51 protein-coding genes and 2 tRNA genes (2 of these 53 only partly in view) are annotated in these 57,671 nt (G+C 70.3%); 37 read left to right on the top strand and 16 right to left on the bottom strand.

Annotation, left to right across the window (positions count from 1 at the left end; translation table 11 throughout):
• Positions 1 to 599 carry the 3' end of a hypothetical protein gene (locus tag IPH07_15665; protein ID MBK6918829.1) on the top strand. 1,348 nt of this gene lie to the left of the window's left edge, so the window shows 599 of its 1,947 coding nt (coding positions 1,349-1,947); the start codon falls outside the window, past its left edge; the stop codon is at positions 597 to 599.
• Between the two features lie 593 nt (positions 600 to 1,192).
• Positions 1,193 to 1,429: a hypothetical protein gene (locus IPH07_15660; GenBank protein MBK6918828.1), complete on the top strand. Its 237-nt coding sequence runs from the start codon at positions 1,193 to 1,195 to the stop codon at positions 1,427 to 1,429.
• Positions 1,430 to 1,801: 372 nt separating this feature from the next.
• Here IPH07_15660 and IPH07_15655 read toward each other — a convergent pair whose 3' ends face one another.
• Positions 1,802 to 1,975 carry a hypothetical protein gene (locus tag IPH07_15655; protein ID MBK6918827.1) on the bottom strand — a complete coding sequence of 58 codons (174 nt, stop codon included), beginning with the start codon at positions 1,973 to 1,975 and terminating at the stop codon, positions 1,802 to 1,804.
• Between the two features lie 53 nt (positions 1,976 to 2,028).
• On the opposite strand from IPH07_15655, the gene IPH07_15650 reads away from it, so the two are divergent.
• The 3 genes from IPH07_15650 to IPH07_15640 all read left to right on the top strand — a co-directional run bounded on the left by IPH07_15650 (position 2,029) and on the right by IPH07_15640 (position 4,274).
• Complete coding sequence (locus tag IPH07_15650; protein MBK6918826.1) at positions 2,029 to 2,718, top strand: hypothetical protein; 690 nt, start codon at positions 2,029 to 2,031, stop codon at positions 2,716 to 2,718.
• A 429-nt stretch (positions 2,719 to 3,147) separates the two neighbouring features.
• Positions 3,148 to 3,960 (top strand): hypothetical protein, encoded by an 813-nt coding sequence (locus IPH07_15645; protein ID MBK6918825.1) that lies wholly within the window; start codon positions 3,148 to 3,150, stop codon positions 3,958 to 3,960.
• A gap of 128 nt (positions 3,961 to 4,088) precedes the next feature.
• On the top strand, positions 4,089 to 4,274 hold the full coding sequence (locus IPH07_15640) for a hypothetical protein (protein ID MBK6918824.1): 186 nt from the start codon (positions 4,089 to 4,091) through the stop codon (positions 4,272 to 4,274).
• A 34-nt stretch (positions 4,275 to 4,308) separates the two neighbouring features.
• Here the strand turns inward: IPH07_15640 and IPH07_15635 are convergent.
• Positions 4,309 to 4,404: transfer RNA gene (locus IPH07_15635), tRNA-Sec, on the bottom strand.
• A gap of 60 nt (positions 4,405 to 4,464) precedes the next feature.
• On the bottom strand, positions 4,465 to 5,133 hold the full coding sequence (locus tag IPH07_15630; protein ID MBK6918823.1) for a hypothetical protein: 669 nt from the start codon (positions 5,131 to 5,133) through the stop codon (positions 4,465 to 4,467).
• A gap of 92 nt (positions 5,134 to 5,225) precedes the next feature.
• On the opposite strand from IPH07_15630, the gene dnaJ reads away from it, so the two are divergent.
• Positions 5,226 to 6,347, top strand: a complete 1,122-nt coding sequence (gene dnaJ, locus IPH07_15625; GenBank protein MBK6918822.1) for a molecular chaperone DnaJ — start codon at positions 5,226 to 5,228, stop codon at positions 6,345 to 6,347.
• A 9-nt stretch (positions 6,348 to 6,356) separates the two neighbouring features.
• Complete coding sequence (locus IPH07_15620) at positions 6,357 to 7,835, top strand: M48 family metalloprotease (GenBank protein MBK6918821.1); 1,479 nt, start codon at positions 6,357 to 6,359, stop codon at positions 7,833 to 7,835.
• Here IPH07_15620 and IPH07_15615 read toward each other — a convergent pair.
• Genes IPH07_15615 through IPH07_15605 form a run of 3 tightly spaced genes read right to left on the bottom strand, consistent with a single transcriptional unit; the run spans position 7,799 to position 11,914 of the window.
• Positions 7,799 to 8,860, bottom strand: coding sequence for a hypothetical protein (locus tag IPH07_15615; protein MBK6918820.1), 1,062 nt, complete (start codon positions 8,858 to 8,860; stop codon positions 7,799 to 7,801). The genes IPH07_15620 and IPH07_15615 overlap by 37 nt on opposite strands.
• Positions 8,832 to 10,199 carry a DUF1552 domain-containing protein gene (locus IPH07_15610; GenBank protein MBK6918819.1) on the bottom strand — a complete coding sequence of 456 codons (1,368 nt, stop codon included), beginning with the start codon at positions 10,197 to 10,199 and terminating at the stop codon, positions 8,832 to 8,834. Before IPH07_15610 ends, IPH07_15615 begins: the two co-directional genes overlap by 29 nt.
• Positions 10,199 to 11,914 carry a DUF1592 domain-containing protein gene (locus tag IPH07_15605; GenBank protein MBK6918818.1) on the bottom strand — a complete coding sequence of 572 codons (1,716 nt, stop codon included), beginning with the start codon at positions 11,912 to 11,914 and terminating at the stop codon, positions 10,199 to 10,201. Before IPH07_15605 ends, IPH07_15610 begins: the two co-directional genes overlap by 1 nt.
• 259 nt (positions 11,915 to 12,173) lie before the next feature.
• On the opposite strand from IPH07_15605, the gene IPH07_15600 reads away from it, so the two are divergent.
• Genes IPH07_15600 through IPH07_15590 form a run of 3 tightly spaced genes read left to right on the top strand, consistent with a single transcriptional unit; the run spans position 12,174 to position 15,159 of the window.
• Positions 12,174 to 12,791 carry a sigma-70 family RNA polymerase sigma factor gene (locus IPH07_15600; protein MBK6918817.1) on the top strand — a complete coding sequence of 206 codons (618 nt, stop codon included), beginning with the start codon at positions 12,174 to 12,176 and terminating at the stop codon, positions 12,789 to 12,791.
• Positions 12,788 to 14,053 (top strand): FecR domain-containing protein, encoded by a 1,266-nt coding sequence (locus IPH07_15595; protein ID MBK6918816.1) that lies wholly within the window; start codon positions 12,788 to 12,790, stop codon positions 14,051 to 14,053. The genes IPH07_15600 and IPH07_15595 overlap by 4 nt, the downstream gene beginning before the upstream one ends.
• A gap of 35 nt (positions 14,054 to 14,088) precedes the next feature.
• Positions 14,089 to 15,159: a hypothetical protein gene (locus IPH07_15590; protein MBK6918815.1), complete on the top strand. Its 1,071-nt coding sequence runs from the start codon at positions 14,089 to 14,091 to the stop codon at positions 15,157 to 15,159.
• A gap of 1 nt (position 15,160) precedes the next feature.
• Here IPH07_15590 and pruA read toward each other — a convergent pair whose 3' ends face one another.
• Complete coding sequence (gene pruA, locus IPH07_15585; GenBank protein ID MBK6918814.1) at positions 15,161 to 16,813, bottom strand: L-glutamate gamma-semialdehyde dehydrogenase; 1,653 nt, start codon at positions 16,811 to 16,813, stop codon at positions 15,161 to 15,163.
• On the bottom strand, positions 16,810 to 17,391 hold the full coding sequence (locus IPH07_15580; protein MBK6918813.1) for a hypothetical protein: 582 nt from the start codon (positions 17,389 to 17,391) through the stop codon (positions 16,810 to 16,812). The genes pruA and IPH07_15580 overlap by 4 nt, the downstream gene beginning before the upstream one ends.
• A gap of 308 nt (positions 17,392 to 17,699) precedes the next feature.
• On the opposite strand from IPH07_15580, the gene IPH07_15575 reads away from it, so the two are divergent.
• Positions 17,700 to 19,319 carry an ATP-binding cassette domain-containing protein gene (locus IPH07_15575; GenBank protein MBK6918812.1) on the top strand — a complete coding sequence of 540 codons (1,620 nt, stop codon included), beginning with the start codon at positions 17,700 to 17,702 and terminating at the stop codon, positions 19,317 to 19,319.
• Between the two features lie 18 nt (positions 19,320 to 19,337).
• On the opposite strand, the gene IPH07_15570 is transcribed toward IPH07_15575, so the two are convergent.
• The 3 genes from IPH07_15570 to IPH07_15560 all read right to left on the bottom strand — a co-directional run bounded on the left by IPH07_15570 (position 19,338) and on the right by IPH07_15560 (position 21,217).
• Positions 19,338 to 19,646, bottom strand: coding sequence for a DUF962 domain-containing protein (locus tag IPH07_15570; GenBank protein MBK6918811.1), 309 nt, complete (start codon positions 19,644 to 19,646; stop codon positions 19,338 to 19,340).
• 63 nt (positions 19,647 to 19,709) lie between these two features.
• Positions 19,710 to 20,390: a TetR family transcriptional regulator gene (locus IPH07_15565; GenBank protein ID MBK6918810.1), complete on the bottom strand. Its 681-nt coding sequence runs from the start codon at positions 20,388 to 20,390 to the stop codon at positions 19,710 to 19,712.
• 116 nt (positions 20,391 to 20,506) lie between these two features.
• Positions 20,507 to 21,217: a lytic transglycosylase domain-containing protein gene (locus tag IPH07_15560; protein ID MBK6918809.1), complete on the bottom strand. Its 711-nt coding sequence runs from the start codon at positions 21,215 to 21,217 to the stop codon at positions 20,507 to 20,509.
• A 419-nt stretch (positions 21,218 to 21,636) separates the two neighbouring features.
• On the opposite strand from IPH07_15560, the gene IPH07_15555 reads away from it, so the two are divergent.
• The 6 genes from IPH07_15555 (at position 21,637) to IPH07_15530 (ending at position 27,524) form a co-directional block, all read left to right on the top strand.
• A complete protein-coding gene (locus IPH07_15555; protein MBK6918808.1) occupies positions 21,637 to 22,536 on the top strand; it encodes a fibro-slime domain-containing protein in 900 nt (299 codons plus the stop codon).
• Between the two features lie 122 nt (positions 22,537 to 22,658).
• Positions 22,659 to 24,251: a hypothetical protein gene (locus tag IPH07_15550; GenBank protein ID MBK6918807.1), complete on the top strand. Its 1,593-nt coding sequence runs from the start codon at positions 22,659 to 22,661 to the stop codon at positions 24,249 to 24,251.
• A gap of 195 nt (positions 24,252 to 24,446) precedes the next feature.
• Positions 24,447 to 24,770, top strand: coding sequence for a 50S ribosomal protein L21 (rplU, locus tag IPH07_15545; GenBank protein MBK6918806.1), 324 nt, complete (start codon positions 24,447 to 24,449; stop codon positions 24,768 to 24,770).
• Between the two features lie 44 nt (positions 24,771 to 24,814).
• The gene (rpmA, locus tag IPH07_15540; protein ID MBK6918805.1) at positions 24,815 to 25,090 is read left to right on the top strand and encodes a 50S ribosomal protein L27; all 276 of its coding nucleotides are present in this window, start codon (positions 24,815 to 24,817) and stop codon (positions 25,088 to 25,090) included.
• Between the two features lie 79 nt (positions 25,091 to 25,169).
• On the top strand, positions 25,170 to 26,366 hold the full coding sequence (obgE, locus tag IPH07_15535; protein ID MBK6918804.1) for a GTPase ObgE: 1,197 nt from the start codon (positions 25,170 to 25,172) through the stop codon (positions 26,364 to 26,366).
• A gap of 48 nt (positions 26,367 to 26,414) precedes the next feature.
• Positions 26,415 to 27,524, top strand: coding sequence for an S-(hydroxymethyl)glutathione dehydrogenase/class III alcohol dehydrogenase (locus IPH07_15530; GenBank protein ID MBK6918803.1), 1,110 nt, complete (start codon positions 26,415 to 26,417; stop codon positions 27,522 to 27,524).
• Between the two features lie 22 nt (positions 27,525 to 27,546).
• Here IPH07_15530 and IPH07_15525 read toward each other — a convergent pair whose 3' ends face one another.
• Positions 27,547 to 27,786, bottom strand: a complete 240-nt coding sequence (locus tag IPH07_15525; GenBank protein ID MBK6918802.1) for a hypothetical protein — start codon at positions 27,784 to 27,786, stop codon at positions 27,547 to 27,549.
• A gap of 649 nt (positions 27,787 to 28,435) precedes the next feature.
• On the opposite strand from IPH07_15525, the gene IPH07_15520 reads away from it, so the two are divergent.
• From IPH07_15520 to IPH07_15440, 17 genes are all read left to right on the top strand, one after another.
• A complete protein-coding gene (locus tag IPH07_15520; GenBank protein MBK6918801.1) occupies positions 28,436 to 29,272 on the top strand; it encodes a dihydrolipoamide acetyltransferase in 837 nt (278 codons plus the stop codon).
• A gap of 7 nt (positions 29,273 to 29,279) precedes the next feature.
• On the top strand, positions 29,280 to 31,691 hold the full coding sequence (locus tag IPH07_15515) for a hypothetical protein (GenBank protein MBK6918800.1): 2,412 nt from the start codon (positions 29,280 to 29,282) through the stop codon (positions 31,689 to 31,691).
• On the top strand, positions 31,688 to 35,155 hold the full coding sequence (locus IPH07_15510; GenBank protein ID MBK6918799.1) for a tetratricopeptide repeat protein: 3,468 nt from the start codon (positions 31,688 to 31,690) through the stop codon (positions 35,153 to 35,155). Before IPH07_15515 ends, IPH07_15510 begins: the two co-directional genes overlap by 4 nt.
• Positions 35,152 to 37,119 (top strand): tetratricopeptide repeat protein, encoded by a 1,968-nt coding sequence (locus IPH07_15505; GenBank protein ID MBK6918798.1) that lies wholly within the window; start codon positions 35,152 to 35,154, stop codon positions 37,117 to 37,119. The genes IPH07_15510 and IPH07_15505 overlap by 4 nt, the downstream gene beginning before the upstream one ends.
• A 197-nt stretch (positions 37,120 to 37,316) precedes the next feature.
• Positions 37,317 to 37,817, top strand: a complete 501-nt coding sequence (locus IPH07_15500) for a hypothetical protein (GenBank protein MBK6918797.1) — start codon at positions 37,317 to 37,319, stop codon at positions 37,815 to 37,817.
• A gap of 247 nt (positions 37,818 to 38,064) precedes the next feature.
• Positions 38,065 to 38,703, top strand: a complete 639-nt coding sequence (locus IPH07_15495; GenBank protein MBK6918796.1) for a MotA/TolQ/ExbB proton channel family protein — start codon at positions 38,065 to 38,067, stop codon at positions 38,701 to 38,703.
• Between the two features lie 148 nt (positions 38,704 to 38,851).
• A complete protein-coding gene (locus IPH07_15490; GenBank protein ID MBK6918795.1) occupies positions 38,852 to 39,358 on the top strand; it encodes a biopolymer transporter ExbD in 507 nt (168 codons plus the stop codon).
• 3 nt (positions 39,359 to 39,361) lie between these two features.
• Entirely contained in the window at positions 39,362 to 39,901 is a 540-nt protein-coding gene (locus IPH07_15485) for a biopolymer transporter ExbD (protein MBK6918794.1), read from the top strand.
• Positions 39,902 to 40,033: 132 nt separating this feature from the next.
• Entirely contained in the window at positions 40,034 to 40,561 is a 528-nt protein-coding gene (locus IPH07_15480; GenBank protein MBK6918793.1) for a biopolymer transporter ExbD, read from the top strand.
• A 231-nt stretch (positions 40,562 to 40,792) separates the two neighbouring features.
• Positions 40,793 to 42,139 carry an AgmX/PglI C-terminal domain-containing protein gene (locus tag IPH07_15475; protein MBK6918792.1) on the top strand — a complete coding sequence of 449 codons (1,347 nt, stop codon included), beginning with the start codon at positions 40,793 to 40,795 and terminating at the stop codon, positions 42,137 to 42,139.
• A 145-nt stretch (positions 42,140 to 42,284) separates the two neighbouring features.
• Positions 42,285 to 42,845 carry a hypothetical protein gene (locus IPH07_15470; GenBank protein ID MBK6918791.1) on the top strand — a complete coding sequence of 187 codons (561 nt, stop codon included), beginning with the start codon at positions 42,285 to 42,287 and terminating at the stop codon, positions 42,843 to 42,845.
• A 173-nt stretch (positions 42,846 to 43,018) separates the two neighbouring features.
• On the top strand, positions 43,019 to 44,440 hold the full coding sequence (locus IPH07_15465; GenBank protein ID MBK6918790.1) for a hypothetical protein: 1,422 nt from the start codon (positions 43,019 to 43,021) through the stop codon (positions 44,438 to 44,440).
• Positions 44,437 to 45,027, top strand: coding sequence for a polysaccharide export protein (locus IPH07_15460; protein ID MBK6918789.1), 591 nt, complete (start codon positions 44,437 to 44,439; stop codon positions 45,025 to 45,027). The genes IPH07_15465 and IPH07_15460 overlap by 4 nt, the downstream gene beginning before the upstream one ends.
• 63 nt (positions 45,028 to 45,090) lie before the next feature.
• Positions 45,091 to 46,740 carry an Hsp70 family protein gene (locus IPH07_15455; GenBank protein ID MBK6918788.1) on the top strand — a complete coding sequence of 550 codons (1,650 nt, stop codon included), beginning with the start codon at positions 45,091 to 45,093 and terminating at the stop codon, positions 46,738 to 46,740.
• A 25-nt stretch (positions 46,741 to 46,765) separates the two neighbouring features.
• Positions 46,766 to 47,287: a J domain-containing protein gene (locus IPH07_15450; GenBank protein MBK6918787.1), complete on the top strand. Its 522-nt coding sequence runs from the start codon at positions 46,766 to 46,768 to the stop codon at positions 47,285 to 47,287.
• Entirely contained in the window at positions 47,173 to 47,883 is a 711-nt protein-coding gene (gene hisB / locus IPH07_15445) for an imidazoleglycerol-phosphate dehydratase HisB (GenBank protein MBK6918786.1), read from the top strand. The genes IPH07_15450 and hisB overlap by 115 nt, the downstream gene beginning before the upstream one ends.
• Before the next feature lie 31 nt (positions 47,884 to 47,914).
• Positions 47,915 to 49,555, top strand: a complete 1,641-nt coding sequence (locus tag IPH07_15440; GenBank protein MBK6918785.1) for a methylmalonyl-CoA carboxyltransferase — start codon at positions 47,915 to 47,917, stop codon at positions 49,553 to 49,555.
• 40 nt (positions 49,556 to 49,595) lie between these two features.
• Here IPH07_15440 and IPH07_15435 read toward each other — a convergent pair whose 3' ends face one another.
• Both IPH07_15435 and IPH07_15430 read right to left on the bottom strand, forming a co-directional pair.
• On the bottom strand, positions 49,596 to 50,003 hold the full coding sequence (locus IPH07_15435; protein MBK6918784.1) for a hypothetical protein: 408 nt from the start codon (positions 50,001 to 50,003) through the stop codon (positions 49,596 to 49,598).
• Positions 50,003 to 50,458 (bottom strand): hypothetical protein, encoded by a 456-nt coding sequence (locus IPH07_15430; GenBank protein MBK6918783.1) that lies wholly within the window; start codon positions 50,456 to 50,458, stop codon positions 50,003 to 50,005. The genes IPH07_15435 and IPH07_15430 overlap by 1 nt, the downstream gene beginning before the upstream one ends.
• Before the next feature lie 101 nt (positions 50,459 to 50,559).
• On the opposite strand from IPH07_15430, the gene IPH07_15425 reads away from it, so the two are divergent.
• The 3 genes from IPH07_15425 (at position 50,560) to IPH07_15415 (ending at position 52,052) form a co-directional block, all read left to right on the top strand.
• A tRNA-Arg gene (locus tag IPH07_15425) sits at positions 50,560 to 50,633 on the top strand.
• A 43-nt stretch (positions 50,634 to 50,676) separates the two neighbouring features.
• Positions 50,677 to 51,021, top strand: a complete 345-nt coding sequence (locus IPH07_15420; GenBank protein MBK6918782.1) for a TonB family protein — start codon at positions 50,677 to 50,679, stop codon at positions 51,019 to 51,021.
• Between the two features lie 29 nt (positions 51,022 to 51,050).
• Entirely contained in the window at positions 51,051 to 52,052 is a 1,002-nt protein-coding gene (locus IPH07_15415) for a hypothetical protein (GenBank protein ID MBK6918781.1), read from the top strand.
• A gap of 8 nt (positions 52,053 to 52,060) precedes the next feature.
• Here IPH07_15415 and IPH07_15410 read toward each other — a convergent pair whose 3' ends face one another.
• Both IPH07_15410 and IPH07_15405 read right to left on the bottom strand, forming a co-directional pair.
• Positions 52,061 to 53,692 carry an NAD-binding protein gene (locus IPH07_15410; GenBank protein MBK6918780.1) on the bottom strand — a complete coding sequence of 544 codons (1,632 nt, stop codon included), beginning with the start codon at positions 53,690 to 53,692 and terminating at the stop codon, positions 52,061 to 52,063.
• Positions 53,693 to 55,615: 1,923 nt separating this feature from the next.
• A protein-coding gene (locus tag IPH07_15405; GenBank protein ID MBK6918779.1) for a DUF4215 domain-containing protein crosses the window boundary here: on the bottom strand, positions 55,616 to 57,671 show its 3' portion. Its footprint extends 749 nt past the window's final position; 2,056 of the gene's 2,805 nt are visible here — the last part of the coding sequence; its start codon lies off the right edge, out of view — the gene reads right to left on this strand; its stop codon occupies positions 55,616 to 55,618.

Here is a 57,671-nt window from a genome sequence, read left to right as displayed (position 1 = left end):
ACTGGCCCAAGCCCGCCGATCCGACCCCGGTGGCGCCGGAGTGCGTCGGGGACCCCGGTTGCCTGTGCGAGACGACGCCCTCGACCGAGTCGGCGGGCCCGGACGGTGACGGTGGGCCCGACCTGTACTGCCCCGACCACGAGGGCGAGACGACGTGTCAGCTCACCGAGGTGAATGCGAGCGACATCGTCGGCATCTGCACGCGCTGCGACGACGTGCGCGGCCCGGGCTGCACCTGCGACGAGCAGCTCGAGTGCGACGTGGGCGTGTGCTGGGGCGCGGACACGATGGGCGGTGCCACGGGGCACTGCTACCGCGATCCGCCGCCGGACTACCAGTGCCTCGCCGATTGCGGCGAGCTGTTCAACGACGACTTCGCGTGGTGCTTCCGCTACCCGGGCAACGCGCACTGCATGGACTTCTACTGCGACAACATCCTCGCCGAGGTCTGTCACGAGCAGGGGCTCGTGTGCCGCGACGGCGCGTGCATCCAAGAGTGCGGGTATTACGATGCGGCGCTGCAGCACGTGGTCACGTGCGCGGACCTTGGCTATCCCGGCATCTTCGAGTGCGACGGCTCGCGCTGCGGCGTGCCGTAGGGCGCGGATCGGGGCGTCGCGGGGGGCTTGGACAGCGGAGGCGCACAGGAATCGAACCTCGCACCGGACGCCGTCGAGAACACCGAAGAGGATCGCGTGTTCTGGCGTTGCCGGGCTCTGGGTGGGGCTCGGCTGTTCGGCTCCGCTCTCGCCTCGTCCCTCGTCGTCCCGCCCCGTCCGCCCGAATCCTGCGGATTCGGTGACAATGTCACCACCGCCTGAGGGTTCTTCGCGCAGGGCTCCCGTTGGCTCCCGTTGGGACGAGGACGGCGAGAGCGGAGGAGATCTCTTCGTGGAACTTGCGGCTGATTTGGATTCCTTCAAACACGGCGGTCCAAGCCGCCGAGTTGGGATGAGCCCCGACCGCGTCGGTCGTTGGGCGAACTTGAGTCCGGAGCGCAGCGCTGGCCAGGCTCCGGCCGGTTCTCGCGATCGCGGCGAGGCGCTCAGCCACTTTTTACTCCAAGCGGTCGCCGGTTTGACGCCGCGACGGGGGATGACCAGCTTGCCGCGAAATGCCGAAGCGAGTCGAAGACCTGTTGCATCCGCCACCGCCGCCGCCACCTCCGCCCCCGGAGCCCCACGCGTCGATCGTGGAGTTGCTCAAGAAGAACCCCACGCTTGCCTACGCCGCCGAGGAGATCATCTCGGAGCTTCGGGCCCGCCTCCCGCTTGTCTTCCGAGGCGGTCGCTCCGTGGCGCACGTGGGCGATGTTCAAGGTGCGCTGGACGAACTCGTCAAGGCCGGAGTGCTCACAGCCGAGTCCGATGGCACGGCGGAGCACTATTACTTCCAGCCGCGCACGAGCACCGCAACGACCAAGCGATGACGGCCGACCGGTCCGCGCGATCGTCTCGCAGACCGACCTCGGCTTCGCGCCGCTTCATCGTCGGCGCGAGCTGAGCAGTTTCAGCCGACCACCGCCTCGACCAGCTCCGCCCGCCTGGCCGACAGGTAACGGCGTTCGACACAAAGCTTGTCGAACGTCTGACGGTCACGCCGTCGGACGTCCTCGAGCTGGAGCACCGCCTCGACCTCGCCCTCCTCGCCGAGCTGGACCTACCGAGGCCCGCGAGCAGCTCGTCGTACCGCGCTCGTGCCACGTCGTGGTCGGGACACCCGTGGTGTTCGCCGTCGAGGATCGTGTGCACCGCGTAGAACGGCTGCCACGTGCCAGATCGCTCGAGGAACTCGACCGCGATCACGACCGGATAGGCGTCGACCGAGAAATCGCGTCGGTAGAACGAGAGGCTTGGCGTGACGAACTGACGAACTCGTCAGCGTCGTCCAGCCCGTCGCAGCACCAGCCGTCGCTGAACGCGGCGGCCTCGTCGAACTTTGCGCTCAGGAGGGCTGCCTCGACGTCGGGCGTCATCCTCCGTTCTACCCGCTTGTCGAGTGGGCGGGCTCCGTACGACGCTGCCCTTCGTGACGGAACAGAACCTGCCCGAGATCTACAACGACATTCTTCCCTTGGGTGACCGGACAGACCGAAGTGGGGAAACGCCGAAGGCGCGGATCGGTGGGTGGATGTACAGCCCAAGGATCTCGCCCTCCTACCTGTTGGCCGCACGACGGTTGATCGGGAACGTCGGCCCGGGCGACGGACCACAGGTCGGGGTCGTCGCGCTCCCGATCGTGTTTCTCCAGCGACATTCCTACGAGCTGGCGCTGAAGGACCTCATCGAGGTGGCCTACGAAATCGAGCGCGGGAGACGGTGGGTGGCCGCAGTCCGTGCCGAGGGACCCGAGGCCAGCGTGGCCGCGGCAAAGCGGCCGGCGCGAGAACACCAGTTCGGGAAGATCCTCGAAGAGCTGAAGGAAGTGCTCCTCGCAATCGGGTTCGACGTGAAGGGCATTCGCGATGAGATGCGAGCGATGGCCGAGCGGCTCACGACCATCGAGGAGGGGCAGCACACGCGCGCTCGGTACGGCGACTTCGCGAAGCCGAAAGAACTGGAGCTTGGGCGCGTTCAACTCGACTTGGAAGATCTCTACCAGCGCGAGTTCTGGGCGCGCGATCAGAGTGACCTCTACGCACGCGACACGCTCTACGCTTGGCTGGGAAGCGAGTCGCTGGCGATTGATTCGGAGTTGTACGCACTCCAGGCCCTGTGACCGGATGCTCAAGCGCAAGAAGCCCGACAGATGAGAAGTTGTGCGACTTACCGATGCGGCATCGCCAGCTTCGATGGTGCGTAGTCCTTGCCCAGTTCGTCGAGCTTCGCCGTCACGTTGGCCAGCTCCGACTTTCCGACTTCACACCCGCCACCGCGGCCCCTCCCCGAACTCAGCCCCTTGCGACGCAAAGCTGATCAGGCAGCATCAACAAGCTGCCTACGAAATCGGGGGAGCGCCAGTGGCGAGAGGCGGAGCCATGAGCGGAGAGACTCGAGCGCATCGACTCTGAGTTGCGCTCGCTCGGCTCGATCCCCTTCACCGTCGCTCGAGAAACGAGAGCCGAACCAAGCCGGCTGCTCGGACCGTGGGCTCCTCACTCATCGGTGGTTCCCTCCGATCCGTTCCTCGGGCATTCTCGTCCGCGGCATGTCCCGCCGACCCGATGACGCGCTCAAGCGCGAACTCCTCGACACCCTGGCTGACCACGGTGGCGCGGCCGGCAACACCAAGATGATCAAGCTGCTCGGGTGGAGCGAGGACCAGTACTGGCGCATCCGCGAGAAGTTGATCGAAGACGGTCTGGTCACCCGCGGCTTCGGTCGCGGAGGCAGCGTCGTGCTCGCGCCGACCACCGTCGTCGCGCCTGCGCCGGTGGCGCCGCTGCCGGTCGCCGCTGTGGTGGTGGCCGCGTCGCCGGAGCCCGTGCGTCCACGCGAGGTCGATCTGTACGCGCCGTGTGTCGAGACGATCCGCAGTGCGTGGTGCCGCGAGCGCAGCCTTCACGACGTCAGAGTCGAGCTCACGGCGATGCAGGGAAGCCGTCGCACCGGTGGTGATTGGACGCGCCCCGATATCGTCGTGCTCAGCATGCGCACGTTCAAGCACTGGCCGGGGAAGTACTACGACCTCTGGACATTCGAGATCAAACCGGCCGGTGAACTCAGCGTGATCGGAGTCTTCGAGGCGGCGGCGCATTCGCGCGCCGCGACGCACTCGTTCTCGCTTTTCCATGTCCCTGAACCATTGCCCGAGAACGACGACATGCTGCAGCGATGCGTCGCGGAGGCGCAGCGGTTTCAGGTCGGTCTCGTGGTGTTCGCCGATCCCGCCGACTTCTCGACGTGGGACTTCTTGGTCGACCCCATTCGACACCAGCCCGATCCCGAGCTGCTCGAGCAGTTCGTCGCGACGCAGCTCTCCAATGACGCGAAGGACACGCTGATCCGCTGGCAGAAGTAGCCGGCGGAGGCGCGGAAGCCGGTGCATGAGCGGCCGACTCGGTCAGCCGACCTCCGCGTGGGTCCGGCGGTCACGGGCCTTCGCGTCTCGCCATAACCGCCTGCTGCTGCTCCCCCAAGCAATTCGGCATGGACTTCTACTGCGACAACATCCTCGCCGAGGTCTGTCACGAGCAGGGGCTCGTGTGCCGCGACGGCGCGTGCATCCAAGAGTGCGGGTATTACGATGCGGCGCTGCAGCACGTGGTCACGTGCGCGGACCTTGGCTATCCCGGCATCTTCGAGTGCGACGGCTCGCGCTGCGGCGTGCCGTAGGGCGCGGATCGGGGCGTCGCGGGGGGCTTGGACAGCGGAGGCGCACAGGAATCGAACCTGCCCAGGATGCTCCTCGCACCCCACACCGGTTTTGAAGACCGGGGACAGCACCAGCTTGTCGAGCACCTCCATGCGGACGCGACCGTGATGCCATCGCTGCGATGGCGATCGGCGGTCGCGTCGTCGGGCGTCACTCGGGGACGCAGCGACCGCACGACATGCGGCCGTCGGGGTCGGCGTAGGCGCGCTCGAACCGCGAGTTCGCGCGGGCCTCGAAGATGAAGTGGTTGAGCTGGCCGTCGCCGCCGAAGACTCCGGCCGGCAGCGGGCGGAAGTCGTAGGTCGACTTCTGCTCGGGGATGCCGATGACCTGCAGCGCGGTGATCCCGGCGCCACCGCCCATGCCGCCCGAGCCGCCACCCATGCCGTCGTCGGTGCCGACCTCGCCAGGCTCGAGCATGGGGTCGTAGGCGAGCTTGGGCGGCATCTCGCCGGCGTTGAACTCCTGCCACTGCATCACGTCGTCCTGGAAGGCGTAGGCGAAGCAGCGGCACTGCCAGATGGTGCTCGACGGCAGCAGCTTGCAGGGCGAGGTCTCGGGCGTGGCGTCGGTGACCATGCCCTGGCCGTCGGTGCCCACGCACGCCGCGGTGGTGACCACGCGGTTGTGGCTGTCGAACGAGAGCATGAACGCGTCTTCGCGCGTCTGCGGGTCGATCTCGTGCAGGCTCTCGCCGAGGTCGTACTGCACCATCGACCACGCACCCTCCTCGTCGAACAGCTTGCCCGGCGGCGGATCCTCGCAGGCGGACGCGACCAGGGAGAAGGCGACGAGGGGGAGCAGGGCGATGCGATGCATGGGTCCGAAGGGGGCGAAGGGAATTGGGGGCCCGGACACGGACGCTAGCACAGCTTGACACCCCCGCGGCCGATGCTTAGCTTGCGCGCGCGGTGACCGCCAAACGCGACTACTACGAGGTCCTCGCCGTTGCTCGAGACGCCGGCGCGGCCGAGATCAAGCGGTCGTACCGCAAGATGGCGATGCAGTTCCACCCCGACCGCAACCCCGGGGATGCGGACGCGGAGGAGCGCTTCAAGGAGGCGGCCGAGGCCTTCGAGGTGCTGAGCGATCCGGAGAAGCGTCGGCTCTACGATCAGTTCGGCCACGAGGGCCCCTCGCGCGCGGGCTTCTCGGGCTTCTCGGGCGCCGACGAAATCTTCAGCCACTTCGGCGACCTGTTCGGCGACCTCTTCGAGAACCTCGGCTTCGGTGGTCGCCGCAGCGGTGGGCCGCAGCGCGGCGGCGACATCAAGGTCGAGCTTCACCTCGGTCTCGGCGACGTAGTCGAGGGTGGCGACCACGACATCGTGGTGCCGCGACGCGATCGCTGCGGCGACTGCGGTGGCACCGGCGCTGCGACCGGCACCTCGCCCGAGACCTGTCGTCAGTGCGGCGGCAACGGCCAGGTCATCCATCGCCAGGGCTTCTTCACGCTGCAGACCACCTGCCCGGTGTGCCGCGGCGAGGGCAAGATCATCGTGCACCCGTGCACCGGCTGCAGCGGCACCGGCGTGGTCGCGCGCGAGTCGACCATCACCGTCGCGGTGCCCGCGGGCGTCGACGATGGCCAGACGCTGCGCATCCAAGGCCGCGGACACCCGGGCGGACGCGGGGGACCGGCGGGCAACCTCTACGTCGTCATCCGCGTCGATCCCGACGAGCGATTCCTGCGCGACGGCTTCGACATCCACAGCCGCGTGAAGGTGTCGATGTTCCAGGCCGCGCTCGGCTGCAAGGTCGAGGCGGACACGCTCGAGGGCAAGGAGACCATCGAGATCGAGCCCGGTGCGCAGCCGGGCTACACCATCACGCGGCGCGGCAAGGGCATCCCGGTGCTCGGCGGTCGCGGCCGCGGCGACCACATGATCCACCTCGAAGTGATCGTGCCCGAGGACCTGAGCGACGAGCACGAGGAGCTGCTGCGCGAGATTGCCGAGGAGCGCGGCGACGCCGTTTCGGCGCCGAGCAAGGGCTTCCTCGGCTTCGGTCGCAAGCGGAAGAAGAAGGGCTAGCGCGCAGCGATGGCGGTTCGTCGTGCCGGGCGGAGGCTGCGCTCGACGCTGCTGCCCACGCTCCTGTTGATCGCCTGCTCGCGGAATCCCGCCACCGGTCGGCTGCAGTTCGCGCTGCCGAGCGACGCCGAGGAGATCGAGCTCGGGCGCTCGGCCGATGCCGAGGTGCACGCCTCGATGCCGAGCTATGACGAGCAGCCGGCCGTCACCGCCCTGGTCGCCGAGGTCGGGGCGCGGCTGTCGGAGCACAGCGAGCGCGCGGGCCTGCCGTGGCGGTACACCGTGCTCGACGAGCCCGCCGTGAACGCGTTCGCGCTGCCGGGTGGCTTCGTCTACGTCACCCGCGGCCTGCTCGCACACCTCGAGAGCACCGACGAGCTCGCGGCCGTGCTGGCCCACGAGACCGGCCACGTGACTGCGCGCCACGGCGTGGTGCAGCTACGCAAGCAGGCCACCGCGCGCCGCAGCGTCGGCATCTTCCGCGTCATCGATCCGAACCTGCAGCACATCGGCGGGTTCGCGGCGCGCACGGCCGGGCTGGCGCTGCTGGCCTACTCGCGCGAGGACGAGCACGAAGCGGACGATCTGGCGATCCGCTACGTCGACGCGGCCGGCTTCCGGCGCGACGCGCTGGTGCGGGTGTTCGCGGTGCTGACGGCGCTGGCGCAGCGCGGCGGCGATCAGACCCCGCAGTGGCTCTCGACCCATCCCGATCCCGCCGAGCGGCAGCAGCGGACCGCCGCGGCGATCCACATCGATCCCGCGGTGCCACCGACGCCCGAGCCCGCGTACCTGCAGACCATCGCCGGCCTCGCATTCGGCGAGGACCCGCGCGACGGCTATCTGCTCGAGAACCTGTTCGTGCACCCGCGCGGCGGCTTCGAGCTCGAGCTGCCCGCGGGCTGGAAGGTGCTGCACGACCGCGAGCAGGTGCTGGCGGTGAGCCCCGACGAGCACGCGCTGTTCATGACGATGCCGACCAAGCACCGCGATCGCGAGGCGGCGCTCGGCGACTTCTTCCGCGACTCGAGCATGACAGGCGGGCAGCGCATCGAGGGCCGCGTCGGCGGGCTGCCGTTCACCTCGCAGTCGTTCGCGATGGTCGGCGACGACGGCGTCAAGCTCATGGGCCTGGTGGCGTTCGTGGATCACTCGGGCCGCGTGATGGCGATGGTCGCGATCGGCCCCGAGCAGGACTGGGGCGCACGTGCCGATCTGCTGGCGCGATCGTTCGCGAGCTTCTCGCCGATCCGCGAGCCGGCCCGCGCCGCGGTCGGCCCCGCGCGCGTCGAGGTCGTCGCGCTGCCGCGCGCGATGACCCTCGACGATGCCGCGCGCGAGCTCGGCGGCATCACCAGCGCCGACGGCCTCGCGCTGCTCAACGGCGTGCAGGCCGGGGTCGCGCTGCCCAGCGGCTACCTGCTCAAGCAGGTGCGCGCGCCGGGCCCGACTCAAGGCCCGGTGAACACGAAGCCGACCACGCCCTGATCCTGGTAGCCGTACATCGCGATCGCGTTGTCGCGCTCGGCCGCGCTGGTCGTGTAGAAGTGATCGTCGCCGCCGGGCGCGTAGAGCCGATAGAGCTCGACCGCGCCGCAGCGATTGTCGGGCGACACGAAGCCGAGCGTCAGCTCCGGCGCAGCGGTGCCCTCGCAATCGATCGACGAGGTCAGGAAGCGACGACCGCCGGTGCCGGGCTTGATGCAGCGGAACAGCGGCAGCAGGCCGTCGACGCCGTCGGGGTAGACGAAGAAGAAGTCCGCGATCTCGAGCGTGAGCCCGGCGGCGGCGACCTCGGCGGGATTGGCGGTGTAGAAGTGGCCGATGCCACCGATCGCCCGCTGCACGCCGACGCGGCAGCCCGGCAGCGGTCCTTGGTCGCACACGCCGTCGCAGTCGTCGTCGACGGCGTTGCACAGCTCCGCCGGCGCCACGCACTGCGGCGCGCACACGTCGGCGCAGCTCATCACGCCGGCAGTGCCGCAGCTGGTCGCGCACGTGCTGCCGTCGGTGCACGCGACCGAGGTCTCGCAGCCGGTCGCAATTGCGTCGTCGCAGTCGGCCCAGCCGAGCTCGCATTCGTCGAGCGCGCACTCGCCTGCGCCGCAGCCTGCGATCGCATGGGGGAGCACGCAGCTGATGCCGCAGCCACCGCAGTTGTCCGGATCGACCTGCAGGTCGGCGCAGAGCTGACCGCACGCGACCTCGGGGCTCTCGCACGAAGGCGGTGGCAATGGATCCTCGCCACCGTCGGTGCCGAGGGTCTCGCTGCCGTCGTCGGTGACACCTGCGGTGGCGTCACCGCTGGCGGTCGTGGCCGCGCCGCTCGAGCCGTCGCCGCCGTCGCCCGGCGTCGCACCGCCGCCGCCGGCACAGCCCGACAGCGCCAGCGCGGGGCCCAACAGCGCCAGCGCGGGGCCCAACAGCGCCAGCGCGGGGCCCAACAGCGCCAGCGCGGGGCCCAGCGCGGCCGCGCGGGTGCGATCAGACCAAGATGCCCGCGAGGTCGTCACTGGTCTCGCCGCCGTTCCAGCCGAAGCTCGGGGTCTCGATGCCCAACGCGCGCAGGATCGTCACGTGGGCCTTCGAGAAGTTGCCGCCGGGGTCGCGCACGTGCACGTTGGGGGCGATCGCCCCGCAGCATCGCCCCGCGAACACGGCGCCCATCTCCGCCACGCTGTGCTGCCAGCCCTCGCCGTACTCCGAGGTGCCGAACACCAGCGCGCGATCCATCAGCGATACGCCGGCCGGATCGACCACCGCCGCCAGCTGATCGAGCAGCGCGCCGAAGGCCTGCATCTGATAGTTCGTGATGTTGCGGACCAGGTCCCACGAGCCGGCGTGGCAGGTCGAGTGCATGTCGTTCTGCGCACCCTGGGCCGCGAACACGTGGGTGCTCGCGGGCGAGGTCAGCATGAACGAGAACACCCGCGACAGCCCGCAGCCGAGCGCGACGCCGAGCAGGTTGCCCATGATCTGCGTCTTGGCGATGAGGTCGGGGGTGTCGGCCGCCGGCGAGGGGCCCTGGCACGGCGTGCTGGTCAGCTCGAGCCGACGCTGGATCTCGTCGAGGTGGGCGAGGTGCTCGTCGACGCGCACGCGGTCGGTTGCACCGAGCTTGGCGCGCAGATCCTTGGCGTCGTCCATGACCGCGTCGAGCAGGCGCGCACGACGGGCCACCGCCGGCAGGTCGGCTGGCACCGCGAACAGCAGGTCGTAGAGCTGCCCGGGATCCATGACGGGCTGGTTGAGCGAGTCGGGGCCGTTGATCGACACCGCGTTCCAGTGGCCGTAGTCATGGAAGCGCGCCGGCGAGGCGCCGAGCACGATGCTGCGGAAGCGCGGCACCGCGCTGCCGTAGAACTCGTCGTGCTTGGCGACGTACTGATCGAGCGAGGGACGCAACGCCGTCAGGGTGTGCGAGCCGTGATCGAAGCCGTCGGGCCGGATGCGATCGCCGGTCATGGCGACCATGAACCCGCGCATGTGGCCGTCTTCCTGGCCCGGCGGGCTGGGCGGGACCTCGGTGTGGGGCGTGAGCCCGGTGGCGACGCTGACCTGATGATTGCCGAGGTGGGCGAGCAGCTCGCTCGGTGTGAAGCCCGCGCCGGTCTGCGCCGGTGTCCACAGATCGGGGTAGCCGGTCTGAGCCTGCAGCGTGCCGTGGCCGGCGTGCCAGGGCATGCCGTTGGCCCAGTAGAACATGCCGAAGATCGGGCCGGCCTCGCTGCCGTCGGCATGGGCGCCGCGATCGTCGAGCATCGCCGAGAGCACCGGGAGGCCCAGCGCGACGGTGGCACCGCCGACGCTGCCGCGCAGCATCGTGCGCCGCGAGAGGAATCGACGGGCCATCACACCCCCCCTTGCGGGCTGGCGGTGCGGAAGCCGTCGTGGACGACCAGCTCCTGCACGAGATCGAGGAAGCGATGATCGGCCTCGCCGAAGCGCCGATCGAGGTCGTCGATCACGGCCTCCTCGTCGTCCGTATCGAGCCGGCCCTGGGCGGCGCGGAACAGCTGCTGCACGATGCAGCGCGAGACCTCGGGTCGGCTCTCGAGCAGCGCGGCGAGCTCGCGACCATCGGCAAGCGGGGTGCCGTCGAGCTCGCCCGAGCTGTCGACCGGCACGCCGTTCTCGAGCTCGCGATGGGCCCCGACCGAGTCGAAGTTCTCGAACAGCAGGCCCGGTGGATCGATGAAGGTGTGGCAGGTGGTGCACGCGGGGTTCTTGCGGTGCTCCTCGAGGATCTCGCGCAGGGTCTCGCCCTCGCCGCTGGGCGGATCGAGCTGCGTGTTCACGTTGGCGGGCGGCGGCGGCACGGTCTGGCACAGCACGCGCTCGCGCACGTACTTGCCGCGGGCGGTCGGTGAGGTCTGGGTCTGCTTGGCGTTCATCGTCAGGAACGCGCCGAGGGTCAGCAGGCCCGCGCGCGGCCCGTCCTCGGGCAGCTCGACCGGTACGAAGGTGATGGGCGTCGCACCCGATACATCAAGCTCGTACAGCGCGGCGAGCTCGCTGTTCACGAAGGTGCGGCGGGTGCTGAAGATGCGGCGGATGTCGCCTTGCTCGCGGAACACCGCGTCGGCGACCAGCAGCTCGACCTCGGTGCGCATCGAGTCTGGCATCGTGAGCGAGAAGCTGGGGTAGACCGCGGGGTCGCGCATGACACCGTCGAGGCGGCCGAGATCGAGGAATTGCGCGAAGAACTCCCCGATCGCGTCGTGGGCCCGCTCGTCGGCCAGCATGCGCTCGACCTCGCTGCGGATGCCGTCGGTGGTGTCGAGGTCGCCGCGCTCGGCTGCGGCGAACAGCGCGTCGTCGGGCATGGTGTTCCACAGCAGGTACGACAGTCGCGAGGCCATCTCCCAGCCGTCGTAGCGCAGGCGCTCGGGTGTGGCCGCGTCGGGCTTGCCGATCTCGACGCGGTAGAGGAACCACGGCGATTGCAGCATGCCCGCAACCATCGAGCGCGCACCTTCGATGGCGTCGGGCTCCGCGAGGTCGACCGCGACCTGCAGCCAGCGCGCGTGCTCGTCGTCGGTCAGTGGGCGCCGGAACGCGCGGCGGCCGAAGCTCGCGAGGAACTGCGCTACGCAGCCGTCACCGGGTGCGACCGGCTCGCAGCCCATGAACGCAGCGCGCCGGGTCGGGTCGTCGAAGACCGCGTGGGTGACCGCGTCGGCGGCCTCCTCGTACTGTTGGGTGCCGAGCTCCGACAGCGTCGTCGAGGTCGCACCGATGGCGTAGAAGAGGTACGGATTGGTGTCGGGCTCGACCGGCGTCGGCGGCAGCGGCTCGCCCAACAGATCGACCAAGGTGTGGCGGTACTGCAGCGCGGTCAGGCGCGGCAGCACCAGCGCCCCGGGCACGAACTCGATCGGCGCACCGCCGCTCTCGCCCGCGTCGCCGCTCGAACCGCCGCCCTCGCCCTCGGCGGTGCCGGCCGTCATGTCGCCCGCGTCGCCGTCGCCGTGATCCGCCCGTGCGGGCGCCCCGTCGTAGCAACCCGCGAGCGCGAGCAGCGTGAGTCCCCACGCGCAACGCCGCCATGTTTGCATGGTGCCCATCCCCGCCCACGATGCTGCCAACCGCCCGCGCGGGTGACCAGCGCGGGGCTCAGGCGCTACGTAGATCGGGCGTCAACCCCCGAAGGACCGCGTCCAAGGGCGGCATCGTGGGCTTGGCCGTCGCGGGCTCGGGCGCGCGGCCCGGGCCGCCGCCCTCGCCGACGGGCGCGATCCCGGCCCACGGCCGGTGCCGAGCGGTCGCCGCATCGGCCGTCGCTCGCGAGCCGTTTTTCGGCGCACGATCGACTCCTTGGTGGTCGTGACCCGCTTGGCCCCGCGTGATCCCGCGACCGACAACGTGCAGGTACTGCCGTGGTCGGGGGACGATCGCGAGCTGCTGCCGCTGTTGCAGCGCGGCGGAGCCACCGCGGCCGCGATGATCTACGACCGCTTCGGCGCCGACGTGCACCGTGCGATCGGCCGCTGCCTGGGGCCCGACGTCGAGCGCGACGACGTGGTGCACGACGCGTTCGTGCAGATCCTCCGTGGCGTCGGCAAGCTTCGCGATCCCGCCGCGCTGCGCGGATGGGTCGCTGCGGTCGCGGTCAACACCGCGCGCTCCGAGCTGCGACGGCGCCGGCTGCGACGGCTGTTGTGGTCGAGCGAGCCGGTGCCGGAGCCCGCGGCCAAGCCGGTCGATCCCGAAGCCCGCGATCTGCTGCGACGGATCTACGCGCGCCTCGATCGCCTCGGCACGACCGAGCGCGTGGCGTTCGTGCTGCGGTTCGTCGAGCGCCACCAGCTCGCCGAGGTCGCGCGGCTGATGGATTGCTCGCTGGCGACCGCCAAGCGACGCATCGCCCGCGCGAGCGCCCGCTTTGCCGAGCTCGCCGCTGACGACCCCGAGCTCGCGGCGCGCTTCCGGGGGGCCCCATGAGCGATCGGCACGATGCAACCATGGTCGATCTCGAGGCGGTGAGTGGCTTCGTGGCGGAGCATTTCGACGCTGCGGTCGATCGTCGTCGCGCGCTCGAGCAGCGCGCGCGCTTGGTCGCGGCCAGCGATCAGGTCGGGCCGCGCCGCATGGCAACGTGGTGGGTGCCGCTGTCGCTGTGTGCGGCGGCCCTGGTCGCGTGGTGGGCGTGGTCGGCGTGGCTGCGGGTCGACGACGTGGCCACCACCAGCCCGGCGACGCCGAGCCTCGCGCGGGCCGGCGAGTGGCTGCAGGCGCCCGCGCACGGCGACGCGGCGCTGTCGGTGGGCGCGGGCGCCAAGCTGTCGCTGCACGACGGCGCGCGCGGTCGCGTCGCGCAGGCCGACGCCGAGCAGGTCGCGATCGTGCTCGAGGAGGGCCGCATCGAGGCCGAGGTCGACCCCGCCGCCCAGCGTGCGGTGACGATCGAAGCCGGTCCGCATCGGGTGGCGGTGGTCGGCACCGTGTTCACGGTGCAGTGGCAACCCGCCGAGGGCGGACTCTCGGTGATCGTGACCCGCGGTCGCGTCGAGGTGCACACACCGGCGAGCAGCGCCCCGATTGCCGTCGACGCCGGGCGGCGGCTGCAGGTCACGCGCGACGGTGCGGTCTCGTTGACCTCGACGACGAGCGTGCCGGCGGCCGTCGACGACGAACCCGAGCCACCGATCGAGCTGGTGCCCGACGCGTCGCCGGTGCGACCCAACCCCGACGCGCCGCGGGTCCGACCGAGCGCGCGCACCCGCGACGAGGAGCCGGCGCCGAGCTGGCGGGCGCTCGCAGACGACGGCCGCTATCGCGAGGCGCTCGCGGCCGTCGAGGCCGCGGGCTTCGATGCCGCGATCGCGGCGTGGCCGGTCGCCAGCCTCGAGCAGCTCGGCGATGCTGCGCGGCTCGCCGGCGCGCCGGCGCGCGCGGACGCGGTGTACCGGGCCATCCGCAAGCGCTTCGCCGGCACCACCGCGGCCGCCCGCGCGGCGTTCCAGCTCGGTCGTCAGGCGGCCGACGCCAAGCGCGAGCCCCAGGCCGCTGTGCGTTGGCTGCGAACCTACCTGGAGGAGGCACCGCAGGGCAGCTTCGCCAAGCTCGCGCGGGGGCGCCTCATCGGCGCGCTGATCGACGCCGGTGATCGCAGCGGCGCCCGCGAGGCCGCGCGCATCTACCTCGACGCCTATCCCGACGGCCCCCATGCGAAGATGGCGGCGGCCCTGCTCGACAGCCCCTGAGAAGGGGGCCCGCGAGGGGACGACCGCCGACGCCGATGATCCTCGCGGCCGCAGCCAGCCGATGGTTCGCATGCCTGTTCGCGGCGGCGCAGCCGGTCGTCGTCGAAGTCCCGCCCGCGACGGTGATCGAAGCGTCGCCCGACGCCAGCGCGGCCGCGGTGACGCCGCGTGCGTCCGCACCGATCCTGTTGTGGTCCGACCCCGCGCCGCCCGACGCCGCTGCGGCTTGGGGGGCTCGCCTGCGCCGCGTGCAGGCCGAGCTCGAGCTGCTCGGCCTCGCGACCGTGGTGGTACCGGCGGGTGCGTCGGCATCGACCGAGCTCGCGGCGCAGCTGCAGCAGCACGGTGCCCAGCTGGCGATCTGGGTCGCCGGCGATCGTGATCGTGCGGAGCTGTGGCGGCTCGATGGTCGACGGCTCGAGCAGATCGCGATCGTCACGGGGGACGAGGACGACGGCACCTTCGCGGTACGTTGTGCCGAGGTCGCCAGCGCGTTGTCGCTGCCGGTCGCGCATCCCCAGGTGCAGCCGCTGCCGCGCGCCGAGCCGATCGTGCCCGCGCCCGCGCCGATACCTCCGCCGCCGCGCGCGGATCTCCGGCTGTCGCTCGCGCTCGGTGGTGCGTCGCGCGACCTCGGGCTGCTGTTGCTGCCCGGCATCGGCGGTGGGGTCCGGCTCGGGCGACATCGTCGCCTCGGACTCGAGGGCGAGCTGGCCGCGACCGCGCTGCAGGGGCGCGTGCGTGGGCCGGCGGGCGTCGCCCGCGTGGGCTGGTTCGTCGCCCGCGCCCACGTCGGCGTGTGGCCGGTGCCGCGTGCACGGGTCTCGCCGCTCTTCGGGCTGGGCGGTGGCGTGCTGGCCGCGTGGACCCGCGGGCGCGCGAGCGTGCCGTATCGCGGGCGCAGCGATGCGACCGCGGTCGGCGTGGTATCGGCGCTGCTCGACGTCGCGATCCGGGTGGCGCCGCGGCTGCGCGTGCGCGTGGGGGTTCGGGTGGCGATGGCCCTACCGGCGCTGCGCATCGACACCGGCGCGGCGCCGCGGCGTACCGGCTGGCCGCTGGGCGAGGGCGTGCTCGCCTTCGAGTGGCTGCCGTCGCGTCGATGACTCAGCCCATGTACGGGTAGCGCCAGCTGCGGGGCGGCGCGAAGGTCTCCTTGATCGTGCGCGGCGAGAGCCAGCGGATCAGGTTCCACATCGAGCCGGCTTTGTCGTTGGTGCCCGAGGCCCGCGCGCCGCCGAACGGCTGCTGCCCCACGACCGCGCCGGTGGGCTTGTCGTTGACATAGAAGTTGCCCGCGGCCTCGCGCAGCGCCGCGGTCGCCTGCGCCACCGCGTCGCGATCGTGGGCGAACACCGCTCCGGTCAGGGCGTAGGGGCTGGTGCCGTCGACCAGCGCCAGCACCTCGCCGAAGCGTGTGCGGGAATCGCCGGCGTCGTCCCAGACGTGGATCGTGAGCACGGGCCCGAACAGCTCCTCGCACATCGTGCGGTACTTCGGATTGCGCGCGACGATCACCGTGGGGTGGATGAACCAACCTTCGGCGTCGTCGTGGCGGCCGCCGAGGACCTCGTCGATGTCACCGTCGGGGCCGCGCTTGCCGATCGCTTCGTCGATGGCACCGGCGAGCTTGGCGTGGCTGCGGCCGTCGATGACTGCGCCCATGAAGTTGCGGAAGTCGGTGACGTCGCCCACGCCGACCTCCGCGAGCATGTCGCCCAGGCGCTGCCGCACCGCCGGCCACAGCGAGCGCGGCACGTAGGCGCGCGAGGCCGCCGAGCACTTCTGGCCCTGGTACTCGAACGCGCCGCGCAGCAGCGCGACGGCAACCTCGTCGACATCCGCGCTGGGGTGCACGAGCACGAAGTCCTTGCCACCGGTCTCGCCGACCAGACGCGGGTACTGGGGGTAGCTCGCGATGCGGTCGCCCACGCGTCGCCACAGCGCCTGGAAGGTGTCGGTGCTGCCGGTGAAGTGCACGCCGCCCAGCTCGGTGCTGTCCAGCACCGGATCGCCGACCGCGGCGCCGGGGCCGGGTACGAAGTTGATGACGCCCGGCGGCAACCCGGCGTCCTCCAACAGCGACATGATGACCGCGCCCGATCGCACCGCGGTCGAGGCCGGCTTCCACACCACCGTGTTGCCGCACAGCGCCGGCGCGGTCGGCAGGTTGCCGGCGATCGAGGTGAAGTTGAACGGCGTCAGCGCGAACACGAAGCCGTCGAGCGGTCGGTAGTCGACGCGGTTCCACACCCCGGCCGGCGAGATCGGCTGCTCGGCGAGGATGCGGGTGTAGAACTCCACATTGAACGTGAAGAAGTCGATCAGCTCGCAGGCCGCGTCGATCTCGGCCTGGTGGGCGGTCTTCGACTGCCCCAGCATGGTCGCGGCGTTGAGCTCGTCGCGGTAGCGCTCGCGCAGCAACGTCGCCGCGCGCAGGAAGATCGCGGCGCGTTCCTCCCACGGCAACGCGGCCCATCCGGGCTTGGCACGGCGCGCCGCTGCGATCGCCGCGTCGACCTCGTCGCGACCGGCCTGGTGGAACACGCCGAGCACCTGGCGCTTCGCGTGGGGTGCGGTGATCGGTGCGGTGCGACCGGTACGGACGTCGCGGCCGTCGATGCGCGGTGCGATCTCCACCGGCGTCGCCAGCTGTCGCGTCAGCTCGGCCTGCAGCCGCTCGCGCTCGCGGGAGCCGGGTGCGTAGTCGCGTACCGGCTCGTTGACGGCCTTGGGGACCTCGAAGCATGCGCTGGTCATGGTGTGCTCCTTGCGTGGCATCGGGCCCGTCGTCGCGCAGATGCGACGACGAGCGCGAGGAAGAGGGGGGCGAGTGGCCGGGTGGGGCCGTCGATGGCACAGCCGCGTGACCGCGGCGTCGCCAAGGGTGGCGGTGCGGTCTCGATGCGCGGCGGCTCGACCGCGGGGCGCTCGCCGGGATCGGCCTGCGGGCGCTGCGGCTCGCTGCCGCCGCCGAGCGCCGCGAGGTCCTCGGTCGCCGAGTGGGTCGGTCGCGAGCGCGAACACATGCCGTCGCCGAGCTGGCCGCCAGGGAGCTCGTGGGCGTAGATCAGGTACGAGACGCCGGCCTCGTAGCCGCGGCCGCAGGCCGCCGAATTGCTCGCGGTCCAGATGTCGACCGTGCTGCCGATGGCGCCCTTCCACACCCGCGTGACCTCGAACGAGAAGCGCAGCTTGCCGTTCTCGCGGTGCACGCCGTAGGTGCGGCCCTCGAACACCGCGGCCGCACGTGCGGCCGCCAGCTCGGGCGGTGATGGTGGCGCGCAGCTGCACGCGTGTACCGCCCGCGGCGCGAGCAGGGCGATGCTCGTCGTCAACAGCACGCACGCCACCACGCACGAGCCCCGCTGGGCACGCGTCGATAGCGGGGAGCGCGGTGCACGAGGGCGCATGTCGACGTCGCGGCACGAAGGTAACAGCCCGCAGCACCGTGCGCGCCTCGAGCGAACGCGCACTGCTCGTGCGCTCGCGCAAGCCGCGGTAGCGCCGCTGTCGCGTCCAGGGGCTGGCGAAACCCGCGGGTCTTGTCTACACCCCACGTTCCGACGTGCGCGTCCGCTTGCGGTGCGCCCCCAAGACGATTGCGACGCCCCATGCAGGCGACGCCGACCCGAGGAAGACTGCCATGCTCACCGTCAGCAACGTCTCGAAGACCTACGGCGGCAAGAAACTGTTCGACGACGTCACGACGACCTTCGACGCTGGTCATCGCTACGGCCTGACCGGCGCCAACGGGGCCGGCAAGTCGACGTTCATGAAGATCCTCGCCAGCGAGCTCGAGCCCGACCAGGGCAGCGTGACCCGTCCCGCGCGCAGCCGCCTGTCGATGCTGCACCAGGACCACTACCGCTACGAGAACGAGCGCATCCGCGACGTGGTGGTGATGGGCAACCCGCGGCTGTGGCAGGCCATGCAGGACAAAGAGGTCCTGCTGGCCAAGGGCGGCGAGATGACCGACGACGACGGCATGCGGCTCGCCGATCTCGAGATCATCGTCGGCGAAGAGGACGGCTACAGCGCCGAGACCGAGGCCGAGCGGCTACTCACCGGCCTCGGCATCCCGACCAGCATGTTCGACGAGCCACTCAGCCGCCTCGACAGCGGCATGCGTCTGCGGGTGCTGGTCGCCCAGGCGCTGTTCGGCAACCCCGACATCCTGCTGCTCGACGAGCCCACCAACCACCTCGACATCGACTCGATCCGCTGGCTCGAGGGCTTCCTGCGCGACGACTACAAGGGCGTGCTGGTGGTGATCTCCCACGATCGCCACTTCTTGAACGAGGTCTGCACCCACACCGCCGACGTCGACTACGAGAACATCATCGTCTACCCCGGCGCCTACGACGAGATGCTGCAGCAGAAGGTCGAGTTCCGCATCCAGGCCGAGAAGGGCAACGCCAGCAAGCAGAAGAAGATCCTCGAGCTCAAGGACTTCATCCGCCGCTTCGGCGCCAACGCCAAGAAGGCCAGCCAGGCGCAGTCGCGGCGCCGCGCGATCGACAAGATCGACATGGTCGATCTCAAGCGCTCGAACATCCAGCGCCCGTTCATCCGCTTCGAGGTCAAGCGCCCCAGCGGCAAGCTCGCGCTCGAGGCCGACAAGCTCGGCAAGTCGTTCGACGGCCAGGTCGTGCTCAAGGACGTCACGTTCACGCTCGCACGGGGCGACAAGCTCGCCATCGTCGGCCCCAACGGCATCGGCAAGACCACGCTGTGCCGGATCCTGGCCAAGCAGCTCGAGCCCGATCGCGGCCGCGTCTCACCGGGCCACGAGGTGACCATCGGCTACATGCCGCAGCACCACGAAGAGGGCGTCAGCAAGGAAGACCCCAAGACCGCCTTCGAGTGGCTGTACCAGTGGGACGAGAAGGCCACCGTGCAGGAGATCCGCGGCCTGCTCGGTCGCATGCTGTTCCCCTCGGAGGACGCCGACAAGCCAGTGCGCGCGCTGTCGGGCGGTGAGACGGCGCGCTTGCTCATGAGCAAGCTGACCCTCACGCGCGACAACCTGCTCATCCTCGACGAGCCCACCAACCACCTCGATCTCGAGTCGATCCGCGCGCTCACCGAGGCGCTGCAGAAGTACGAGGGCACGCTGGTGTTCGTCAGCCACGACCAATACATGGTCCAGGACGTGGCGACGTGCGTGCTCGAGCTCAAGGGCGCCGGCGGCTGCGACTTCTTCCCCGGCTCGTTCGAGGATTTCCTCGACAAGACCGGGCGCCGCGCCGTCGGCGTGCACTGACGGCGGTCGCTGACGACGTCAGGCCTTGGTCGAGACCACGCCGAGGCCCATCTTCTTGGTCCACCACAGCAGGCCTACGACCAGCTGGCGGCGGTCGTCGACGAACGACGGCTTCTTGCCCTCGAATGCGTGGCCGACGAACTGGAACGTCCAGCCGACCGTGAACATCGCCGCCGCCAGCGGCAGTCCGACGATGGTCGCGCCGACCGGGATCGACGCCGCGATCAGCGGGATGCCGATGGTGTGACAGGTCTGGTTGACCTTGTTCTGGTGGTCGTCCGCGTACTTGCTCATGAGTCGGGACCACTCGTCGCCGAGCTGGATCATCGCCATGGTGGTTGCTCCCTGGTGGGTGGGTTTGGGCGGGGTTGTCGTGGGTCGGAGATGGGTCTATCGCGGGCTGCCCGGGCGCGGGCGTGGACGCTCGGTCGCGGCCCGTGCGGGGGCCACCGCGGGCATCGCGACGCGCAGCAGTGCGTCGACCAAGGCGGCGACGAAGCGCGCGTCGTCGACCACCGGATCGCCGAGCACGTGGGCGTGCACCGAGCCCTCGAGCATGCCGAACAGCACGAACGCGATCGCCTCGCGATCGCCTTGCACGCGCCAGCGCGCCAGCAAGGCCGCGATGCGGGCCACCAGCGCGCGCTCGCCGGTGGCGGTGATCGCATCGAGCTCACGACACGCGTGGCGACGCTCGGTGAGCACCGCGTGCAGGCCGGGGTCGTCGCGGTGGGCCTCGATCACGAGCTCGACCACCGCCTGCATGCGACGTCGCGCGAGCGCGGCTTCGTTGCCGCCGGCGGGGCGCGGCGCCTCGAGCAGCGCGAGGCTGCGATCGGCCACGAGCGCCAGGCGCTCGCGGGCGAGCTCGAGTAGCGCGGCGTCCTTGCTCTCGAAGTACTGATAGAAGCTGCCGGTCGCGACCTCGGCCCGCGCGGCGATGCTCTTGGCGGTGGCGGCCGCGTAGCCGCGCTCCGAGAACTCGCGTCGCGCCGCGTCGAGCAGCGCGGCGCGGGTACGGACGGCGCGGTCCTGCGAGGGCACGCGGGTGCGGGCGGCGGTCGAAGCCACGACCCGGTTGTGGATCGAAGTGAAACCGACGTCAAGTTCAGTTTTTCGGGGCGCACGAGCGCGCAGCGGCGGACACCAAGCCGGCCGCGCTCGAGGACGCCGGCGCCCGCGATCCGCTACTCGTCGACCGATGGCAGCACGCCGATGCCGAGCGCGGGCGCGTCGGCGTCTGGCGAATGGTCGGGCTCGGGCACCGAAGGCGCTGGCGTGCGCGCGCGCGGTCGCACGACGGCCTCGCGGGTCACCGGCGGCGGCGGATCCTCGACGACCGGTCGATACTCGCTCTCGACGCGATCGAGGTCGTAGCGGATCGGCGTGCCGTCGGGCGCCGTCTCGCGCGAGCTCGGTGCTTCCGGGATCACGATCGGCGCGCGGGGGCTCGGCGCACGCACCAGCTGCGGCGCGGCGGCGGGGGCCTGATTGCGGTGCCACACCGCTTCGAAGCGTGCCTTGGCGTCGAGCACCAGCTGCACGTACTCGAGGCTGCGCGGCGGCAGCCCCTGCGCACGCCAGGCATCGACGTTGCCGGGGCCGGCGTTGTATGCAGCCAACGCCAGCATCGTGTCGCCGTGGTAGCGCTCGAGCAGCGCGTGCAGGTAGTAGGTGCCGGCGGTGATGTTGAACTCGGGATCGTAGGGATTGGCCCGTGCCCATCGCAGCTGCTGGGCCAGGCCCGACGCGGTCGCGGGCATCAGCTGCATCAGGCCGCGTGCACCCGCGGGGCTCTTGGCGCGCAGCTGGAAGCGACTCTCGACCCAGATCACCGCGCGGACGAGATCGGCGTCGACGCCGAAGCGCGTCGAGGCGCGCTCGACCCACGGATCCATGGCGGCGATGCGCTCGCGCTCCTCGAGCGAGTACGGGGTCGCATCGCGTCGCGGTGTGATCGCGTCGGTGCGGCGCACGGTGGTGTGCGTGCCCGACCCGGGCGCGCGTGGGCCGACGCCGCTGCCGAGCACGCAGCCGCCCAGCAGCGCAGTCAGTCCGAACACGAGGGCGCCGCGAGCGGCGCCACGGGGGCGGGATGGGCTGGGGACGATCACTCGATCGCTATAAGAGGATCACCGCGGCGCGGGCCAGTTTTCGTCGAAGCCGAGCCGCCCGCGTTGGGCAATCCGCATGAACCCTCGGGCAGAACGCCCTCGGGTGCCAGGGGCAATCCCAGGACGGTGTCACGGCTCGCGACGCGAAGCCGCGAAGGCGAGCGCCTTGCAGACTACACTGCAAGGTGGGGAGGGGCGACGCGATGCGAACGTGGTGGATCGTGCCGATCACCGTGATCGGTGCCGGCGCATGCGGTGGTGAGGACGACCTCGGTCGCGACACCGCCGGCGAGGTCTCGTCGCTGGGCGGCATCAGTGCGGGGCTGAGCGCCGCCGCGACCGGGATCGGAGAGGCGGGCACCGACGGCAGCACCGTCGGTGTCGACGACGCGACCGCGGGTTCCGACGCCGAGGGCGGCCACGAGCCGGTGTTCGACGTCGGGGGAGCCACCGGCACCACCGGCATGCCGATGGAGTGCGCCGGCGATCAGATGCTCACCGCCAAGGTGCGCGACTTCCAGCAGTCACACCCGGACTTCGAGTACGTCATCGCGGTCGATCCGGGCATCGTGCAGGCGGACCTCGGCGCCGATCTGAAGCCGGTCTACGCGGGCATGCCGACCACGCCCACCACCAACGGTCAGGGCCCGTTCGACCAGTGGTACCGCGACACGCCTGGGGTCAACATGCCGATCGACGTGCCGCTGGTGCTCACGCAGCAACCCGACGGCACCTACACCTTCGACGATCAGGCGTTCTTTCCCATCGACGGCCAGGGCTTCGGCGACGAGGGCACCCCGCACAACTTCCACCTCACGCTCGAGCTGCACACCGAGTTCGTCTACCAGGGCGGCGAGATCTTCAGCTTCACGGGTGACGACGACCTCTTCACCTTCGTGAACGGGAAGCTCGCGATCGATCTCGGCGGCGTGCACGGGGCCATGAACGGCGTGATCGATCTCGACGCGCAGGCGGCCGCGCTCGGCATCACGCCCGGCAACGTGTACGCGCTCGACTTCTTCTTCGCGGAGCGCCACACCAGCGAGTCGCACTTCCGCATCGACACCACCATCGGATGCCTCACCGACGTGCCCGTCGGTTGAAGGCGCGTCGGCGTCCCCGCGCCGCCGCAGCCGCCGAGATCTCGACCGAGAGAAATCCCACGCCCGGGACCTTGCCCGCGTCCCCACGCGAGGAATGTTTGGATTAGGCTGGCCTCGCCCCGATGCGACGTGCCGCCCTCCTTCCGAGCCTGCTCCTGCTGTCCTTCGTGTTGCCGTCCGCCGCCGCCGCGCGGGAGGCCCCGGGATATCACCCGTACCTCCCCAAGGATCACGGCAGTGAGGCGCGCATCCTGACGCTCGACGTGCACGCGTTGCTCGCGTCGCCGCGCCGACACACGCCCGCGCCGCAGCCCGATCTCGCGGTGCTCGATCGCGTCGCCGCCGGTGAGCTGCCCGCCGACGTCGACGGCGAGAACCCTCGGGGTCCAATGCCCGATGGTTGGGTGCAGCGCGGCGGGATGGTGCTGCCACGCGAGATCGACGAAGGGCGCCTGCAGGTGGAGCCCGACACCATCTTCGCGGTCGAAGACATCCCGGGCAACGAGTACCCGCGCAAGCACACCCTCTTTCTCAACTTCAACGGTGGTGAGCTCAAGCCCGGCGCCGACAACTCGACCGAGAACACCTCTGCGCTGGCGCGCGCCGGCAACTACCCGGTGTGGGATCAGGGCCAGCAGAAGGCCATCTCGATCGCGCAGGCGGTGCAGGCCGACTTCGCACCGTTCGGCGTGGCGGTGGTCTACGAGACTCGGCCCGGCGATGTCGCGCCGTACACGATGGAGATGATGGGCGGCGACTGGACCGACACCAACATCGACTCGCCGGCCGGCGGCGTGGCGCCCGGAGCCGATTGCGGCGCGCTGGGCCAGCGTCACGTGGTGTACGCGTTCAACAGCTTCTCGGCGGTGCAGATGGCCAACACCGCCAGCCAGGAGGCCGGCCACGCCTACGGCCTCGATCACACCTTCGACTGCAACTCGGTGATGTCGTACTGCGGTGGTGGCGACGGCAGCTTCCGCACCGAGTGCGCGGGGCTGTGCGAGGCGCAGTGCCAGGGCCCCAACTCGGCCGGCTGCCAGCTGACCCACGAGATGTTCTGTGGCGACGGCAGCCTGCAGCAGAACGACTTCGACGAGATGACGTGGATCTTCGGCGGCAACGAGCCCGACATGGAACCGCCGGTCGCGACCATCGAGTCACCGACCGACGGGCAGGCGTTCGAGGTCGGCGCCGACGTGCAGTTCCGGGCGGTGGTCGACGACAACTACGGCGGCTACGGCTGGAAGTTCGTCTTCTACAAGGATGGCGAGGTCATCTACGATCAGATCGATTTCGATCGCGAGGTCGACGATCAGTACCGTGCGGCGGTGAACCTCGCGGGGCTCGATGCCGGCACCTACGAGCTGCACATCGAGGTCCACGATCAGTTCGCCCACGTCACCGAGGACGTCGTGACGATCCAAGTCGGCGACGCCGCGGGCACCGACGGAGGCACCAACGCCACCGGTGCGGGCACGGATGGCGGCGGCTCGGCGTCGGGCGGCTCGGACGGCGGCGCGGACTCGGGCACCGACGGCGGCAGCGATGGCGCTGCCTCGGACACCGCGATGGGCAGCGGCGACGACGGCTCGGTCGATCGCGGCTGCGGCTGCGATGCGGGCGGCCCGGCCGGCCCGTCGACCGCGGCGGCCTGGCTGCTCGCGGTCGTGGCCGGCACCGCGCGCCGGCGTGCGCGGGCCCGTAGCGGCCGCTAGGAGCCATCGCACGCGCCTTCGGGGCGCCTGCGCAGACCCCGTGGGCCGGTCCGCGGGGCCGGCTCGCAAGGCCGCTTGACCGCCGGCGCCCGATCCATATGCTTCGCACTCCCAAAGCCGACCCCTCGAGCGCGGGTGGTCGGCCCACGAGGTGCGAGGCGCCCTCGAGACAGCGGGAAGGACGAGAAGAGAGTCATGTCGAACTTCGATCAAGCCGTCGTACGCACCGGTGGCAAGCAGTACCGCATCGAGCCCGGCGCCACCGTGCGCGTGGAGAAGCTCGCGGGTGACGTCGGCACCAAGATCGAGCTCGACGACGTGCTGCTCGTGGGCCGCGGCGCCGATGCCCAAGTGGGCACGCCGAAGGTCGCGGGTGCCAAGGTCGTCGGCACCATCGTCGCCCACGGCAAGCACCCCAAGGTCATCGTCTACAAGTTCCGCCGCCGGAAGAACTACCGGCGCAAGCGCGGACATCGTCAGCACTTCACCGAGATCAAGATCGAGGCCATCTCGGCCTAGCGGGCCGCGTACGAGCTTCGCTTCAGGCGACGCAAGAGGAATCCATGGCACACAAAAAGGGACAAGGCTCGATCAAGAACGGCCGCGACAGCAAGGCGCAGTTTCGCGGCGTCAAGAAGTTCGGCGGCCAGCTCGTCACCCCGGGCAACATCTTGGTGCGGCAGGTCGGTGAGACCGTGAAGGCCGGCCCGGGCGTCGGTCGCGGCAAGGACTTCACGCTCTTCGCACTCGTCGAGGGGCACGTTCGTTTCTACAAGCGTGGTCGCGAGCGCACGGCGTTCGTGGCCGTCGACGCTGCGCCCGCTGCGGCCGCGGAGTGAGCAGCCCGTCGCGCAGGCGAGCCCATCGTCGGCTCGCCGCGCGAGCGAGGCGCTCGCCCGATGACATCGAGGTACGCCCGTGAAGTTCGTCGACCTCGTGCGCGTGCACGTGCGTGCCGGCCGTGGTGGCGACGGTGCGGTGGCCTGGCGGCGCGAGAAGTTCGTGCCCAAGGGCGGCCCCGCCGGTGGCGACGGTGGTGATGGCGGCGACGTGGTGTTCGTCGCCGATCCGCACCTCACGACGCTGCTCGATCTGCGCTACCGCCGGCACCTGCACGCGCCCAGCGGCCAGGGCGGCGGCACCCACGACCGCAACGGTCGCGCGGGCGAGGATCTCGTGGTGCGCGTACCGGTCGGCACCGTGGTGGTGCTCGAGCGCGAGGGGCCGGTCGAGTCGGCCGGCGGCCTCGACAGCGAGATGTCCTTCGAGTTCGACGAGGGCGATCTCGACGGAGACGATCCCGATCCCGGCGACGACGAGCCCGACGACGACGATGACGGTGGGCCCTACGACGACGCGCACCGCGGGCCGCGGGTGCCGGAGCCGACGCCGGTGGTGCTGGGCGATCTCTCGACCGCCGGAGCGCGCCTGGTGATCGCCCGTGGCGGCCACGGCGGCCGCGGCAACATCCACTTTCGCACCTCGACCAACCAGGCGCCCGACTTCGCCGAGAAGGGCACGCCGGGCGAGGAGCGGTCGCTGCGGCTCGAGCTCAAGCTGCTCGCCGACATCGGCATCGTCGGCTTTCCCAACGTCGGCAAGTCGACCTTCATCGCCAAGGTCTCGCGTGCGCGTCCGAAGATCGCCGACTACCCGTTCACGACCTTGGTGCCGCAGCTCGGCGTGGTCGAGATGGGCGAGGCGCGACAGATGGTCATCGCCGACGTGCCCGGGCTCATCAAGGGCGCCAGCGAGGGCCGTGGGCTCGGGCTGCAGTTCCTGCGACACCTCGAGCGCACGCGCGTGTTGTTGCACATCCTCGCGCCCGATTTCGATCCCGAGCGCGATCTGCTGGCCGATCTCGATGCGCTCGAGGCCGAGCTCGAGCACTACGGCGCGGTGTTCGAGGGCAAGCCACGGGTGGTCGCGCTGAACAAGCTCGACGTGCTCGAGGACGAAGAGGGCAGCGCGCGCGTCGAGGCGCTACGCGCCGCGCTGCGGGAGCGCAACGTGCCGCTGTTCGCGATCTCCGCCCACACCGGCGCCGGCATCCCCGAGTTGCTCGCGGCGCTGTGGCGGCGCATCGAGATGGTCCGCGACCCCGCTCCCGGCTGACCGCGCTTTCGCGTTTTTGGTAGTGTCGCCCGCGATGCGAGGTGACGCGTGAAGACTCGGGCGGCGGTGGCCTTCGCGGCCGGACAACCATTGTCGATCGAAGAGGTGGATCTCGAGGGCCCACGCGCCGGCGAGGTCATGGTCGAGCTGAAGGCGACCGGCGTGTGCCACACCGACGAGTTCACCCGCTCCGGTGCCGATCCAGAGGGGTTGTTCCCGGCGATCTTCGGGCACGAGGGGGCCGGCGTGGTGGTCGAGGTCGGCGCGGGCGTCACCAGCGTCGCGGTCGGCGATCACGTCATCCCGCTCTACACGCCCGAGTGTCGCGGCTGCAAGTCGTGCCTCAGCCGCAAGACCAACCTCTGCACGGCCATCCGCGCGACGCAGGGCAAGGGCCTGATGCCCGACGGCACCTCGCGCTTCTCGCTGGGCGGCAAGCCGATCCACCACTACATGGGTTGCTCGACGTTCGCGAACCACACCGTGCTGCCCGACATCGCGCTGGCGAAGGTCCGCAAGGACGCGCCGTTCGACAAGATCTGCTACATCGGCTGCGGCGTCACGACCGGCATCGGCGCGGTGATCTTCACCGCGGGGGTCGAGGCCGGTGCCAACGTGGTGGTGTTCGGCCTCGGCGGCATCGGGCTCAACGTCATCCAGGGCGCGCGCATGGTCGGTGCCAACATGATCGTCGGCGTCGACATCAACCCGGCCCGCGAGGCACTCGGGCGCCAGTTCGGCATGACCCACTTCGTGAACCCGAAGGCGCTCCAGGGCGACCTCGTCGCGCACTTGGTCGAGCTCACCGGGGGCGGTGCGGACTACAGCTTCGAGTGCGTCGGCAACACCACGCTGATGCGCCAGGCGCTCGAGTGCTGCCACCGCGGCTGGGGCCAGAGCGTCATCATCGGCGTCGCGGGTGCTGGCCAAGAGATCTCGACCCGCCCGTTCCAGCTCGTCACCGGGCGGGTGTGGAAGGGCTCGGCCTTCGGCGGCGCCCGTGGCCGCACCGACGTGCCGAAGATCGTCGACTGGTACATGGACGGCAAGATCGAGATCGACGAGCTCATCACCCACAAGCTGCCGCTCGAGCGCATCAACGAGGCCTTCGACCTCATGCACGCGGGCACATCGATCCGCACCGTGATCGAGTTCTAGCGGCGGCGCGCGTGCGCTCGCCTCACCGCGAGCGCACGACGCTGTAGCCCATCAGCAGCAGGAACGCCGCCAGCGGGATCACGTACGGCACGACCACCATCCCGCCGAGCTCGAAGCGCTTCCAGCCCAGGAGGAATTCGCCGCCGGCCAGGGCGCCCGCGACGAGCAGGGCGCCGAGTGCCTCGGGCCAGTCGGTCTCGAGCTTGAGGCCGACCGCGAAGACGACCAGGCCGACCAGCGCCGCGGCGGCAGGAAGCCCCACGGCGGCATGCCCATGAACGCGTCGACGCCTTTGCTGGCGAGCTCGGGGTTCGTGAGCGCGAAGTTCGCCACGACCACGCCGACCACCAGCACCGCGGCCACGATGAGGTAGGTCCAGACCTTCGCGCGGCCGGTGCCCATGTACTCGGTTTCGGCGCCCACGGCGGCAACGATAGCCAAAACTCGGGGCGGCCTGCATCGGAACTCGTCATCGGCCCCTCGTGGGCGCACAAACGGCCCCATGGAGCGGGTTGCGGCGCTGGCATCGGTCCCGCCGCCGCCGCACGAAAAAAGCCGTGGCCAAGTGTTGTGGATCGACGCCCTCGCGGGAAACCACCTCGGGGTCCTCCGTCGGCCTCGCCCCGGCGCGGATGTTCCGGTCGGGTCTGCAGCTCGCGCCGCTCCGGGCCCCACGCATGCGCTGCGGGTCGGCGCATCTCGTCGTGATGCGCGGGCGCGGTGGGACGGATGCGCCGATGCTGGGGATGAGACGACCGGTGACATCGAACCCCTCCTGGTGGTGCAGCAACGTTGGTCTTGGTACCTTGAACACCGTGCGAGCGTGCGGCGTGTCCAGTGGTCGGTGGCAGGAAACGTGGCGTGGTCGGTGGGCGAGGCGCCTGACGACGACGTTGCTCGCGTGGGCTGCCGTGCTCTGGCTCGGTGGCCACGCGCGCTGGGTCGCCGCGGCCCCGCCCCCGCCTGCGCCCGCGGCCAAGCCCGGGGGCACGCCGGCGCCGGTGAAGCCAGCGGCGGTGAAGGCCGGCGCCACACCGAGCAAGCCCGCGGCCGCGCCAGCGAAGCCCGCGGCGGCGCCAGCGAAGCCCGCTGGCGCGCCGAGCAAGACCCCGCCGCCGGCTCCGACTCCGAAGGTCGGCGGTGCCGAGGGGGCCGCGGTGTCGGCCGACGCGATGCGACGCAGCGAGGTCTACGGCGATCGCATCGACGGCCTGCAGGTCGAGGTCGACGATCTCAAGGACAAGATCTTCCGCAGCAAGGCCCGCCTGGCGCTGCTGCGTGAGACGGTCCTCAAGGGTGTGATGGCGGGCTCGCGCGTCGTGATCGCGCACCGCAACCTGATGGGCTCGGGCTTCCGCCTGGTGAAGATGGTCTACATCATGGACGGCGCACAGATCTACGCGCGCTCCGACGAGTCGGGCAGTCTCGACTCCGAGGACGAGGTCGTCATCTACGACGGCAACCTGCCGCCCGGCCCCCACAACGTGACCATCGAGCTCACGTACAAGGGCCACGGCTACGGCGTCTTCGCGTACCTGTCGGGCTACACCTTCGATTCTCGCAGCTCCCACAGCTTCACGGCGCCGGAGAACGGTGCGGTGAAGCTCTCCAGCGTCGGCTTCGAGCGCGGCAACCTCACCACCGAGATGCGCGATCGCCCGAGCGTGAACTGGCAGGAGCTGCCGCTCGACGCCGCCGGACGGCCGATGCCGCAGGCGAAGGCCCGTCGTGGCAAGGACGAGGAGTAGCGCCACCGTGGTGCGAGTGCCGAGGCTTCGCGCGGTAACCCACCGCGCGGGTGCGATCGCCCTGGCGATCGCCACGTTGCTGGCCGCGGGACCAGCGATCGCGCGTGATCGCGAGGTGAAGCTCGGCGATCTCGCAACCTCGCTGCGCGAGGCCGAGGAGAACGTCGTCGCGGCCGAGCGCGCCGCCGCGAAGGATCCCCGCGCGAAGGAGACCGAGCTCGCGCGACGCCTGGTCGATGGTCAGCTGCTGCTGGCCGAGGGCGACGCCGAGGGCGCGGCGATCAAGTTCCTCGACCTGGTCGAGAACTACCCCGAGTCCCAGGCCGGCGCGCAGGCGGTGTTCTTCCTCGGTGACGCGCTCGTGCACATGGAGATGTCGCGCTGGGCGGCGGAGCTGTTCTCGAAGAATCTCGCCGACGCGCGGCCGGACGCCAAGCGCTTCCATCAGCGCTCGGTCGCGCGGCTGTTCGACCTCGCGAGCCCGCGCCGCGAACAGGGCTTCGCGCGCAAGCCAGGCGTGTCGGCCACGCCCGAGGTGCGCGCACGCTTGCAAGCGGTCGGTGTGGATGTCCGCGTCACGCCGCCGGTGGGCGTGCTCGACGAGGCCAACGTCGCACGGCTGTCGAAGTGGGCGACCTCGTTCCCGGCCGACCAGCGGCTGCCCGAGCTGCGCTACGCCTACGGACGCTGGCTGTACCTGAGCGGTCGGCACGCCGAGGCCATCGTCGAGCTCGACGCGCTGTCGCCGATCGACATCCCGATCACGCGCGGCGGCCCCGATGCCAGCTGGCGGCTGCGTGCGTCGTACGTCGCGGCCTCGGCGAGCCTGGCAAAGGGCGACCTCGAGGATGCCGTCGCACGCTTCGCACGCATCACCAAGACCCGCCCAGGCGAGTCCCGCGACCGGCAGATCGTCGAGCTGGCCTGGATGGCGCTCGGTCGCGTGCATCACGACGAAGCGGCCACCGACGACGCAGTGCGATCGTATCGCCACATCGGCCGCGACTCGCCGTACTTCCCCGAGGCGATGTACGAGACCGCGTGGACGCTGCTGGGCGCCGAGCGCTTCGAGCAGTCGGTGCAGGCGCTCGACCTGCTGCTCATCTACGACCCGGACTCGCCGATCGTGCCGGAGATCAAGCAGCTGCGGGGCAAGATCCGCGTGCAGCAGCGCGACTACAAGGGCGCCGAGGCCGAGTTCCTCGGCCTGCGTCGCGAGTTCGATCGGCTCGCGACCCAGCTGGGCCGGCGCCTGTCCGCCAAGGGAGACGCCACCGAGTACTTCGCTGCGGTGGTCGGTGAGGACATGGAACACTTCAGCCTCGCGGCGGTGCTGCCGGTGGGCGCGGTGCCGGTCGCCCGCTCGCTGCCGCGCGCGGTGCAGGCCGAGTCGCTCGCGCGCGAGGTCGGTGCGCTCGAGCGCGAGCTGGCCGACACGCGCGCGCTGCTGGCCCGCATGGAAGAAGCCGTACGCGCGCGGGACAAGGCGCGGCTGTTCAACGATCTCGCGGCCCACGCCGCCGGCCTCGACAATGTCGACGACGATCTGATCACGGTCGAGGAGGCCCTCATCCGCCGCCTCGCCGGCGACCGCGACCTCGGGGCCGCCGAACGCAAGCGCGGCGCGCTGCGCGACAAGGTCGATCGCCCGCTCGGCGATCGCACCGATCACCAGCGCCGCGCGGTCACCCGCCTGCAGCGGCTGCAGGAGCAGGCCCACAAGCTCGATCTGTTCGTGAGCGCGATGCGGGCCGAGTTGGTCGCCACCGAGCGCTACTACGAGGAGACCCGCAAGGAGCAGAAGATCGACCACCAAGGCTTCCTCAAGGAAGCCGCCGCGCGTCGCGACGAGCTCGCGCTGCAAGAGGCGCAGGTCGCCGCGCTGCGCGAGCGGATCTCGAGCGCCCAGGCGGCGCTGCGCTACGAGGATCCGCTGCGCGAAGCCAAGGCCAAGGCGGTCGCCGACTACCGTCGCTACCTCGCCGGCATGTACCAGGGGCTCGCGGGCAAGGGCGGCGTCTCGGCCGAGGTCGACGCCCTGTGGAAGCGTGCCCAGGGCCTGCACGCGCGCGCCGACAAGGCCCGCGTGGACCTCGACCACACCGCCGGCAAACGCCTCGAGGGCGCCGTGACGGTGCTCGCCCAGGAGCGTGCGAACCTCGATGCGTACCTCGGCGAACTGACCGGCGCCAAGGGCACCACCAAGACCGTGGTGGCCGACGTGCTGGCGGCATCCTACGCCGACGTCGTCACCGAGCTGAACTCGCTGGTGCTGCGCTCCGAGGTCGGTCTGCTCGACGTCGCATGGGCGATGAAGGAGGCGGAGACCGACGAGATCCACCGGCTCGAGGTGGAGCGTGATCGCGAGCTCGGCGAGATCGACCTCTCGATCGAGATGGGCCTGGAGGACGTCGAATGAGGCGCACGCTCGCACTGTCGCTGCTGCTCGCGTCGTTGCCGGGGGTCGTGCACGCGCTGCCGCGCTCCGATCTCGACAAGGCCAAGGCCAAGCTCGGTGACGAGCGCGAGCCCACCGGGGTGCCCGGCGAGCCCGGCTCGGGCCGCGCGCTCGAGCAAGCACCCAAGGCCACCGATCCCGGCCAGCTCAAGGCCCCGCTGCCACGCCGCGCCGCCGACGAGCGCGAGGCCGCGGCGATGGACGAGATGGAGGAGTTCGGCGCGCGCTACCAGCAGGCCCACGCCGCGATGGCCCACACCATCGGCCAGACCTTGCTCGTCACCGGCGTCGCCGGCCGCCGCGCGCTCGAGGGCGCCTACGACAAGAAGATCAAGCAGAAGCAGGCCACCGCCCGCAAGCTGCGGGCCGCCGCGGTCGCGCGCTACGAGGACTTCCTCGAGTTGCACCCCGACGATCCGGCGTGGACGCCGGAGATCATGTTCCGGCTCGCGGAGCTGCACTTCGAGGCCGGCAGCGAGCGCCTCGCGCGGCAGGAGGAGGCCTTCCAAGAGGAACTCGAGGCGTATCAACAGCGGCTCGAGCAGGACCCCAACGCCGCGCCACCGCCGTCGCCGATCCCCGACTACGGCGACGCCGTCGCGCTCTACCGCGACGTCGTGCTCCGATTCCCGCGCTTCCACCTCGCCGACGCGTCGCTCTACATGATGGGCACGCTGCTGTACGAGGAGGAGGAGTTCGATCAGAGCCGGCAGAGCTACCTCGCGCTGGCCTGCGCGAACCTCTTCGCGCCGCCGGCCGCCGACGGCAGCAACGTGGTCGACAGCGGCAGCTGGCGCGCCGGCGACTACGACCGCTGCGAGCCGTGGAAGAAGGACGGCACCTACACCGACGAGTCGTGGCTGCGGGTCGGCGAGGTCCACTACGACCTCGACGAGCTCGATGCCGCGTACGAGGCCTACGCCAAGGTCACCGCCAACCCCGACGCCGACCTCTACGACGAGGCGCTGATCCGCCTGGCGTGGACGCTGTACCTGCGGCGGGACTTCGCGGATGCCGCCAAGAAGCTCGATGAGTTCGTGCGCTACGCCGACGCGCACAAGAACGACGGCGAGCCCGGTGGCGCCATCGCCCTGCGGGACGACGCGGTCAAGTACATCGCCAAGGTCTACGTCGAGGAGGACTGGGACAACGACGGCAATCGCGATCGCCAGGTCGGCCTCGCGCGGCTCGATCGCGACTACAAGGCTCGCGGCAACGAGAAGCACGTGCCCGAGGTCTATGCGGCGCTCGGCGACCTGCTGGCGCTGCAGACCGAGTACGGCAAGGCCATCGAAATCTGGGAGATCACGATCAAGCGCTGGCCGCTGGCCGCCGCCGCGCCGCAGATCCAGATGCGCATCCTGCAGGCCCACAACGCGCTGCAGGACAAGGCCGCCGCCACCGCGGCGCGCGACAAGCTCGCGACCAACTACCTGCGCGGCACCAAGTGGTTCTACGCCAACGAAGGCGACCCCGAGGCCGTCGAGGCCGCGCTCAAGCTCGCCGAGGAGGCGCTGGTCCACACCGCCATCGATCACCACGCGTACGCCCAGACCCTGCGCGCCGCTGGTGATCCGCGCGCCGAGGCCGAGTACGCCATCGCGGCCAAGGCCTACGAGGCCTACCTCGAGCGCTTCCCCGACACGCCCAGCTCCTACGAGTACCGCTACAACTTCGCCGAGTCGCTGTTCTACTCGGGGCAGCTGCTCGCGGCGGCCGAGCAGTACACGGCGGTGCGCGACAGCAACCTCGACAACCGCCTGCAGGAGGATGCCGCGACCGGGGCCGTGCTCGCCTACGAGGCCTACGTCGAGGCCGAGAAACAGGCCGGCCGCCTCAGCGTGCCCGACATGCCCAAGAAGGGCGCGCCGGGGCCGTTCGACAAGGCGCTCGAGATCCCGCCGACGATGCTGGCGCTGCAGGAGGCCTACGATCGCTTCGCGCTCGCGCGCCCCGACAGCGATCAGACCGCGACCATGAAGTACCTCGCCGGCGAGGTCTCGCAGCGCTACCAGCACTGGGACGAGGCCGAGGAGCGTTTCGTCCGCATCATCGACGACCACTGCGCGGAGAACGTCGCCATCAACGCCGGCACCGCGATCCTCGACGCCCACGTCGTGCGCGAAGACCTGAAGGGCGCGCAGGAGTGGACCGAGAAGCTCATGCAGAAGGGCTGCGGCGAGGGCGACGAGGCCAAGAAGTTCGCCGGCGACTTGAAGACCCTCGGCAACGCGGTGCGGTTCCAGGAGGCCACGTTGCTCTACGAGGCCGGCGAGTTCGAGGCCGCCGCCGATCGCTACGTCGCGCTGGTCGACCAAGCACCCGATGATCCCAACGCCGACCGGGCGCTCAACAACGCCGCGGTCGCCTACGAGAACATCGGCCGCTTCGGCTCGGCCAGCCAGACCTACCAGCGCATCTACGAGAAGTACCCGGACAGCGACTTCGCCGACGATGCGTTGCTGCGCACCGGCTACAACCACTCGCGCTTCTTCGAGTTCGACGAGGCCGTGACCTCGTACCTCAAGCTCGCCGAGGACGCGCGCTACAAGGACAGCGAGCACCGCGAGCTCGCGCTCGAGAACGCCGCCGACCTGCTCGACAACCTGCAGGACTACAAGAAGTCGGCCGCGATGTTCGGCACCTTCGCCGCCAAGACCACCGACAAGACCAAGGCCGCCAACGCGACCTTCCGCGCGGCCCAGGTCACCGCCAAGACCGGCGATCAGCGCGCGACGATCAAGGCCTACGAGCTGTTCCTCGCCCGCCACGGCAGCGACCCGGCGCTGGCCGACAAGGTCGTGGAGTCGCAGCTGCGCATCGGCCAGGCCTACGCCAAGATGGGCGAGCGCGCGAAGGCCGAGTCGTACTACCGCGGTACGGTCTCGGCGTTCGATGCCAAGAAGCTGCAGGCGGCGACCGACGCCGCCGACCTCCCGGCCGAGGCGCAGTTCCTGCTCGCCGAGTACGCGCTCGCCGACGTGCTGGCGGTGGAGATCAACAGCACCGGCAAGAAGATGGAGAAGGAGATCCAGCTGCTCACCGAGCGGCTGCAGGTCGCCGCCAACGCCTACGACAACGTGTTCCCGTACCGCCGCATCGACTGGGTGCTCGCCGCGATGTACCGCCGCGGCTACGCGTTCGAGACCTGGGCCATCGCCATCCGTCAGGCGCCGGTACCCAAGCAGCTCAAGCCCAACTCCGAGGCGTGGTTCGCCTACAAGGACGTCGTCGATCAGTTCGCGAGCCAGGCCGAGACCAAGGCCATCGCGCTGTACGAAGAGACCGTCAAGCGCAGCAAGGAGTACAGCATCGCCAACGAGTGGACCTCGTCGGCGCGCGAGCGGCTCAACATCTACAAGCCCGAGGAGTACCCGCTGCTACGGCAGCCGGCGCTCGAGCTCCAGCTGGAGGATCTGCGATGACGAAGGTGCGCAGGACGTTGCGGGCCGCGGCCAGCGGTGCCGTGATCATGCTGGTGCTGGCGGGCTGCCGGCCCGAGGGCGCCACCGACAGCCCCGACGGGCCGCGCGAGAAGGTCGATCTCGACGGGCTCGAGGCCAACGCCACGCCCAGTGCGGACGCGGGCACGCCCGCGGCGCCCGCGGCGGCGGCGGACAAGGCCAAGGGTCTGCCCAAGACGCGCGATCGCGATCCCGAGGAGGAGAAGAAGAAGCTCGCGCTCTCGCACCAGCGCAGCGCCGAGGCCCAGAAGCACCTCGAGGCCGGTCGGCTGGTCGAGGCCATCGACCACAGCCGTCAGGCCCTGCGCATCCACGAGCAGAACGTCGAGGCGATGTTGGTGATGGCCGAGGCCTACTTCCGACAAAAGAAGTTCGAGTTGGTGCAGGCCGTGACCTCGAGTGCCCTTGCCGTCGACGAGAAGGTGCGTACGCCCCAGGAGAGCAGCCGGGCGCACAATCTCAAGGGCTTCGCGTACACCGCGATGGGCCAGGACAACCTCGCGACCCAGGCGTTCCGCAAGGCCGCCGAGGCCGACGACAAGAATGCCGCGGCGTGGAACAACCTCGGCACCCGCTACATGCAGGCGGGCGACATCGCGACCGCCAAGCAGTGCTTCGCGTACGCGCTCGAGCTCGATCCGCGCTTCGCCAAGGCCCACCTCAACTTCGGCGCCGCGCTGCGGGCCGAGGGCAAGTGGCAGGACGCCGAGAAGTCGTTCGACACCGCGCTCAAGCTGCGACCGAACTACCCCGAGGCATACTTCGATCTCGGGGTGCTGTACCTCGACGCCGATCCGTACCCGGGCCTCGAGACCGTCGGACGGCTCGAGAAGGCCATCGCGTTCCTCACGAAGTACCGCGAGCTCGCGATCGCCGACGGGCCCGAAGGGCCGTCGCCCACCAACAGCAAGGGGCGCGGTCCCAAGGTCGCGCCTGGTCCGGCGCCGGTCAGCAAGGCGCGCGCAGAGGACTACATCCGCGTGGCGAAGAAGGGCATCGAGCGCGAGCAACGTCGCATCGATCGCGAGAAGGCGCGCGGCGAGAAGAAGCCGGAGGCCGCCGGCGGTGGCGGCACCGATGCGACGCCGGCCAGTGGCGATGGACCCACGCCGGCAAAGCCCGGCGGCGCCGCGAAACCGGCCGGCCCCGGCGACCCGCCGTCGCCACCCGGGGCAGGAGATCCCGGCACACCGCCCGCACAGTCGCCCCCGACATCGAAGCCGACCCCGAGCAAGCCGGGCGGCGCGGCTGCACCCACGCCGAGCAAGCCGGGCGCATCGTCGCCGACTCCGTCAGAGCCGACACCAAAGGATCCGCCGCCGGGCCCGCAGAAGCCCGGTGGGGGCGCACCGTCCGACCCGGCTCCGAAGTCGCCGACCCCCGTGCAGCCCGCCCCGACGCAGCCGGCTCCGAAGTCACCGACCCCCGTGCAGCCGACCCCCGTGCAGCCGACCCCGAAGCAGCCCGCACCGGTGCAGCCGGGACCGAAGTCACCGACCCCACCGTCGGGCGGCGCCGGCCCGACGCCGCAGCCCCCGAGCCCACCTGCTGCGAAGCCGAGTGCACCCACGTCACCGCCGACGGCACCGAGCAAGCCCACCGTGCAGAAGCCGGGTGGCGTCGCGATGCGGCCATCGATGCCGAGCCCCGGCGACGCGCAGGTGCACCTGCGATGCGATGTTCCGCGCGCGGGGAACCCGCTGCCGTGCGCGTACACTCACCGCCTCGGCGCCGATGTTTCCGGCGCGCCTGTGTTCGTGGCGTCGTCCCAACCCCGCGCTCACCCGCCGTCGTTCGCACCCGCGCACGCGATGGCGATCGATGCGTTCGACCATCTCTCGTGGACGCGGCCGAGCGCCGCGCCGTCACGCGAGCGCATGAGCCCCACTCCGATCGCGCGCGACAAGAAGGATGATCGGGCATGAGCACCACCGTCGTTTCACGCCGCAAAGCAGCCCCACGCCCGTGGTGCGAGTGGTTCGCACGCGTCATCGATCCGACTTCGCTGCCCTGCGCGACCGAGCCCGCACGCCGGCGCATCGACTGCGATCCCGCGTGCACACCTCGGCATCTCCTCTTGGCAGCCCCGATGCTTTTGGCTATGGTGCTCGCCTCGCAACCCGTGTACGCACAGGCCCCACCGGCGCCCGCTGCCGGCGAGACCACTGCACGACCACCCGTGCAGAAGTCGACGCCCAAGCCCACTCCCACCACGGCGCGCGAGTCGACGACCGCGGCTCCGCCGTCGACCGCCGGCAAGCCGAGCTCGACGTCGACCGCGGGCAACACCGATGCGGCGACGCCGGGCGCAGCGAAGCCCGCTGCGGACAAGACCCGTGCGACCCAACCCGGCGCGGCCAAACCCGGCGCGGCCGAGGCCGCCGCCAGCGGTGCTCGCCCGGAGCGCACCTCGCCCGTCAAGGCGCGGGCCGACGCCGCCGCAGCGAAGCGTGGCGGTCGCAAGGCGATCTCGATCGACGATGACTTCCTGGTCGAAGGCAAGCTCGAGAAGCCGAACGCCTTCTTCATCCTTCGACGCTCGCAGGCGGACTTCGACTGGGCGCGCCTCGGTGCGACCTTCTCACCTTTGGTGCTTGAGTCCGTACAGGATCCTTTGTTCTAATCCGTGTTGAGGTGACCCGAGAGGGTCGACCTCGACCGACTCGAGGACCCGCGATGGCGGGCCGGGTCATCGACGAGGGCGATGCGAGCGCTCTGCACGCGCAAGGGCGCTCGCCAAGCCAGGCCCACTTCGGGCAAGATGCGAAACCACCACACACCAGACACGTGAACAACAACCGGGGTCTCGAACGACGTGCCACCCGGTTCATTGCGGGCGCTAGCCCGCACGAGGAGGAGGACGACAAGTCATGGGCGGTCAACCATTTGCTGAGTTCTACCAAGACGGCGGAACGTGGATGCACTTCATCGCGCTCTCGGCCGTGCTCGGCGCGGGCGTCACCATCGAGCGCTTCATCTTCCTGTTCTTCCGTTTCAACATCAACGGAGCGCAGTTCTTCAACCAGATCCAGAAGCTGGTGATGGCGAACAACATCGACCGCGCGATCAAGCTGTGCAACGCCGCCGACAAGGCAGCGCTCGCCCGCGTGATCAAGGCCGGTCTCACCCGCGCCAACAAGAGCGAGGCTGAGATCGCGTCTGCGATCGAAGAGGCGCTGCTCGAGGTCGGTCCTGCGATCTCGAAGCGACTCTCGATGATGCCGGCAATCGCGAACATCGCGACGCTGCTCGGCCTCATCGGCACCATCGACGGCATGATCCAGGCCTTCCGCGCGGTGGCGACGGTCGCCGCCGATCAGCGTGCGACGGCGCTCGCGAAGGGCATCGGTATCGCCATCAACACCACCGGCTTCGGTCTGATGGTCGCGATCCCGCTGCTCGCCGTGCACATGTTCATCTCCGGCCTGGCCAAGAAGGTCTCGGACGAGTGCGATCTGTACGCGTCCAAGCTGGAGAACCTCCTCGCCAGCCGCGTGCGGCAGGGCTGATCCGTCCTCGACCGCGGGTCGACGCCTAGCCATCCAGTAGGCCGACGCCCGCACGAGTACGACCACCCAAGCAGCCGAGGAACGAAAGGAGGGAAACGTGGCGAAGAAATTCAAGGAAGAGACCGTGGAAGCGAACCTGCTTCCCGTCATGAACATCATGCTCCTGCTGATCCCGGCGCTGCTGCTGGCGATGGAGGTCGCACGCATGGCAGCGGTCTCGGTCTCGCCGCCCAAGTTCGCGGCGACGGCGGATCAGAAGGAAGACGAGAAGAAGGACAAGCCGCTCAACCTGAAGGTCTTCATCATGGAAGACGGCTATCGGGTGAGCGCATCGGGCCAGCAGGCCGGCGCCGAGGCGGGCAAGGAGGCCGACTCCACCGCACCGACGCTCAAGCTCCTGAAGCCGGGCACACAGCTCGACGACTTCGAGCGGTACGACTATGCCGGCCTCGAGGCGAAGGCCAAGGAGTACAAGACGCTCTTCCCCAAGGAGACGGTCGTGACCGTGTCGGCGGAGAACAGCATCCCGATGCAGAGCTTGATGAAGACGATGGACGCGTTGCGGGGCAGCGAGTGCAAGCTCGCCGCGGCGACCGAGGAGGTCCCCGAGAACTGCTACTTCTATCAGGCCATCGTCGAAGCGGGAGCGGGGTGAACCATGGCGACTGAAGCCGAAGAAGCATTCCTCGCCCGCAAGAAGGCCAAGCGCGCCGCCAAGCGTGGCTTCCAAGAGGAGGGCGCGGTGCTCGGGATGACGTCCCTCATGGACGCCATCACCATCATCGTGACCTACCTGCTGAAGAGCTACGGCTCCGACCCGGTCGTCATCGCGCCGACTGCGGGGCAGAAGGTGCCGATGTCGACCGCCGACACCCCGATCCAAGACGGCGTGCCGGTCTACGTCAGTCAGCGCGCGATCACGTTCCAGGACCGCCGCGTGGTCCAGATGGACGAGAACGGCGAAGTCGATCCGGCGGCCCTGCAGGGCCACCTCATCGGCCCGCTGTACGACCTGCTCGCCGAAGAAGCCGATCGGTCCAAGAAGATGGCCGAGGGCAAGAACGAAGAGTGGGAAGGCCGGATCATCCTGGTGGGCGACCAGAACCTCAAGTTCTCGGTGCTCGTCGACGTGATGTACACGGCTGGCAAAGCGGAGTTCCGCGAGTACGCCTTCTGCGTGGTGCAGAAGAACGGTTAGTTCGTCCTCGAACGGCACGTCGAGAGGGCCGGGCATCCCCACCGTGGGGTGCCCGGTTTTTTCGTGTCCGCGCGCGGTGCGGAACTTCGCGCCGTCGCGCCGGTCCTTGGTCCTTCGAGGAGACCGAGGCCGATGGCGAAGAAGCGAGACGAAGAGGGCACCGAGACGCAGCTGCTGCCGGTGATGAACATCATGCTCTTGCTGATCCCCGCGCTGCTGCTGGCGATGGAGGTGGCACGCATGGGTGCGATCGAGGTGCGACCGCCGTTGACGACGCGCACCGCGGGCACCGAGGACCCGCCGCCGCCCAAGCCGCAGCTGCGGGTGTTCATCGCCAACGACGGCTTCGAGATCAGCATCGGCGCACGGGGGAGCGCGCCGCCCAAGTGGATCGGACTCTCGGCCTCCGCCGCCCTCGACGACCGTCACGACTATGCGACCCTCGAGGCCGAGGCCGCGACCCTGCTCCGCTTGGGCACCGTCGACCCGGTGGTCTATGTCGATGCCGAGAACGATGTGCCGATGGCGACGCTGGTCGCGACCATGGATGCGATGCGTGGGTCACGATGCAGCCTCGTCGCGGCCCATGCGGGCGAGAACGCCCCCGCGGCGTGCCTGTTCCATGACGTGGTCGTGGAGCCGGGTACCCGCGGAGGGTGATCGGCCGCACGGATTTCGCAGTCCGCGAAAGGCCGTCGTCGGCCCAGCTGCGACAGATTGTCGCGGGGCCTGCGCAGGTCACTTCGGGGTGTACGAAAAACCGCGTTTGCGGGGAAGTACAGGGGCCAGATTGGTGCTCCAGGCCGTCCGCGATATGCTGATGTCCCAGGGGGCATCCGTACGCTGTAAGCGGAACCGGCGGTCCCCATTCCTCGTGAAACGCGGAAACCGATGAAGGCTGCACCTCAACCTCGCACGAAGGTCCTCCGCATCGCCGTCGTGCTCGACGGCCTGGTCTGCGACGAGGTGCACCAGAGTCAGCCCGGGCCGGTCAGCTTCGGCAGCGACTACCGCAGCGACGTGATGCTGTTCGGTGGCCGCGCGCCGCTTCGGCACACGATGTTCGACTACCGGCAGGGTCGCTACTTCCTCGATCTGCCCGCGGCCGCGAAGGGCAAGCTCTCGCTCGGCAACAAGACCATCACCATCAGCGCGCTGCGGCAGCAGTACGGCGGTGGTGATCGCGTTCGCGTCGTGCTCGATCCGCGCGCCAAGGGCAAGCTGGTGATCGGCGAGTCGACGATCCTGTTCCAGTTCGCCGAGCCGAAGCCGGTCCCGCCCAAGGCGATCTTCCCGGCCGAGTACGCGATCCGCCTGCGTGATCAGTTCACGCCACTCGATCGCTACACCTTCGCCAGCTCTGCCGCCGTGCTCGGCAGCTTCTTCGTCTACCAGGCGAATCAAGAGCGCAAGGACGACATGGCGCTCGACACCTTCGACGAGCGCTTCCAGACCGCGATGGGCCTGCGCGAGGACGAGAAGAAGCCCGAGCCCGAGCTCGAAGACGAGAAGAAGGACGACCTCGCCGAAGAGGACGAAGAGAAGGTCGAAGAGAAGGACAAGCCCAAGCCCGAGCCGAAGGTCCTCAAGGACAAGCCGGAGAAGTTCTCCGAGAAGGCGATGGCGGAGGCGCGCAGCGTCGGTGTGGCGCGTGTGCTCGGCACGTGGGGCGGCCCCGGTGAGGGCACCGTCTTCGACGTGATCAACTCGACCGAGAACAACCTCGGTGAGCTGTTCCAGCAGGGCATGACCACCACCGTGCTCGCCGACGGCGGCGACATCAGCCCGTTCGTGCCCGGTGGCACCGGCATCAGCGCCTCGGGTGCGGCGGTGCAGACCGAGGGCTTCAACACCGGCGAAGGCCCCGACCTCGTGGCCAAGGCCGACAAGCTCGAGCGCAAGGTCGCCGGCGTCACCAAGGCCTCCAACACCGACGTGTTCGGCGATGTCGACAAGACCTCGATCAAGGCCGCGATCAAGCACCGCACCAGCGCGCTGCAGCACTGCTACAACAAGGCCCTGCGCACGCAGCCCGACCTGGCCGGCAAGATGAGCTTCGCGATCTCGATCAGCGTGATGGGCACCGTCACCAAGGTCGACGTCGAGGAGGACTCGGTCGGCTCGCAGGCGGTCACCACCTGCGCCCGCGCGAAGATCCAGGGCTGGCGCTTCCCGATGGAAGGCGCCGAGGAAGGCGCCGACGTCACCTTCTCGGTGGTGTTCTCGGGCGGCGGTTGACGCGAGGGGCGATCGGCCATGGTTTTCTCGCGCGGCTGGACACGGAATCCGGCCCCGTGCACCATTGCGTATGGGTAGCCTGAACCAGGGGGCAAATGTGACGAACCTCCGTCCTCGACATCACGGAACCCGATCCCTGCGCACCATGGCGCTGATGTGCCTGCCCGCGTGGCTGCTCTCCACGGGGTCGTACGCCGCCCCGACCGCCGAACCTGCCGCGGGCGGGCCGGCGCCCGAGCCCGCCGCCTCGCCGGCGACCATCGACACGATGTCCGTGGGGGAGAGCCGCGCGAAGATCGAAGCGTCGATCTCGGAGCTGGGTCGGCTGACGGCGTCCGCCGACACCGACAAGGACGTCGTGCGTGCGGCCTGCCTGGTCGACAAGCAGGAGCGCGGCTCGGAGATGATGGAGCTGGTGACCGCCGAGGTGCTCGTCGTGCAGGACGCCGGCACGACGGATCAGCAGCGGGCCTTCGCGGCCGAGAAGCTGACGGCGCTCTCGGATCGCGTGGGTCGCCTGGTCGAGGAGGCACGCGCTTGCTCGGGCAACGCTGGGCCCGAGGACAAGGACGACAAGACCCGCACGCAGGTCGACGAGCGTCCGACGGTGCCGTACGCCGACCCGACCGTCGGTGGTGGCCGGCCACCGGTGCCGCCGCCGGTCGACGACGCTCGCCCACCGACGGTGGAGAGCCCGACGCGCTAGCGGCTGCGCGGGGGTGCCTGCGCGGCGACGGTGGTGGAAGTCCGCGCAGTGCCCCATGCGCGAGCGTGTCGCGCGGTTCGTCCGAAGGATGTCCGCAAGGCCGAGCCTGCGCGAGTTGGTGTAGCCTTCCGCCGACGCGCACGCGCCGTCTTCTCCGATCTTCTCGCTCGATCGTGTCTGCTCGTCTCGCTGGTTGCTCGTTGTCGTGGTCCCGCTGCCTGGGGCTGTTGGCGGCGCTTTGTGTGTGGCTGGGCGCGGCCGCGCCGGCAGCCGCGGGCGGCGTGCTGCACAACGCGTTCGGCATCCCCCGCGCCGAGGACGGCCGCGGCATCAAGGTCGGCGAGCGATCGACGTTCCACGCCGGCTTCTCGCTGGGCCTGGGGCTCGACAGCAACGTGTACTCGAACGCGCGCGACGAAGACCGCACGGTGTCGTCGTTCATGTGGCCGTCGGCGTGGATCGGCATCGGCAACCGCGACATCCGCGATGGCCTGCTGATGACCCCGGCCGAGCGCTCGGGGCGGTGGTTCGACTACAACATCTCGCTGCTGGGCGGCTTCCGACAGTACCTGTCGCGCCAGGTCGACGTGCGCTCGGTGCCGAAGTTCTCGATTGGTACGCAGGTGCGCCTCGCGCTCCTGCCGGGCCGGCGCTTCTCGGTGCACCTCGACGAGGACTTCTTCCGCGGCGCCTCGGCGGGCAACTACCAGGCGCTCGGCAGCGTGCTGAACTTCAACCGCCTCGATCACCGCGGGCAGCTGACCTTCATCCTACGTCCCGGTGGCGGCCGCCTGAGCTTCGCGGTCGGCTACCGCTCGCAGCTCCTACGGTTCGAGAACGACAATCTCTTTCGCAGCAACCGCATCCTGAACGGCTTCTACCACGAGTCCAAGTGGCGCTTCTTGCCGCGCAGTTCGGTGCTGCTGCAGTACACGATGGACTTCACCTACTACGTGGACTGCTGCGGCAGCCCCGGTACCGGTCGCAACGAGGACAACTACGCCCATCGCCTGCTGGCCGGTTACCGCGGCCAGGTCGCCGACAAGTTCGCGCTCGAGGCGATGGCCGGGTGGGGCGGCGGCTTCTACCGCACCGATCCGAATGGGCCGAGCTTCAACTCGTTCATCGGGCAGGCCTCGTTCAACTACTTCCCGACGCTTCGCTCGCTGGTTCACGTCGGGGTCTATCGCAACTTCCAGGACTCGCTCTTCGGCAACTACTACATCGACAACGGTGGCCGCGTCGCGCTGGGCCACCAGTTTCGCTTTCGGATGATCGCGCACCTGGGCGTGAACGTGGCGGCGCGCAAGATCGCGGGCCTGCCGGTGCCGGGCGTGGAGACCGACATCATCGGCGGCTACAACGGCTCCGGCGCCGACAAGTTCCAGCGCCGCACGACCATCTTCGGGCTCGATGCGAAGCTCGAGCAGCCGCTCGGCAAGATCTTCGCGCTGTCGCTCGGCTACAACCTGCTGGCGGACACCCGCGGCTACTTCGTCCTCTACAACCAAGAGAACAACAGCGGCGACCAGCAGACCGACAACCTCTCGTACTTCCGTCACATCGTGACGCTCGTCGCGGCGGTGCGCATATGATCGCGCGCGCCCCGTGGCTGCTGCTTGGCTGCGTGCTCGCGGCGGCGTGCGTACGCGGACCCACCACCACGGTGGTGCCGCCCTCGAACACCATCGAGCGCAAGACCCTCGGGCCGGGCGACGTACTCGAGATCCGCGTGACCGATCGCGACGAACTCAGCGGGCCCTACGAGGTCTCCGACGCCGGCACGATCCGCTTCCCGCTGATCGGCGACATCGAGGTGCAGCAGAAGACCCAGGGGCAGATCGCCGCCGAGATCGAGGCCAAGCTGGGCGATGGCTGGTTCAAGCAGCCGCAGGTCGCGGTGCGGGTCACCGAGCGGCAGAACCGCGAGGTCTCGGTGCTGGGCCAGGTGAAGGAGTCGGGCAGCTACCCCTTCAAGCCCGGGCTCACCGTCATGCAGGCGATTTCCCTGGCGGGTGGGATGAACCCGCTGGCGATGCCGCGCCGGGTGAAGCTCATCCGCGAGACCGACAAGGGCCGCCAGACCTACGAGATCGACACCACCGCGATCCTCGAGAGCCGCGCGCAGGACCTGACGCTCGAGCCGGGCGACATCGTGTTCGTGCCCGAGTCCCCGGTCTGAGCCGCCGACGTACCCGCCCGGGACCTCCTGCCCGCGGCTTGGGTGGCGTACAATGCGTTGGCGATGAGCGCCGAGTCCGAGCCCGTCCTGGGCATCGACCTGGGGACCACCAACTCGGCGTGCGCCGTGGTGCGCGGCGGGCGGGCCTCGGTCGTGCGACGCGGCGACGATCGCATCATCCCCTCGGTCGTCGCGGCGATGCCCGACGGCCGCATCATCGTGGGCAATCGCGCCAAGCAGCGCCGCGCGGTCGACCCCACCCAGGTGGTGTTCTCGGCCAAGCGCATGATCGGTCGCCGCTTCGGCTCGCCCGAGGTGCAGCGCATGCGCGAGACCATGCCGTACCGCATCGTCGAGGGCCCCAACGAGGGGGTCGCGATCGAGCTGGGCGGCCAGCTGCTCTCGCCGGTGGAGATCGCCGCGCACATCCTCAAGTACCTGCGCGAGATGGCCGAGGAGGCGCTGCAGCAGCCGGTCAGCAAGGCCGTCATCGCGGTGCCGGCCAACTTCACCGACGCGCAGCGCAGTGCGACCCGCATCGCCGCGCGCCTGGCGAACCTCGACGTCATCCGCGTGATCAACGAGCCGACCGCGGCCGCGCTGGCCTACGGCTACATCGAGGACACCGACCGCCGCATCGCCGTCTACGACTTCGGCGGCGGCACCTTCGACGTCACGATCCTGCAGATCACCCGCAACGTCTTCGAGGTGCTGGCGACCTCGGGCGAGATGTTCCTGGGCGGCGACGACATCGACGAGGCGGTGCTCTCGTTGATGGCGCAGGCGTTCGAGCGGCAGCACGGCATCTCGCTGGCCGGCAAGACCGTCGCGATGGAGCGCCTGCGGGTGATGGCCGAGCAGGTGAAGATCGAGCTGTCGGAGAACTACCGCAGCGGCATTCGCATCGACGACGTCTACGAGGGGCGCGGACTCGAGTTCGCACTGTCGGAGGCCGACCTGCGCTGGCACATCGAACCCATCGTGCGGCGCACCGTGCCGGTCTGCGCCGACGCGCTGCGGGTGGCGGGCCTGGTGCCGCAGCTCATCGACGAGATCGTGCTCGTGGGTGGCACCACACGGCTGCCGCTGGTGCGCGAGATCGTCGCGCAGGTGTTCGGCAAGCCGGCGCAGACCTCGATCAACCCCATGAGCGTGGTCGCGGTCGGGGCCGCGATCCAGGGCGCCGCGCTGCTCGGCTCGCTGGTGCCGATGGCCCAGGCCCAGGCGAGCGGGGGCGCGCAGGCGCACACGCAGGCCTCCGCGGTGCTGCTCGACGTCACGCCGCGGACGCTGGGCGTACGCACGCTCGGCGGCTTCGTCGACGTGGTCATCCCGCGCAACACCGCGATCCCCGTCGAGCAGACGCGCCTGTTCACGACCACCACCGACAACCAACGCTTTGTCCGCATCCAGGTGTGCCAGGGCGAGGCCGAGGACTTCGACGCCAACCACAAGCTCGGCGAGCTGACGCTCGCGGGCCTGCGCGATGCACCGCGCGGCGAGGTCACCGTTGCGGTGACCTTCGAGATCAACGCCGACGGCCTCATCGAGGTGCGCGCCATCGATCAGGACACCGGCGCGCGGCAGAGCGCGACCATGCGCGTGCTCGGCGGGCTCGAGGAGCAGGACCTCCAGGCCGCGGCGCAGCGCCTGCACGCCAGCAGTGACGGCGGCGCGGTCGCACGCAGCGGCGACACCGTGATCCCGCGCTGACGCGGGCTGCGCGAGGGACCAGGCGATGTCCGACGACGAAGAGCTGCGGCGCCTCCACGACGGACTCGCGACCGCGACCTACTACGACTTCCTGGGCGTGCGGCCCGGCTGCGACTACGTCGCGGTGCGCGACGCCTTCCACGCCCGCGCGCAGCGCTACCACCCCGATCGCTTCGTGTTCTCCTCGGGCACCGTCGATCGCACCCAGGCCTACGAAATCTACAAGCGCATGACCGAGGCCTACCAGGTGCTGTGCGACCCCGAGCTGCGCGCCGCCTACGACGAGGCCCGCGTGAAGGGCCAGGTGCGGCTCTCGGAGGTCGCGCGGGCGCGTCGCAACACCCCCGACGAGCGGCAGGTCGCGAACACCTTCGCGCGGATCTATCTGCGGGCTGCGCGGGCCAAGCTCGCGCGCGGCGACGTACGCGGCGCATGGATCGACGTGCGGCTCGGGCTCGGGCTCGAGCAGGCGCCACCGCTGCTGGCAGTGCTCGACGAGATCCGGCAGCACCCCCAGGCCCAGGCCCAGATCGGCGGTCGACCATGAGCCCACGTCGCGCACTGATCGAGCGCGTCACACGAGAGACCCGCATCACCGCCTCGCTGACCGCGCCGGAGGACGCGCCCGCGCCGTCGAAGGTGCGCACGCCGCTGCCGTTCTTCACGCACATGCTCGAGGCGCTCGCCAAGCACGGCGCGATGGCGCTCGAGCTCGATGCCGAGGGCGACATCGAGGTCGACGGCCACCACACCGTCGAGGACACCGGCCTGGTGCTGGGCGCCGCGCTCGACCAGGCACTGGGCGACCGCGCGGGCATCCACCGCTACGGCTGCTTCTCGCTGGCCATGGACGAGACCCTGGTCGACGCCGCGATCGACCTCGGCGGGCGGCCCTACCTCGTGTACGACCTGCCGGTGCTGTCCGGCCGCTGGATCGGCACCTTCGACTGCGATCTGGTCAAGGAGTTCTTCGGCGCGCTGGTGGTGTCCGCGCGCATGAACCTGCACCTGCACCTGCGCGCGGGCGGCAACTGTCACCACGTGGTCGAGGCCGCGTTCAAGGCCTTCGCACGCGCGCTACGGATGGCGTGCCGACCCGACGGCTCGATCACCGACGTTCCGTCGACCAAGGGCTCGCTCTGATCTACTCTCGCGCGGCCGAGTAGGCGTGCGCATGGCAGAGTCGAAGCGAGCAGCGACCCCCGATCCCCAGGCCATCCACCAGCTGCGGGAGCGCCTGGCCGACGCCGGCGGTGGCCCCGGCCACGCCCGTGGCGACGCCGAGGCGGTCGCGGCCGCGACCGCGACCGTCGAGGCTGCCGCGGCCGCGGTGCACGAGCGCCTGCACGCCAAGGGGCGGCTGTCGGCGCGCGAGCGCATCGAGGGCCTGCTCGACCCGGGCTCGTTCGTCGAGCTCGACCGCTTCGTGACCCACGCCTGCCACGACTTCGGCATGGGCAGCAAGCAGGTCTTCGGCGACGGCGTCGTCACCGGGCACGGCACCGTCGATGGTCGCGTGGTGTTCGTGTTCGCGCAGCAGTTCGAGGCCTTCGGCGGCAGCCTCGGCATGGCCCACGCGCGGAAGATCTGCAAGGTCATGGACCTCGCGATGGACGTCGGCGCGCCGGTCGTTGGTCTCAACGACTCGGGCGGCGCTCGGATCCAGGAGGGCGTCGAGTCGCTCGCGGGCTACGCCGAGATCTTCAAGCGCAACGTGTTGGCGTCGGGCGTCGTGCCGCAGCTGTCGCTCGTGCTCGGACCCTGCGCCGGCGGAGCCGTCTACTCGCCAGCGCTCACCGACCTGGTGCTGATGGTCGAGTCGTCGAGCTACATGTTCATCACGGGGCCCGATGTCATCCGCGCGGTGACCCACGAGGAGGTCACCAAGGAGCAGCTCGGCGGCGCGGCCACCCACAACGAGCGCTCGGGCGTGGCCCACTTCAGCTGCCGCGACGAGGCCACCGCGCTGGCGATGACGCGACAGCTGCTTTCGTTCCTGCCGTCGAACAACCTCGGCGAGGCGCCCCGCGTGGCCTGCCGTGACGACGTCGATCGCAGCTGCCCCGAGCTGCGCGACGTGGTGCCGGTCGATCCCAGCAAGGCCTACGACATTCGCCGCATCGTCGAGGCGATTGCCGACGACGGCCACTTCCTCGAGGTGCAGGAGGGCTTTGCCCGCAACATCGTGATTGGCTTCGTGCGCGTCGGTGGGCAGAGCGTGGGCGTGGTCGCCAACCAGCCGCTGGTGCTCGCCGGCTGCCTCGACATCGACGCCTCGACCAAGGCCGCGCGCTTCGTGCGGATGTGTGACGCATTCAACGTGCCGCTTGTGACCTTGGTCGACGTTCCCGGCTTCCTGCCGGGCACCGAGCAGGAGTTCCGCGGCATCATCCGCCACGGCGCCAAGCTGCTGTATGCGTTCACCGAGGCGACGGTGCCCAAGGTCACCATCGTCACGCGCAAGGCCTACGGCGGCGCCTACGACGTGATGGCGAGCAAGCACATCCGCGGCGACATCAACCTCGCGTACCCGACCGCCGAGATCGCGGTGATGGGGGCCGAGGGCGCGGTCAACATCGTGTTCCGCCGCGAGCTCGCGGCGGCGCCCGACGGCGAGGTCGAGGCCACGCGGGCGCGTCTGGCCGCCGAGTATCGCGAGCTCTTCGCGAGCCCCTACAAGGCGGCGGAGCTCGGCTTCATCGACCAGGTGATCGATCCGGCCGACACCCGTCGTCGCGTCGCGCAGAGCTTCGCGATGCTCCGCAACAAGCGGCAGGACAACCCCCGCAAGAAGCACGGCAACATCCCGCTGTGATCGCGTCGCGCCGGTGCTGCGCGGCGTCGAGGATGCGGGCTCACGGCCGCGCGGCGACGCTGCTCGCACCGCCCAGGCGCGCACGCAGCTGTTCGGCGGGCGGATACTCCGGGCGTAGCTGCAGCGCCTTCGCGACCGCCCGCGTCGCCCCGGCACCGTCGCCTCGACGGGCCGCGATCTCGCCGCGCACGACCCAGAGTTGGGCGTCGTCGGGATCGATCGCGATCGCGGTGTCGATTGCGAGCTGAGCCTCCTCGAGCTGCGGCGGGGCGGCCTCCAGCGCGAGTCGGGCGCGCAGGTAGGCGGCGTAGGCCGCGCTCGACGGTGGCGTCGAGTAGACCTCGTGGCCATCGACCATGTGGAGCGCACGATCGCTGACGCCGTGGCGCAGGCACGCCGCCGGCAGCAACACCGCCGCGAAGGCGAGGGCGCGCGAGAGCGTGGGCATCACAGCAGCGTGCTCAGGTAGACCGCGAGGCAGTACCACGGGGTGCCGGCCAGCAGCAGCGCCCTGCGGGCGCGACCGAGGTGCTCGCGGCTACCTCCACCGATGATCGCTGCGATCGCGACGCACCACGATAGCGCCGCGGCGAGCACCGCGAGCGCGAAGCTCTTGAGGATGAAGGGCGCCAGGGTCGGCACCAGTGCCCCCACCGCGGCAACCACCGTCAGGCCGACCGGCACCCAACTCAGCACCAGGGCGATGGTGGCCAGCCAACCAGCGCCGCGGCTCTGCGCGGCCGGCCGACGCAGGTGCGAGAGCACCCACGCCAGCAAGAAGATCGCGCTCACGGCCAGCGCCAGCGCCACGCCCCCCAACGCCAGCATCGCGCGGATGCGTTCCAGCAGCTCCCGCAGCTTGTCGAGGTCGGGCAGGCCCGCGAGAGCGAGGGTGATGGCCATTGGGCAAAAGTGTAGCAGCGGACCCCGGCCGGGCCATGGCCCCCCCTGAGCCCGAGCTGCTTGCGCGTGAGCGGGGGCATCGGGTATGAGAATCGCCCCACGCGTGCGTAGCTCAGTTGGATAGAGCGTTGGCCTCCGAAGCCAAAGGTCGCAGGTTCGATTCCTGCCGCGCGCGCCCCCTGCGGGCGCGTCCGCGGGTGCTCGGGGGTCGGCGGAGCGTGGTTGCGGGCTGGCTGGTGGGCGTGGCGGTGATGGCGGCGTGCCGGCCACCGGCGCCGGTGCTGGTCGACCCGCGCCCGACCGCGAACCCGATGCCGAGCGCGGATGCGATCGCGCAGACCCAGGCCGCGAAGGACGGCCGCCAGGGTGCTGTGCGCGTCGCCTACTGCATCGACACCGACGGGATCGCCCAGGACGTGCGCGTGATCGAGCCCTTCGAGTCCGAGTTCGATGCGCTGGCGGTGACCACCGTGGAGGGCTGGCGCTTCGAGCCCGCGACTCGCGACGGCCTCGCGTACGAAACCTGCACGAACGTGCGCATCGAGCTGCGTCCGCCGTCCTGACGGTCGCGAAGAAGGCGTACCATGACAACGTGTCCGGACTCCGGCCACCGCTCACACCCTTGCTGATCGCGCTGCACTCGGCTGCGTGCGGTGCCGCCACGTTCGCATGCGAGGACGATGCTCGCTGCGGCGACGGCGGACGATGCGAGCCCAACGGCTACTGCTCGTTCGCCGATCTCGCGTGCGCATCGGGGCGCCGCTTCGGCGAGCACGCACCCGCCGGGATCGCGGGCGCGTGTGTCGACGGCGATGTCGGCACCGGCGATGTCAGCTCCGGTGGCGGGTCGTCGTCGAGTACGGGCAACGCTTCGACGGGCGACAGCTCGAGCACGGCGGCATCGACGAGCGTCGCGAGTACCGGCGAGGTCACCAGCACGGGTGACGGCGGCAGCTCGAGCAGCGACAGCACGGACGGCGGCCCCACGCCGGTCGAGGTCGGCCCGATCGCGATCGCCACCGATCTCGACGACGGTGCGATGTGGCCGACGGTGATGGGCGAGGTCGGCACGTGGTCACCGTCGGGCGAGGTTGCCCTCGGGCAGGCCTACCTCGGCGAGTACCCCGAGGGCGAGCCGTACTGGGGCTACTTTCGCTTCCAGCTGCCGCGTGCGCTGCCCGCCGGGACCGTGGTGCAGGGGGCGGTGCTCACCATCGATGGCCACGGGACGTACCAGTGGGACGAGCAGGTCCACGCGCTGCGCGTGTGGGCCGAGCGCAGCGACGACGCGCCACAGGTGGAAGGGCTCGCGTCGCTGCCGGGCGGCGATCTCGTCGCGCTGACCGAGGCCTCGGCGCGTTGGCCCGCGACCGGCGGGCTGGCGTGGTCGACCGACGGCAGCAACGCCTCCCCCGATCTGGCGCCGCTGCTGCAGGAACTCGTCGACGACGGCGGGCTCGTCGCGGGCGCGTCGGTGCAGCTGTGGGTGGCGGCCGATGACCTGGCGACGCAAGGGCACGAGGTCGGCTGGATCGACGCCTCGGGGCTCGACGATCGCGAGGCGAGGCTCAACCTGTCGCTGCTGCTGCCATGAGCGAGGCTTTAGCCGCCGCGCTCCTGCGCCGCGAGCTCGAGGTAGCGCGCCAGCGCGTCCTCCGGGCCACACACCACCAATGCGTCGCCGGCTGCGATCGGCGAGTCGGCGTCGAACGCGGTCATGATGCTGCCGCCGCGCTCGATCGCGACGATCGAGCAGCCGGTGCGCTCGCCGATGCGATCGACGCGGGGCGTGCGGCCGGCCAGCGCGCCGGCGGGGAGCTTGGCCAGCTTGACGCGCATGCCCTCGGCGGTCCACTGCGCGCCGAGCAGCTTGTGCGCCAGTAGCTCGCCGGCGACCTCGGCCAACGAGACCGCGAAGTCGGCCCCGGCCCGGTGGATGCGCTCGACGTTGTCCTGCCGGTTCACCCGGGCGACCAGCGGCACTTCGGCGGCGAAGTCCCGCAGCACGCTGGCGGCGAAGAGTGTGGTCGCGTCGTCGCTGAGCGCGACGATCACTGCACGGGCATGGTGCAGCTCGGCGCGCTCGAGCGTCGCCCGCTCCAAGACGTTGCCGACCACGTCGACGCCCGCACCATCGACGCGATCGATCACGACGACGTGCTCGCCGGCGTCACGCAACAGCTCGACCAGCTTGCGACCGACCTCGCCGTGGCCGCACACCACGATCGGCCCGGTGCGCGGGAGCGGCGGCGCGATCGCGGCCAAGCGCTCGAGCGCTGCCGCGTCGCCGACCGCGACCAGGATGGCACCGGGCTCGATCACGGTGTCGGCGCGGCAGTGCGGCACGAACACGCCCTTGGACCACTTGGCGATGATGGTCGCGCCGCTGCGCGAGCGCAGATCGGCCTGCGCGAGGGTCTTGCCGGCCAGGTCGCTGCGGCGATCGACGCGGACCTCTGTGGCCTGCACGCCGCTGCCGAGCAGCGAGAGGCCACTGACGCGGGTCGCGATGCGCTCGCTGGCGAGGCCGGCGATCGCGGCCGCGAGGATGTGCAGCGGGGTATACACGGCGGCGGCACCCGCCAACATCATCGGCGCGCGGTGCAGCGGCTCCTGGGCCAGCGCCACCAGCTCGCCCGCGTAACCGTGCTGGCGCGCCGCCAGCACGAAGGCGCCGTTCTGCGCGTCGCTGCCGTTGGCGACGATGGCCCGGGCGTTGGCGAACAGCGACGGCTCGGGGTCCTCTTCGTCGAGCCGACACACCACGACCTTGCGGCCGCGATCGAGCAGGCGTCGCGCGATGGTCTCATCCTCCTCGAGCACGAGCACGCCGACCTTCGCCCGCGCGAGTTCGTCGACCAGCGACGCCACGGCGGGACCCCAGCGATAGATGAGCACATAGTCGCGCAGCTTGGGCGCCGCGCGCGGCAGGCGGCCCTCGAAGCGCGACTCGAAGAACGGCAGCACCAGCAACGAGACCACGATGAACGTGAGCGATACGCCCAGCACCTGTACGATCGAGACGAACACGATCATCAGGGGGTGCTGCCACTGCGCATCGTGGCCGTAGCCGGTGGTGGTCACGGTCTCGGAGGCCCACTCGAAGGCCTGCCAGAACGTGCGCGGGCTGCCCTCGAGGCGCTCCATGCCGACCATGTAGATCGCAGCCAGCAGCGTCAGCACCACCGGGGTGCCGGCGATGAGGGCGACGAGTCGACGCTTCGCAGAACGCACGCAGCGGGCAGTGTAGACCAGCCTCGGCGTCGCAGGCGCCCACCTACGGGGGGACGCGCTCGATCTGCCGGTGCGATGGGGGCGTCGGACCGCTCGCCAGCGTCGGCGTGCGCGCGCTACGATCGCCCGCGTGCAGACCTCGTCGATGGCAGACAAGTCGCTCGCCGCCGCGTTCGCGGTCGTTCTCGGTGGTGCGGTGTCGTGTGGCGACCCCGGCGGCGGGGTCGTCACCGCCGATGGTGGCGAGGACGCGTCGTTGTCCGCGAGCGTGAGCGTCACCGCCAGTGACAGCGGTGCCCAGACCGAGGGCGTCACCAGCAGCGCGTCGGCCAGCGCAGAGACCACGGTCGCTGACAGCAGCGGCGTCGACACCATGGCGCCCAAGTTCGACGTCGGCGACGACGTCGACATGGGGATGGTGCGCCCGGTCGATCTCTGCCACGTCAACGACGACATGGACGCGGTCGGCGACTGCGAGATGAGCGCGCCGGCCGACAGCTTCACCCCCGAGGTGCAGTGGACCTTCGGCGTGGGGCTGCAGAGCTGGGTCACGCCGCTGGTCGCGAACTTCACCGACGACGACGGCAACGGCGAGATCAACCTCTGCGACATCCCCGACGTGGTGCTGCTGACCCGCAGCGGCATCAGCTACAGCACCCCGTGTGACGTCAACATCATCGACGGCGCCACCGGTGTGCTGCACTTTGCGATCCCCCAGAGCGAGCAGGTCTCCTGCACCGGCACCCCGGCGATCGGCGACATCGACAACGACGGCCTGCCGGAGATCGTCGCCGAGTACATCTCCGGCGGGGTCTTCCGCATCAAGGCGTTCGAGCACGACGGCACCGTCAAGTGGGCCAATACCACCGACGGCGGCAACGCCAGCCAGTTCTACCGCGAGTCGGGGGCCATCGCGCTGCACGATCTCGACGCCGACGGCGATGTCGAGATCGTGTTCAACCACGAGGTCTACGACCACGACGGCAACATGCTGTGGGAGCAGACCAACCCCAACCCCGGCGAGCTCGAGTGCTCGACCGCGGCGGATCTCGACGGCGACGGCACGCTCGAGGTCATCACCGGACACTCGGCCTACCACTTCGACGGCTCGGTCTACTTCGACAACTACCCCACGGTCACGTCGCAGTCGATCCCGCAGGTCGGCAACCTCGACGACGATCCCGAGCCCGAGATCTTCGTGACCTCGGGGCAGGGCATCTGGATGATCGAGCACGACGGCAGCATCGCCTACGGACCAGTGACGCCGACCGGCGTGGCTGCTTCGGCCTACCTCGTGTGGCAGCGCCCGGGGACCATCCACGACTTCGACGGCGACAACGTCAGCGAGTGGGCCAGCTCGTCGCAGAGCGCCTACGCGGTGTACGAAGGTCCGACGGCGGGTGACGTGCTGTGGCAGACGGTCGTGCAGGACTTCTCGGGCGCAGCCGGTGGCACCGCGTTCGACTTCCTCGGTGATGGCATCGCCGAGGCGATGTACGCCGACGAGCAGAATTTCCGCATCTACGACGGCCTCACCGGCGCGGTGCAGCTGACGATCCCTCGCCAGAGCCCGACCATCAGCGAGTACCCCGTGGTCGCCGACATCGACAACGACGGCTCGGCCGAGATCCTCGTGGTCTCGACCGGTGGCGAGCCGGCGCTGCAGGCCATCCGCGACGCCGAGGATCGGTGGATCCAGGCGCGACGCATCTGGAATCAGCACGCGTACTACGTGACGAACGTGCGCGAGGACGGCACCATCCCGCAGCACGTGGTGCCCAATGGAGCACGCTCAACACCTTCCGCACCAACGCACAGATCGAGGGCGGCGGGCTGTGCAAGCCGGCTGGCTGATCGTTCGCCGGCGCGCGACACCCCGCGCCACCGATGCTCGGATCGCCGGCTTGCCGACGCTGCGCCGCGTCAGGGTCCGAAGCGCAGCTCGGAGGGGAACACCGGCACCGTCGTGCTCCCGTCGCCGAGCTGCCCGGCCGCGCGCCGCCCGACACAGCCCCAGCTCCCCGCCGCTTCGATGCAGGTGATCGCGTCGCCGGCCACGACCGCCGTGATGCCGCTGCCGACGAGGAACTGCGTGGGTGCGAGCACCTCGGTCGCCGCCGTGATCGTCACGCCGCCGTCGCCGAGCTGACCCTCGCCGGACTCGCCCCAGCACCACATGGCGCCGTTGGCATCGCGGGCGCAGACGTGGGTGTAGCCGGCGGCGAGCTGCTCGATCTCGGCGAGGCCCGGCACGAGCTGCGCGGTGTCGGCGTCCTGCTCGTCGCCGACGCCCAGCTGCCCGAATGCGCCGGCGCCCCAGCAGTACACGTCGCCGGATGCGCGCGCGCAGGTGTGGGCTTGGCCGGCGACGATCTGCTCGACCGCGGCCGGCAAGCCCGTGACGTCGACCGGTGCGAGTGGATCCGCAGGGTCATCGTCGTCGTCGCCGATCTGCCCCTGCTCGTCATCGCCCCAACAGCGCACGGGCCCCGAGTCGAGCCGTGCGCACGAGTGTCGCTCGCCGAGCGCGAGCTCGACGGCGTCGGCGATGAGCGGTACGACGACCGGCGTACCCTGATCGCCGTTCAACGCAGCGGTGCCGACCTGCCCGTCGGTGTTGTCGCCCCAGCACAGCACGCTGCCGCCGGTGCGGACGCACGAGTGCCGCGCCCCCATCGCGAGCTCGTCGACCGCGCCGAGCCCGACCACGGACACCGGCGTGTACGCGTCGACGGTGCTGGAGCCGCCTTGGCCGAGCTGACGTTGGCTGTTGTCACCCCAGCATTGAACGTCGGCGCCGGTCGACACACACGCGAAGCCGTCGCCCATGCGCATGATCTCGACGTCGGCGAGCAACGGCAACGCGGTGGGAACGACGAGGTGGTGCGAGAGCGGCGAGAAGTAGCCCTCGGCGCCGAATGGCGTCTGGTTGGCGAGGGTGCCATCACCGGCGCACTCGACGGTCCCATCGTCCTGCACGCCACACAGCACGCCGCTTTGCTCGGGCGGATCGAGCACCACCGCGGCGGGAGCGGATGAGAACGCCACCGGTGCCGGCTCGAGCTGCATCGGGGGCGCGAAGCCCAGCTGCCCGTCCTGACTGAAGCCCCAGCACCAGCGCTCGCCCGTGGCCGCACGCACGCAGGCTCCACGTGCGCCGGCCTCGACCTCGACGAGGTCGGCGTCGGGCAGCTGGGCGACGGGGCTCGGGAGCGACGTCGGTGCGAGATCGCCGTTGCCGAGCTGGAAGTCGGCGCCTTCGCCCCAACAGTAGAGCTGACCATCGACGAGCAGCGCACACGCGAAGCGATCACCGAGCGTGATCGACTGCGCCGGCATCGGCAGCGTCACCCCCTGCGGGGCCGCGGCATCGAACGTGTTGCCCACGCCGAGCTGGCCCTGGATGTTGTCGCCCCAGCAGTACACGGCGCCGATCTCGTCGCGCACGCACGTGGTGTCCTCGCCGGCTTCGACCTCGACGACGTCGGCCAGCCCGGGCACGAGCAACGCCGTGCTGCGATCGATTCCGGGCGTCCCGTCCCCGAGCTGACCGTTGTCGTCGTCGCCCCAGCAGGCGACCGTGCCGTCGCTGAGCACCGCGCACGAGTGTCCGTCGCCGAGGCCGAGGTCGATCGCGGTGAGGTCGCCCGGGAGGGCCACTGCGCTCGGGTCGGGGCTGTCGGAGGTCTCGACACCGCCGCGTCCGAGCTGCAGGTCGGCGTTGTCGCCCCAGCACCACACCGCGCCGGCGAGATCGATCACGCACACGTGATCGTCGCCGGCCTCGATCGAGGTGGCGAGCGGTGCGTCCGCGATCGCGATCGGGAGCGTCTGATCGTCGTCGGGTGACATCACCGTCGAACCCATCGCGAGCTCGGCGTTGTCGCCCCAGCACCACACGTCGCCCACGCTCCGGATCGCACAGTGGAGCTGCTCGCCAGCGGCGATCGCCGTGACATCGTCGAGGGTGAAGACGGGG

The organism is Deltaproteobacteria bacterium (genome assembly GCA_016709225.1).
In the GTDB taxonomy this organism is placed as follows: Bacteria; Myxococcota_A; Polyangia; order Nannocystales; family Nannocystaceae; genus Xiheibacterium; species Xiheibacterium phototrophicum.
The sequence above is the reverse complement of the archived record's forward strand: the minus strand, read 5'-3'. Positions and strand labels throughout refer to the sequence as shown.

Coding starts and splice junctions, on each gene's coding strand:
- IPH07_15655 (MBK6918827.1), bottom strand. CDS start 1,975: ATGACGCCCGACGTCGAGGCAGCCCTCCTGAGCGCAAAGTTCGACGAG.
- IPH07_15645 (MBK6918825.1), top strand. CDS start 3,148: ATGTCCCGCCGACCCGATGACGCGCTCAAGCGCGAACTCCTCGACACC.
- IPH07_15640 (MBK6918824.1), top strand. CDS start 4,089: ATGGACTTCTACTGCGACAACATCCTCGCCGAGGTCTGTCACGAGCAG.
- IPH07_15630 (MBK6918823.1), bottom strand. CDS start 5,133: ATGCATCGCATCGCCCTGCTCCCCCTCGTCGCCTTCTCCCTGGTCGCG.
- IPH07_15620 (MBK6918821.1), top strand. CDS start 6,357: ATGGCGGTTCGTCGTGCCGGGCGGAGGCTGCGCTCGACGCTGCTGCCC.
- IPH07_15610 (MBK6918819.1), bottom strand. CDS start 10,199: ATGGCCCGTCGATTCCTCTCGCGGCGCACGATGCTGCGCGGCAGCGTC.
- IPH07_15605 (MBK6918818.1), bottom strand. CDS start 11,914: ATGGGCACCATGCAAACATGGCGGCGTTGCGCGTGGGGACTCACGCTG.
- IPH07_15595 (MBK6918816.1), top strand. CDS start 12,788: ATGAGCGATCGGCACGATGCAACCATGGTCGATCTCGAGGCGGTGAGT.
- IPH07_15590 (MBK6918815.1), top strand. CDS start 14,089: ATGATCCTCGCGGCCGCAGCCAGCCGATGGTTCGCATGCCTGTTCGCG.
- pruA (MBK6918814.1), bottom strand. CDS start 16,813: ATGACCAGCGCATGCTTCGAGGTCCCCAAGGCCGTCAACGAGCCGGTA.
- IPH07_15575 (MBK6918812.1), top strand. CDS start 17,700: ATGCTCACCGTCAGCAACGTCTCGAAGACCTACGGCGGCAAGAAACTG.
- IPH07_15570 (MBK6918811.1), bottom strand. CDS start 19,646: ATGATCCAGCTCGGCGACGAGTGGTCCCGACTCATGAGCAAGTACGCG.
- IPH07_15560 (MBK6918809.1), bottom strand. CDS start 21,217: ATGGATCCGTGGGTCGAGCGCGCCTCGACGCGCTTCGGCGTCGACGCC.
- IPH07_15555 (MBK6918808.1), top strand. CDS start 21,637: ATGCGAACGTGGTGGATCGTGCCGATCACCGTGATCGGTGCCGGCGCA.
- IPH07_15550 (MBK6918807.1), top strand. CDS start 22,659: ATGCGACGTGCCGCCCTCCTTCCGAGCCTGCTCCTGCTGTCCTTCGTG.
- rplU (MBK6918806.1), top strand. CDS start 24,447: ATGTCGAACTTCGATCAAGCCGTCGTACGCACCGGTGGCAAGCAGTAC.
- rpmA (MBK6918805.1), top strand. CDS start 24,815: ATGGCACACAAAAAGGGACAAGGCTCGATCAAGAACGGCCGCGACAGC.
- IPH07_15510 (MBK6918799.1), top strand. CDS start 31,688: ATGAGGCGCACGCTCGCACTGTCGCTGCTGCTCGCGTCGTTGCCGGGG.
- IPH07_15505 (MBK6918798.1), top strand. CDS start 35,152: ATGACGAAGGTGCGCAGGACGTTGCGGGCCGCGGCCAGCGGTGCCGTG.
- IPH07_15495 (MBK6918796.1), top strand. CDS start 38,065: ATGGGCGGTCAACCATTTGCTGAGTTCTACCAAGACGGCGGAACGTGG.
- IPH07_15490 (MBK6918795.1), top strand. CDS start 38,852: ATGAACATCATGCTCCTGCTGATCCCGGCGCTGCTGCTGGCGATGGAG.
- IPH07_15485 (MBK6918794.1), top strand. CDS start 39,362: ATGGCGACTGAAGCCGAAGAAGCATTCCTCGCCCGCAAGAAGGCCAAG.
- IPH07_15480 (MBK6918793.1), top strand. CDS start 40,034: ATGGCGAAGAAGCGAGACGAAGAGGGCACCGAGACGCAGCTGCTGCCG.
- IPH07_15475 (MBK6918792.1), top strand. CDS start 40,793: ATGAAGGCTGCACCTCAACCTCGCACGAAGGTCCTCCGCATCGCCGTC.
- IPH07_15470 (MBK6918791.1), top strand. CDS start 42,285: ATGGCGCTGATGTGCCTGCCCGCGTGGCTGCTCTCCACGGGGTCGTAC.
- IPH07_15460 (MBK6918789.1), top strand. CDS start 44,437: ATGATCGCGCGCGCCCCGTGGCTGCTGCTTGGCTGCGTGCTCGCGGCG.
- IPH07_15455 (MBK6918788.1), top strand. CDS start 45,091: ATGAGCGCCGAGTCCGAGCCCGTCCTGGGCATCGACCTGGGGACCACC.
- IPH07_15450 (MBK6918787.1), top strand. CDS start 46,766: ATGTCCGACGACGAAGAGCTGCGGCGCCTCCACGACGGACTCGCGACC.
- hisB (MBK6918786.1), top strand. CDS start 47,173: ATGGATCGACGTGCGGCTCGGGCTCGGGCTCGAGCAGGCGCCACCGCT.
- IPH07_15440 (MBK6918785.1), top strand. CDS start 47,915: ATGGCAGAGTCGAAGCGAGCAGCGACCCCCGATCCCCAGGCCATCCAC.
- IPH07_15435 (MBK6918784.1), bottom strand. CDS start 50,003: ATGCCCACGCTCTCGCGCGCCCTCGCCTTCGCGGCGGTGTTGCTGCCG.
- IPH07_15430 (MBK6918783.1), bottom strand. CDS start 50,458: ATGGCCATCACCCTCGCTCTCGCGGGCCTGCCCGACCTCGACAAGCTG.